Genomic DNA, 50355 nt, shown 5'->3' on the forward strand with positions numbered 1-50355 from the left:
CGCTACGGGCGACGCAAGGAGCATGATCTGGCACGAAAGACCGTCTTTATCCGTACATACGTACTGCGTAAGGTGAGGGTATAACATATACAAGGCAGCTTTTTTATACGCTACAATTTTATATGCTACGATTCGAGGTGTACGATGATCACACTGATTGTGGGCCTACTTGGTCTGGTTGTATTTTTTCTTGCTACCATCGTATTCGGTCGTCGGCTTCGGCAACAACCAAGCAAGATAGCCGCCGAAGAGACCAGTCGTATCATGCATTTTCTTTTCTTTGCTGGGTTAGGTTTGCCCTTTATGATTAGCATCTTCTACCCAGGCATTAACAAACTCGATTTTCTGGTTGGTTTCTCTCCGCTTCCAATGCGTCCACTCTTCATCTTGTTTGGGCTGATCATCGCCATTCCAGGGCTCTATTTTCTGAGTATCTCTAATCGTAAACTGCGTGCCCTTGGCAGCGGTGCCAATGCGTTTCGTCTGACTCAACGGGTCGTCGTGCAAGATGTCTATCGTATGACCCGTAATCCCATGTCATTCGGCTACTATCTTTCTGCTCTGAGTCTCTCGTTGATTACCGGCTCAACTCTTTTGACCCTCTATACCCTCTTTGGGATTATTCCCGTACACATCTTCTTCTTGAAATATTTTGAGGAATACGAACTCGAATTACGTCTTGGTGATTCGTATCGTACTTATAAAACGCAAGTACCATTCCTTCTTCCCTCGATTGGACGCCGTTAAAAGTCAGGAAGAGCCTTGGAGGGATGCAGTCACTCTATTTGCCTCACACCTTCCCTTAACAGGTATGCTATACTCATAGAGTGCTTGCCTTTAGGCGCGGAAACCCAGCAGCTTGAGCGCTGGAAGGAGCGCCCCGCTTGAGCGGCTTTAGTCCGGACTTGTACGGACGTTCGGGTTGTGGTATCATAATCATATTATGAGGCTCACGATACAACTGAAGTTGCAGCCCACCCCTGAGCAGGCCGACGCCCTTACGCGCACGCTTGAGCGGGCGAATGAGGCATGTAACTACATCAGCCGCGTTGCCTGGGAGACGAAGACCTTTCGGCAGTTTGCGGTTCACAAGCTGGTCTACCAGCCCGTGCGTGAGACGTTCGAGCTTGCAGCACAGTTGACGGTTCGCTGCATTGCGAAGGTCGCAGACGCCTATAAGCTCGACAAGAAGGTGATGCGGTCTTTTTCGTCGCACGGCGCAATTGCCTACGACGACCGCATCCTGTCGTTTGCCATGCCCAAAGCGGAAGTTTCGATCTGGACGTTGGACGGGCGGCAGGCAATCCCGTTCCTCTGTGGCGATAGGCAGCGCCAGTTGCTTGCCTCGCAGCGCGGTGAGACGGATCTGGCCCTGGTGAACGGTGAGTGGTACTTGTTCGCGGTATGCGAGGTTGAGACGCCCGATCCGCTTGACGTGGAAGGCGTGTTGGGGGTTGACCTGGGGGTGACGAACATCGCCGTGGATAGCGACGGCGAGATCCACGCTGGTACGGGCATGAAGAACGTTCGCTACCGGCATCGGAGCCTGCGAACCAAGCTCCAGCGGAAGCGCACTCACGGGAGCCGCCGCCGCTTGCGGAAGCTCGCAGGCCAGGAACGAAGGTACGCCGCCTGGGTGAACCACAACCTCAGCAAGCGGATCGTGGCGAAGGCCGAACGCACGAAGCGGGCGATAGCGTTGGAAGACCTGACGCACATGCGCACGCGGGTCAGGGCTCGACGGTCGCAGCGCGCCACGCTCCATAGCTGGGCCTTTTTCCAGCTTCGCGCCTTTATCGTCTACAAGGCTGCTTTGTCGGGGGTGCCTGTCCATTTCGTAGACCCTCGGAATACCTCTCGTACCTGTCCCGCGTGCGGTTGTATTGACAAGGCCAACCGCAAAACCCAGGCTTCGTTTGTTTGCACATCCTGTGGCTTCGCTGGGCCAGCAGATGTGATCGCGGCTGGCAATATTGCTGGCCGGGTGGCTGTAAGCCCGCCATACTACCCGGTTGCCGACTCGTCGGTAGTGCAGGGTAAAGCCCAAGAGCTTTAGCCTTGGGTTGCTTACCAAACCAGCCACGAGTGGAATCCCTCCACAGGAGTAGGGTGCTATGAAGCGTGTTCTCAGTATCAGCCTAGGCTCATCAACACGAGATTATCGGTTTACCGCGACCATTCTCGGCCAGCGCATCGAAATCCAGCGCATCGGTACCAATGGCGACAGCGCCCGTGCCGCTGAGCTTATCCGTGAGTATGACGGACGGGTTGATGTGATCGGGTTGGGGGGCTTAACCCCGATCTTCCGGGTGGGTGCGGCACGCTATCCTCATCACGAGGCCATTCACATTGCCAGTCAGGCCCGCCGTACTCCCGTGGTGGATGGCGGGGTGATCAAGAGTACCCTGGAGCGCTGGTCTATCGCTCAGGCGGCTCGCCGTGCGCCCGATCTCTTCCGCTACAAGAAGATCTTGCTGACGAGTGGTATCGAGCGCTATCAGATGGCGGCGGCTTTGGCTCAATATGATGCCGAACTGCGCTTTGCAGATCCAATCATCCATAGTGGGCTGCGCTTCCTGCCGCTGCCGCGCAGTCTGGCTCAGCTTGAACTCTACGCAGCGACTACGCTCCCGATCACGGCGCTCTTACCCTACCGTATGATCCACCCGATTGCGCTCGGTCAGGAGGGCCACGATCCCCGCGCTGAGCGCGTCTTCAGTTGGGCGCATGTGATTGCGGGTGATTTCGCCTTTATCCGCCGCTTTGCACCCAAAGATCTCAAGGGCAAAGTGATTGTCACCGATGATCCATCGCCCCAAGAGATTGAAGATCTGCGCCAACGCGGGGTGATGACGCTGGTGACGATGCACCCGCCCTTGACTGATGAGGGGAGTTGCCCGCGCCCGTTTGTCTCCAGTGATGTGTTGGAGGCGATTGTGGCCGCGATTCAGGAGACGGGACGCCAGCCCAATGAGGCTGAGGTGCTCGATTTTATTGCCGCTGCCCATTGGGGGCCAGCGGTGCAGGATCTCAATCCGCGCCCTAAGCCGAAGTTTGCGTTTGTGATCCACCCGCTGCGTACCGCCATGATCTCCAAGCATCCCGCCTTCCGCTGGACACGCTACCTCCCACAACGTCTGGTTGAAGTGATAGCGGCTCAGATGCCGCCGATGTATCTTTCGCGCATCCGTGGTATTCGTTCTATGTCTACCGGTGAAGAGGCCGAGGGGATCTTGATGACTCTCGCCGCAACCCCGCGTGAGATGATGCGCCGCCCTCCCGATTTCACCTACCGCCGCCTTATTCGGGCTGCGCGGATGTCTGAGCGTATGGGTGCCCGCCTGATGGGGCTGGGTGCGTTTACCTCGGTGGTGGGTGATGCTGGGATTACGGTGGCCCAAAAGACCGAAATCGGGATCACATCGGGCAACTCGCTCACGGTCGCTGCAACGCTGGAAGCCGCGAAACAGGCGGTGACGTTGATGAAGGGCGGGCGGCCTGAGCATGTTCGGGCGGTGGTGATCGGGGCTACTGGTTCGATTGGCGCGGTCTGCGCACGTCTGTTGGCCCAGGCCGTCGGTGATGTGGTGCTGATTGCACCGCGTGCTGAGCGCTTGCTGGCCCTCAAGCAACAGATCGAACAGGAGACGCCGGGTGCGCGGGTCACTGCGGCGACCAATCCCGATCCGTTTGTGAGTGATGCGGATCTGATCATTACCACCACCAGCGCTCTCACCGGCAAGGTGATCAATGTTGACAAGCTGAAGCCCGGTGCGGTGGTGTGTGATGTCGCCCGGCCCCCTGATGTCAAGAAGGAAGACGCGGCGCGCCGTCCCGATGTGTTGATCATCGAGAGTGGCGAGATTGTCCTGCCGGGTGAACCCGACTTCGGGTTCGATATTGACATGCCCCCCGGTACTGCCTATGCCTGCCTCTCGGAGACGGCGCTGCTGGCGATGGAGGGCTTGTTTGGTGATTACACCTTGGGCCGCAACATCGAACTGGAGCGGGTCAAGGAGATGTACCGCCTCTGGCAGAAGCATGGTCTTCAGTTGGCGGGCCTGCGTTCATTTGGGGTCTATGTTACCGACGAGATGATCGCCGAGAAGCGACGCTTGGCTGAAGAGCGGCGCAAACGCTTGGGCTTATCCTCTGATTTTGTGGCCAAATAGTATGGATCTCGAACATAGTATTGCTCACCCCGCCCAGCGCCGCTATGCTCGCCCGCTGCTGCTCATCCACGGGGCATGGCACGGGGCGTGGTGCTGGGAAGTGGCGCAGCCCGATTTGGCGGCGCGTGGTTTTGAGGTGCATGCGATCAGTCTGCGCGGCCACGGCAATAGCCCAAGCCCGGCCAACTTCCGCCGCAGCACGGTGGTGCAGTACGCCAGTGATGTGCGCGCCGCGATCCAGGCGGTCGGCGCACGCCCGATTGTGGTCGCCCACAGCCTGGGTGGCCTCCTGGTGCAACTGCTGATCACCGGTGTCCTCGGCCCAGTACCCGACATTGCCGGGGCGATCATGCTCTGCACCTCCCCGGTCAGCCTGCGCGACTACTTCACCCCGCGCCAGTCGGAGGAGCCGATTTCGCTCTCCGAGATGCTGCGTTTTGAACCCAAGGCGATGCGGGCGACCCTCTTCCGGCGCGATATCAGCGAGGCGGATCTGTTGCGCCATGTGGCACGTTTGGTGCCCGAACCGCCCATGATGACCATGAGTAGTATGTTCCTGCGCCCGCGCCCAGCCCGCTGCCGCACGCCGATGCTGGTGATTGGTGCCGAAAAGGACGCGGTCTATGGGCTGCCCACCCAGCGCTCAACCGCCGCCGCCTATCGCTGCGGGCTGGTCGTGGTGCCTGAGTCGGCGCACAATGTCATGCTCGATCCGGCGTGGCCAGTGGCCGCCGAGGCCATCGAGCGTTTTGCGGCTAGTCTCTAGTTCTATGCCCAACAACACCAACGCTATCCAGGTTACCGATCTGTGCAAGGTCTACCGCGTGCCAGTGCGCGAGGCCGGGTTAACCGCCGCACTACGCAGTTTGGTACAGCGCCAGACTCGCGAAGTTGCGGCGGTGGCCGGGGTCAGTTTTGCGATTCAGCCAGGGGAGGTGGTGGGCTTCCTTGGCCCGAATGGGGCGGGTAAGACAACAACCCTGAAGATGCTCTCTGGCCTGCTCCAACCGAGTGGGGGCACGGTGCAGGTGTTGGGCTACACCCCGCAGCGCCGCGAGGCGGCTTTCTTACGCCAAATGACGCTGGTGATGGGGAACCGCAACCAGTTGCAGTGGGATCTGCCCGCGCTCGACTCGTTTGAGTTGCAGCGGGCGATCTATCGTCTGCCCGCCGATACCTACCGCCAAACCCGTGACGAGTTGATCGGCTTGATGGAGGTTGGTGATCTGGTGCATAAGCCGGTGCGCAACCTCTCGCTGGGCGAGCGCATGAAGATGGAGTTCATCGGCGCTCTGCTGCATCGGCCCCAGGTACTCTACCTGGACGAACCCACCATCGGGCTTGATGTCACGATGCAGCGGCGCATCCGCAGCTTCATTGCCGAGTACAACCGTCGCTATGGGGCCACGGTCATGCTCACCAGCCACTACATGGCCGATGTTGAAGCGCTCTGTCGGCGGGTGATAGTCATTCACCACGGCCATGTGCGCTACGACGGCGCGTTGAGTGGCCTTGTCGAGCGCTTCGCGGCCTACCGTCAGATCGGCATCTCGCTGGCGGAACCAACCGATCTGAGCGCCTATGGGCAGGTCGTGGCGAGTGATGGTGGCCGCACCACACTGCGCGTGCCCAAAGCCGATGCCGCCCGCATCACCGCCCGCATACTGGCCGATCTTCCGGTGCGCGATCTAACCATTGAAGAACCACCGATTGATGATGTGATCGAGCAGGTCTTTGCGACCTGATACTCCTGCAACAGCTTGCCCAAACCAGTGGTACAATAGGGCAAATTCCTATGTATGATATGAAGGAGTTGCGACGATGGCCGTGATTATGGCGACATTTACCGACCAGCGCGACGCCAACCGCGCCGCAGCGGCCCTGCGCGAGAATGGGTTCACTGGGGCAAAAGTCGGGACGTCTGCTGGTGATGCGGGCGACCTGGTTGGCTTGGGGGCAACAGAGTATAGTTTCCGTAACATGATCATCATCGGCTCGGCACTTGCCGGAGCAGTTGCACTGGGTGCATTCGGATTCTTGCTCGGTATGTTCTCAATGGATACCCCCGATGTACGCGGGATGGGCAACATCAATAGCATTGGTCCGGCACTCTCCGCGTTGTTCATGTTTACGGCTGGGTTGGCGGTCTTTGGTGGTATCTCCGGCTTTTTGGGTGGGGTTCTCGCTTCGATGGGAGCGGTTAAGTGGCTGCGCAATTCGCTCGCTAATGGCGAAGCCCCCAAGCGCCCCATGGTGACGATTCCGGTCAGCAACAGTCGCGAAGAGGATATTGCTCACGAGGTGTTGCGGATTGTTGGCCCGCCTTTTGAGGTGGTTGTGCGCTGAGTCGTATCGAATATGCTCGATCACTAGGGCCGGAGTTCTCGCTGTGGCGAGCGCTCTGGCCCTTGGTCATGGAGGCTGCCGATGCGTCACCTCTTCGATTTTTACCGTACTACCATGAAGCTGGCCGTCATCACTCAGCTTCAGTACCGTACCGCCAACTATTTCTACATGATCGGGATGATCGCCGAACCGATCATCTATTTGGTCGTGTGGAGTACCATTGCCCGTGCGCAGGGTGGTAGTGTAGGCGGCTATACGTCGGGGAGCTTCGCCGCCTACTATATTGTCTGGACTTTAGTGCGCAACATGAATATTGTCTTTACTCCCTATGGCTGGGAGTGGCGTATTCAGCATGGCGAACTCTCGGCGGCGCTGCTGCGGCCCATCCACCCCTTGCACCGCGACATTGCCTACTTTGCAGGCTGGAAGGTGGTGGTGATCATCCTCTGGTTGCCGTTGGCCGCCGCCCTCGCGTTGCTCTTTCGCCCCGAACTGCACCCGACATGGCCGGGCATCCTCACCTTTCTGCTGGCGATATGGGGCGCATACCTTATTCGTACCATGCTGCTCTGGTGCCTGGGGATGCTCACCTTCTGGACGACCCGGGTGAGCGCGATCTACGAACTCTTCTTTGCGGTCGAACTACTCCTCTCTGGCCGTCTGGTGCCGATGGCGCTTCTGCCAAGTTGGGCGCAGCACCTTGCTCGCTACATGCCCTTCCAGTGGACCTTCGGGTTTCCGATTGAGGCGCTGGTTGGTCAGCTTACACCAGCGCAGCTCCTGATGGGCTTGGCGATGCAGATCCTCTGGATCGGGATTGGACTAGCCGGGGTGGGGGTGATCTGGCGGCAAGGGATGCGCGCCTTTACCGCTGTGGGCAATTAGGGGGCTGCGATGAGACTCATTCGGCTCGCTTTCCACTTCTTCCGCATTGGGGCGCTGAATGAATTGCAATACCGGGTCAATTTCTTTGTCCAGTTGCTCCAATCGGCGGTGGCGCTGGCGGTGGGATTGATCGGCTTGGAGTTGGTCTTTAGCCATACCCAGGCATTGGCGGGTTGGAGCCAACCCGAACTGCTCGCGGTCATGGGGGTGCATATCCTGATGGGCGGCATCATTCAAGCCTTCATCCAGCCCAATATGTTGCGCCTCATGGAAGATATTCAGCAGGGTACGCTCGATTTCGCACTGACGAAACCCGAAGATGCCCAAGTGCTCATCAGTGTGCGTGAGATCCGGATCTGGCAGTTGGTGAATGTGCTGATAGGGGTGCTGGTCTTGATCAGTGCACTAATACAGATCGGTGGCCAGATTGATCTGTTTGCCGCCCTTGCGTTTGCGCTTGCCTTGGGGTTGGGCGGTATCATGCTCTATAGTTTTTGGCTGATCCTGACGAGTATCTCCTTCTGGGTGGTGCGTATGGATGAGATGGTCAACTTGTTCGAGGGCATCTATGCAGCGGGGCGCTGGCCGGTGGGGATCTATCCCGGCTGGTTGCGGGGCATCCTCACCTTCATTGTGCCGGTGGCCTTTGCGGTGACGATCCCCGCCGAGGCACTTACCTCCCGCCTCAACCCGATGAGCCTAGGACTCGCTGGCGGGGTGGCGGTAGCGATGTTGCTCGTGGCACGCCTTGTCTGGCAACGGGGTTTGCGTCAGTATGGTGGCGCTTCTGCATGATGCTCCTGAAATTGGAGCTTGGGAAACATGGACGCGATGGGTGGGCGATGCTTCGCCTCTACTCAATTTGCCTCTTGACAAACGACAAAGGTGCGTTATAGTAGAATACAAGAACTCATGTTCGTTCATTGGGCACAAATACGAGTGGGTAGAGTACTAAACATAAACACGAATGAGGGCGACGATGAGCCAAGAGACCATCGACATTCCGCAGGCCGATATTCTCTGGGATGTGGCTTTGGTACCTGAAGCCATTATCCGGGGTAAGACGCTGCCCGATGAGATTGCGGGTTATATTGGGACAAAGGTCGCACGCCAGGGGTTGTACTACACCCAGGCAGCGCGTATCCTCGGCTTTGTGAAACCCGGTCGTTCGGGCGAACCGGCTGAGTTGACTCCCTTTGGGCGGGCCTTCGCCAACTATAACCAAGTTGAACAGCGTACCGCCTTACGCCGTATGCTCCTCCAGCGCGAACCAACCCGTTCCGTGATCGCGGCCATCCGCGCCAGCGAGGGTCTACGCCGCGCCGAGGTCGCCAGTGTCCTCCAGGAACTTGCCCCACTCGCCCAGAGTACCGCTCTGCGCCGTGCTGCCACAGTTGCCGCATGGCTCTGCGCAACCGGGCTTACCGAGTGGAAAGCCGGGCGGCTCTACTACTGTGGCCCCAATGTGCCGGTGCAACCGTCATTCCCCCAGCAGTATGCGGCGTGAGGGCTTAGACTTCCACCCGTAACGAGAAGGTCTTCGAGGCTCCGTCATCGCCCATGGTGACACCGTAGAGCGTGTCGGCGGCCTCGATGGTTCCCCGGTTGTGGGTGATCAGGATAAACTGGGTCTGATCAACTAGCACCGCGAGTGCCTCGCGGAAACGCCCTACGTTCGATTCATCCAGCGCGGCGTCGGTCTCGTCGAGAATACAGAACGGGCTAGGGTTCACCTTGAGGATGGCGAAGAGCAACGCCGCCGCCGTCAGGGTTCGCTCGCCCCCGGAGAGCAGCGCGATGCTCTGCTGCTTCTTTCCGGGGGGCCGCACGATGATCTCGACGCCTTGATCGCGCCCGCTGCTTGGTGCATCTGTCTCGTGCTCACCGACAATATGGCCATTCTCGCTCGCTGCGCTGGCTCCGGTCAGTTGTAGACGCGCTGAGCCACCGCCAAAGAGGCGCACGAAACTCTGCTCAAACTCGTCCGCTACGGCGTGGAAGGTGCGCGTGAAGCGCTGGTTCATGGCGCTTTCAAGCTCGGCGATCAATTCGTGTAGCGCGGTCTCAGCCGTGCGCAGATCGGCCACCTGCTCGCTCAAGAAGCGCTGGCGGGTGCTGGCCTCTTCGTACTCCTCCAAGGCCAACTGATTGACCGCGCCCAAGCGCAGGATCTTGGTGCGGAGGCTTTCAATCGCTGCGGGCATGTTTGGATCTACCTGGGCAGATTCGGGCACAGGCAGTGCCTCAACATCAATATCCTCCGCCGCCGCCCGCTCGTAGATCCCATCCTGGCGGTCGCTGGCGCGTTGGGCTTCGATGGTGGCGCGACTATAGGCCGCCTCCTGCTCCAACAGGATCTTGGTTGCTGCCTGTTCACGTTGCTCTAGCACGTTTTGGGCTGCCTCATCGGCGGCTAATGCCTGCTCTGCCGGGTCAATTGCGTTGCGCAGATGGTCAATCTCGTTCACCAAAGCGTGATGCTCGGCCTTGATACGGGTATGGGTACGGTCAATCTGCTCGCGTTCCTGTTCAAGTTCCGCGAGGCTCTGGCGCACGGCGGAGACCTGGCGGTTGGTCTCGTTCAGCCGCTGTTCGTGGGCCGCCAGCAGGGTGCGCTGGGCTTGCAGGTGGCCCTCAGCCGCACCAGCCGCAGCGCGTAGCTCGGCTAGTCGCTCCTGGGCTTGGCGGTCGGATTGAGCGGCGGCCTCCTGGCGGCTGCGCACTTCGGCCAAGTGGGCTTCGGCAACCGCAGCGGCGGTTTCGGCGTTATGGCACTCTTCCGCCAAGGTCGTCGCCTCAATTTCGAGGGCACGCAGGTCGCGCGCCAGCCGCTCTTGGCGTTGTGTGGCCCAACCGCGCTCCTGCTCGGCCTGTGCCAGTTGCCGCGTGGCCTGATCAACCGCCGCTCGACACGCATCGAGCGTGCGTTGGGCCTCGCGTAGGTGCGTCTCGCTCCTGCGGAGGGTGTGGGTCTGGGCCTGAATCTGGGCCTCGATCTCGGCACGCCGCTGCTCGGCCTGAGCACCATGCTGGCGGGCGAGCGCCACCTGATCGGGCAACTCGCGCAGTTCACGTTCGCGGCGCAAGACTCCGCTCTCCTTCGTCTGTGCGCCGCCGGTCACGGCACCACTACTCTGTACCTGTTCGCCCTGGAGCGTAACTATCGTCCAGCCGCCGCTCATGCGTCGCAGTTCGGCGCGGGCGGTGGCTAAGTCGCGCACCAATAACACCCGGCCTAACAACTGCTGCACCACCGGGGCATAGCGTTGATCATACGTCACCAGATCGGCGGCCACGCCTAACACCGCCAGCCCATCCACCGTCACCCCACCCAGATCGCTGCGGCCGGCGCCACGGATACTATCGAGCGGCAGGAAGGTGGCGCGTCCTGCGCCACTGCGTTTCAGTTCATTGATCGCCTCTTCGGCATCCTGCCACTGCTCCACGACCACATGCTGTAAGCGCGAACCCAGCGCGACCTCAATTGCGGTCTCGATCTCGGCGGGGGTACGGATAATACTCTGCACCAGTGCAAAGCCTCTGCGCCCACTGCGCTCGGCCCACTGCATAGCGGTGCGCACCCCAGCAAAGACGCCGGTATAGGAACGTGCCAGCCGGGTCAATGATTCAAGGCGCGCCTCAAGATCGGCGACTCGGCGGCGGGCGGCGGCGCACTGATCCTCCTGGTTCGCACGTTCACTGCGGAGGTTTTCGAGGGCACTGCGGGCGCTGCGTTCCTCCTCGACACTGGTGCGCCGCGTTGCTTCAGCCTCCGCGAGATTGCTCTGGGTGCTGGCGAGGTGGGTTTGGGCATGCGCCACCTGCGCTTCGGCTTGGGTAGCGAGCACCACCAACTGGCTGCGGTCGTGTTCAAGCCGAGTGGCCTGCGTGCGTAACTGTTCAGCACGGCTGGCTCGTTCGGCGACACTTGCAGCGGCACGCAGCGCCACCTCTTGGGCGTTGCGCACCTCGCGGACAAGCGCCTGCCGTCCACGGTCGGCCTCGGCCAGTTCCGCCTCAGCACTACGTTGAGCATGGCGTTGAGCCTCCAGGGCCGTCTCGGCCTGCTGCACCTCGGTGAGCATCTGCGTGTGCCGCGCCGCCTCCTCAGCGTGGTGAGCGGCCAATTCCTGTTGGCGGCGCTCCAGATCTTCGGCACGGCGGCTCAACGCACTCAGGCGCTCAGCATCAACCGCCAACTCACGCTGAAGGATCTCGGCACGGCGGTGCAGGTCGCTACTCTGCTGATGTAGCACCCCCAGCGATTCGCGCTGTTCGCGGAGGCCATCGCGCAGGAGGCGCAATGCATGGCTCGCCGCAAGTTGGGCGGATCGTGCGTGGTCGAGCAGAAGATCGCGGCGTGCCACTTCATCGCGGGTGCGGGTGGTCTCGGCCCGTGCATATGCCCACTGGCTTGCAAAGAACTGCTCCTGAAGGGTGCGCAGTTCACCATGCAATTCGCGGTACTGGCGTGCCTGGCCAGCTTGGCGTTTGAGTGCCCGCAGACGCGGCTCCAACTCCTCCAGCAGATCGGCCACCCGTTGCAGATTCGCGTCGGTCTCGCGCAAGCGGCGTAGTGCCTCGGCGCGGCGCAGATCGAAGCCGCCAATTTCAGCCGCATCCTCAAAGAGTCGCCGCCGCTCTTCGGGGCGCAACGTCAATGCGGCATCAACCAGACCCTGATTGATGATGGTATAGGAACCCCCTAGCGGCTCGGTGGCCGCCTGAAGATCGCGCAACCGCACGCGATTGCGGTTGATGAAATACTCATTCTCACCACTGCGTGTAGCGCGGCGAGTAATCGTAACCTCATCGAAATCGAGTGGCAGCAGGCGGTCGCTATTATCAATCGTCAGTGAGACCTCGGCCAACCCGGCGGCGGTGCGCCGCCCGCCTCCCGAATAGATCAACTCTTCAGAACGCTTGCAGCGCAGTGTGGAGAGACTTTGTTCCCCTAGTACCCAGCGCACGGCGTCGGCAATATTACTCTTACCTGAACCATTCGGCCCCACAATCGCCGTAATCCCCGGTTGAAAGGCAATACTTGTGCGGCTCGCAAAGGTCTTAAAGCCTAAAATATCGAGACGTTTGAGATACATAGATTGGTGTAGATATGTTCTGTTTGAGCGACGTTGTCGCCAAAACACAACAAAAAAGATCTTCGGAAACGACTTGCCGCCTCCGAATCCCGACAACAGCGAGGTTATTGTAGCACATGTGTGGTAATATTCCAATTGCGTCCCACCGAAGGTTGTGGTACAATCCTCAGTAATCCCAGTTGAACAAATATGACGCAGTGTCGCGTTGCCCTTGCAGATGACCTCATCACCGTGCGGATCGGGCAGAGAAACCCTTTACACCACCTGTGTTGTGCGTTCATGATTCTATACACTATTAGCCGATAACGGTTAACAGTGTATACCCAGAGGGTTCGCTGCGGCGCGTCTCTACCGATAGGGTTTGGTATAGTCAGCGTGCCGCTTAACACCATTTTAGAAGGAGCATGCAGATGAGACGGCAGGTTCTCCCCGCCTTAGCGACGGCCTTGGCCTTAGCTCTAACCGCATGTGGTGGTCAGACACCGCAGGCTGCCAACACCCCCGCCCCGGTGGCCAGTGCCCCAGCGGCAGTAGTGGATACCGCTGCCCCAGCGACCGAGGCTCCCGCTGCTTCGCCGGCTGCTCAATCCAACACCGGTGGGCGTATCCAGACCATCATTTCGCGTGGTAATCTGATCTGTGGTGTGAACAACGTGCTACCCGGATTCGGCAATGTGGATAGTGCCGGGAACTTTAGCGGTTTTGATGTTGAGTTCTGCCGTGCAATTGCGGCTGCGCTCTTCGATGATCCCACCAAGGTTGTATTTCGCCCGCTGAACGCCCAGGAGCGCTTTACCGCTCTCCAGAGCGGCGAGGTTGATGTCCTCTCGCGTAATACCACGATCACCCTCACCCGCGATGGCTCGGTGAGCCTCGATTTTGCCCCCGTCACCTTCTATGATGGCCAGGGCATGATGGTACGCAAAGACAGCGGCATCGAGACGCTGGAGGACATGGAGGGTGCGCGTATCTGCGTGCAGAGCGGTACCACCACCGAGTTGAACTTGGCCGATCAGTTCCGCGCCCGCAACATCAACTTCGAGGCCGTGATCTTCCAGGAGGCCGATCCGACCTTCCAAGCCTATGACACTGGCCAGTGTGACGGCTTCACCACCGATAAGTCGGGCTTGGTGAGCTATCAGACCAAGGCGGTCAACCCGGATGATCACAAGATCCTTGATGTCACCATGTCCAAGGAGCCACTGGCCCCGGCGGTGCTCCAGGGTGATGCGCAGTGGGCCGATGCGGTGACCTGGATTGTCAATGCCACCATCGAGGCGGAGGAGATGGGTATCACCTCGGCCAATATCGGTGACTTTGCGGCGAGCGAAGATCCCAACATCCGCCGCTTCCTGGGCGTTGAGGGCGAGTTGGGGGCTGGAATTGGCCTGCCCAATGACTTCGCCGCCCGCGTGATTAAGCATGTCGGCAACTATGCGGAGATCTACAACCGCAACCTTGGCCCCGATACCCCCTTCAACCTGCCGCGTGGTCTCAACACGCTCTATACCGAGGGTGGGTTGCTCTACTCGCCGCCCTTCCGCTAGAGATGGTTAATCGTCCGGCGGGGATTTGGGGGAGGTGAAACTTCCCCCGAAGAACTCTTTTTTCTCGTATGTTGGCGGCGAAGCCGCCAACATACGAGAAAAAAGCAGGTTTGAGGCGTAGCCCCACACGTGGGTTTTAGGGCGGCAGCCCTAAACGTAGCGCCCATATCCTCGAACCTCCACCGGCGGTCAGGTGCAATCAGCGATCTGCAATCTGAAATGGTGCCTCTATGAGCGTTGCTCCCCCATCGCAGCAGCAGACCCGTATCCCCTTCTATCGTGATACACGCATCATTGCGGTGTTGCTCCAGATCTTTTTCCTCATCGCGGTAGTGGGTTTCATCTGGTTCCTCTATAGCAACATGATGGCGGGTCTGCGGCGCAGTAATCTACTCCCCAACTATTCCTTTCTCTCTCAACCAGCCAGTTTCCCAATTAGCGAGAGTCCCATTCCGTATGATCCTGGGCGTACCTATGGCTATGCCTTTGTGGTAGGGGTTCTCAATACTCTCCGGGTTGCCGTGATTGGTATCGTTCTCTCCACAATTCTGGGGATCATTATTGGCGTGAGTCGTTTGTCGAGCAACTGGATGCTACGCAGTGTGGCGACGGCCTATGTGGAACTGGTGCGTAACATCCCATTGCTACTGCAACTCTTCTTCTGGCTGATTATGAGCCAGGAATTCCCGCGTATTCAGGATGCGATCAGTGTCGCTGACTTGTTCTACCTGCATAACCGAGGTGTCACGCTACCATGGTTCGGGGTGGGTTCCAGTTTTGCGGTGTGGCAGATCTGGATCGCGGTTGGTCTGGTGGCCGGGCTAATCCTGTATATCGTTCGCCGGATCCAGTTTGTGCGCCGCGACCGACCGGGGGTGGCGTTGCCCTGGGCCTTGCTGCTGGCGGTGAGCATTGTACTGGTTGGCTTCTTCGTCTCTGGTATTACCAGCGGCAACTGGCCCCTGATTCTCGATGTTCCTGTGTTGCAACGCTTTAATTTCCTGGGTGGGGTCACCATTACCACCAACTTTACGGCACTACTCATGGGCTTAGTCATCTATACGGCGGTCTTTATTGGTGAGATTGTGCGCAGTGGCATTCAGGCGGTCAATAAGGGCCAGCGTGAAGCCGCACGTGCGCTTGGTTTGACTCCGGGCCAGACGCTGCGCTTGGTCATCTTTCCCCAGGCGTTGCGGATCATGATCCCGCCGATGACCAGCCAATATCTCAATCTGACCAAAAATAGTAGCTTGGCAGTGGCGATTGGTTTTCCCGATCTCTTTGCGGTGGCAGGTACAACCCTCAACCAGACCGGCCAGACCGTACCGGTGATGCTGATCGTCATGTTGGCCTACTTGAGTGTCAGCCTTGTAACATCGTTGTTGATGAATTGGTACAACAAGCGGATTCAGTTAGTAGAGCGCTAGTTGAGAGAGGTGATCCGATGACAACTGACTCCGCACGTGCTCGTCCAACCAAACCGACGGTGGTGTTGTGGGATTGGCTGCGCCAAAATCTGTTCAACACCTGGTATAACGCGATCATCTCGGTAGTGATCGCGTTTCTGCTCTACCAGTTACTCAGTAACCTGCTGGGTTGGTTGCTCACCACCCAGGGCTGGATCGCGGTACTGACGAATATCCGCCTGCTCTTTGTGGGGCGTTACCCCCCCGATCAGGTGTGGCGGGTCGAGGTGGTGGTCGCGCTGATCGCCCTGTTGACCGGTCTGAGTGGTGGGGTATGGAAGGGTATCGTGCGTAATCTGGCGACGGGCTTTGGCTTGATTCTGTTTGTGTTGAGCCTCATCGCCTTCACCTTCCCCAATGATGGCTTCAATCCAATGATCGCCGCCCCGATCTTTCTTTTGGGAAGTTCGGCGCTGCTTGCCTTGGGTATCTGGGGCGGGAGTCGCATTGCTGAACGGCTGCGTATCCCGTTGATCATCAGTTGGGTGTTGCTCTACCCGATAGGGATTCTGATCATCCGGGGCGGAGTTGGTTTGCCGGTGGTCGAGACCAACCTCTGGGGCGGCTTGTTGCTCACCCTGATTCTTTCTAGTAGTGGCATTATTCTCTCATTTCCGCTCGGCGTCTTGCTCGCGCTGGGTCGGCGGAGCGATCTGCCCATCGTCAAGGGCTTCTGCATCGCCTATATCGAACTCATCCGTGGCATTCCGCTGGTCACGGTGCTCTTTATGGCCCAACTGATGCTGCCGCTCTTCCTGCCAGATCAGGTACGCATTGACTCAGTCGTGCGGGCGATGGTGGCGGTAACGCTCTTCAGCGCGGCGTATCTGGCTGAAAACGTGCGCGGTGGTCTCCAATCACTACCACGTGGGCAGGCCGAGGCGGCACGGGCACTGGGCCTCAATTCGGTGCAGACGACGTTGCTGATCACGCTTCCCCAGGCGCTACGGGCGATCATTCCGGTGCTGGTGGGCCAGTTTATCTCGCTCTTCAAAGATACCTCGCTGGTGGTGATCGTCGGTCTGATAGATCTGCTTGGCATTGCGCGCACGATCTATTCGCAGGCCGAATGGAAGGACTTTACCGGCGGGGTCTGGCGCGAGACACTCTTTGTCGTTGCGGTCATCTACTGGATCTTCAGCTTTACGATGTCGCGTACCAGCAAGAAGATCGAGGAGAAGATGAGTGTCGGGTATCGGTAGGCGTGTCTTGAGGCAGAAAGTTAGCAACTATGGCTGATCAAACCAACCAAGAACCGATCATCATCTGCGAAGGGGTGAATAAGTGGTATGGCGAATTCCACGCCCTACGTGATGTCTCGATCCGGGTACGTCGGGGTGAAGTAGTGGTCATTTGTGGCCCTTCAGGCAGTGGTAAGAGTACCTTCATCCGTACTATTAACCGCCTTGAAGAACATCAGCAAGGGACGATCATTGTTGATGGGATCGAGATGACCAATGACATCCGTAATATTGACGCCATTCGGCGCGAGACGGGCATGGTCTTCCAGCAGTTTAACCTCTTCCCGCACCTGACGGTCATGCAGAATATTACCCTGGCACCGATCTGGGTGCGTAAAAAGACCCGTAAAGAGAGTGATGCCAAGGCGAAAGAACTGTTGGAACGAGTAGGGATTGTCGAGCAAGCGCAAAAATTCCCCGGCCAACTATCGGGTGGCCAGCAGCAACGGGTGGCGATTGCGCGCGCCTTGGCGATGGAACCCCGGATTATGCTCTTCGATGAACCAACCTCAGCACTTGACCCGGAGATGGTCAAGGAGGTATTGGACGTGATGAAAGAGTTGGCGCGCGGTGGCATCACCATGCTCTGCGTTACCCATGAGATGGGCTTCGCTCGTGAGGTTGCGGATCGGATCGTCTTTATGGATCATGGCCAGATTGTGGAAGAAGGCAACCCCGAACAGATCTTTAGTGCGCCCCAGCACGAGCGCACCAAGCTCTTCTTGAGCCAGATACTTTAATCTGGTTGCCCTCAAGGCTGGGGTAGTTTATAATTGAGTTGCCTATCCTGCACCAAAACGGACACCCGCGTGGGTGAAATGAACGAAAAACCCCGTTTGTATCGGTACGTGCAAGGATGGCAGGAGGAAGTGTCAGCATGTTTGGTAGTAGTAAAAAGCCTCAGACCACCCCTAACACGATCAGTAGTAAGCCGGAGACGGTCATCGGCGCGAACACGCGCTTTCAGGGGTCGTTGACCTCCGATGGTAACATCCGCATTGATGGGTCGGTCGAGGGTGATATAGAAGTGCTTGGCAATCTCATTGTGGGAGAGACTGGGCGCGTGATTGCAACGGTAAAGGCCCAGAACGTTCACGTCTCTGGGGCGGTCAAGGGTGAAATTATCGCTGTGGAACAGCTTGAGATCTCGCCCACCGGCAAGGTGTGGGGAGATATTACCGCTGCGGCACTGCATATCGAGCCAGGTGGTCTCTTCCGTGGGCAGAGTGCGATGACGACCACGATTGATGAGCCGCTCTTGCTTGAAGCACCTCGGCCCAGCAATGGGTAATTCCCGATGAAAGCAAAACGCCCCCACGCAACACGTCGTATCTTGCCCAATTGGCGTCATGTTGTACGGCGGCGCTCTGCGGTCGAGGGTCATACGATCTTTGCGCGTTTGGCCGCTTTGGCGCGCTCCGGCGGGCGAGGCTTGGCCTCGCTGCTGGTGGGCGCAGTGATGCTGACCTTGATCGGGTTGCTGATCGCCAACTTTATTGGCCAGGTGATGCTGAGTGCGCGCCTAGAGGCGCAACGTGCCGCCCTGGCGGCAGAGGTTGATCAGATTCGCGCCGAGAACCGCCAGCTTGAGGCAGCGGTGGACTTTGCCGAGTCCGATGCGAATGTGGAACGTATCGCTCGTGAGCAGTTGGGCTATGCACGTGATGGCGATATGGTGCTGATGGTTCAAACCCCGCCGCCGCTCCCGACCACCTCCGCCTCCTCCGATGGGTCAACGCTCAGCCCGTTGCCGCCGGAGCCACCTGCGCCGAATTGGCACCGCTGGTGGACGGCGTTCTTTCCGGTTTCGTGACCGTATGGGGCGCGTCGCGACGCGCCCCTACGTGACGCCCATGGGGCGTACCCTACTTGATCACCCCCTGGCTGACCAGGAACTCACGTGCTACCACGGACACTTCCTTCTTCTCCGGCCCATCCACCTGCCAGTTCAACCCCGACATGACTTCGCTGGTGAGCAGCGGAGCCATCGCGTTGAGGATCTCGGCGATCTGTGGGTTGGCGTTGAGGGCGTCCTGGCGGATCACCGGCGCGATCTGGTAGATCGGGTAGGCGTTCTTGTCGTCTTGGAGTACCGTGAGGCCCAAACCGGCGATCTGGCCGTCGGTGCCGAAGGCGACCACCACATCAACATCACCACGGGTGAGTGCCTCGTAGCGTAGGCTGCCCGAATCGAGTTGCACGTAGTTGTCGCCACTGAACTTGGGATCGAAGCCGTACATAGCCAAGATGGCCTTGTTATCCTCGCGCTCCGGGAATTCCGGTGGGCCACCTAGGCGTACATCGGCAGAGACGGCAACCAGATCTGAGAAGGTGACAACGCCAAGCTCCTCGGCCTTCTCCTTGGTCAGGGCGAAGACGTTGGTGTTGTTGAAGGGCGAAGGGTTGAGCCACGTCACCTGGAACTGCTCCTCGTAGCCCTTGCGCAACGCGGCCATAATCGCCGCCTCGTCGGGGAGTGCGGGTTGCTTCAAAACCACCTGCAAGCCGGTGGAGGTGTATTCTGGGTAGAGGTCAATGTCGCCACCTACCAGCGCCTCGTGGGCAATCGCGGTGGCCCCCAGGCTAAACTTGCGCTCAACGGTAAAGCCGTTCTCCTCCAGCATCAGGGCGTACATCTCGGCGACCAAGATCGCTTCGGTGAAGTGCTTGGAGCCAATGCGGATCGTCGCACCACTTGGGGCTGCCGTCGGTTCGGTTACCGCCGTGGGGTTTTCTGCGGCGGGGGTGGATGCTACCGTGGGGCTTTCTGCGGCGGGGGTCGGATTCTCCGCCGCCGGTGAGGCGGCTGGAGCGGTGGTGGGGGCTACCGGGGCAGCCTGACCACATGCGGTGAGGATCACGACGAGGGCCAGTGTCATCAACTGGGTCGTTCTGCGGAGCATAACGTCTTCTCCTTGTTCCTATGCGGAGACATCTATGGTAGACGGCGTTGGTGGAATGCATTACCTCGGTGGGGTAAACCAGCGTTCCACGAAGCCGAGAACCACCTCACTTATTAAGGCTAACACAGCTACGGGAATCGCGCCTAGGAGCATAATGCGGGGTTCAAAGAGGGCAAACCCACGGGTGACGAAGATGCCTAGCCCGCCCGCGCCAATAAAGGCGGCCAGGGTGGCACTGGCGATGACCTCGACAGTGGCGGTGCGGATACCGGCGATCATAACTGGGAGAGCCAGTGGGATTTCAACTTGGAGCAGCCGTTGTCGGGCGGTCATGCCCATGGCGGCGGCGGCTTCAACCACGGCTGGCTCGACTCCGCGAAGCCCGGTGTAGACGTTGATCAGGATCGAGGGCATGGCCAGGATCGTGAGCGCGGTGATGGCGGGGGTTGCGCCGGTTCCCAGGTAGGGCATGACGAGGAAGAGAATGGCGAGGCTCGGAATGAGCCGGAGTGATCCGACTGCGGTGATCAGATATTGGGCCGCCCGAACATGGCGAGCGGCCCAGATGCCGAGCGGGATGCAGAGGATGAGGCTGATTGCTAGTGCGGTGCTGCTCAGGCTCAGATGGCGTCCGAGTTCGGCCCAGAAGCGGTTCTGGTTATCGAGAAAGTAGGCGTAGGTTTGATTGAGTAGGTTGATCATTCCGGCGGCCTACCTCACTCCTTGAGTTGACGCCAAGGCGCAAAGACGCAAAGGTTGTGTTGGGTGCCTTTGGTAAAGGCTTTGCGCCTTGGCGTCTTTGCGTCAAAACCGGGAAGTTAAATCTCTGCCAGACGTTCGCGCAGGCTGACCAGCGCAGCGCGGGCGGTTTCTAGGCTCTCGCGTTCGCGCTGCACGACAGTTGCCGGAGCTTTGCCGACAAAGCCGGGATTGGATAGTTTTGCCTCGCGGCGGGTTACATCGGCTTCGGCCTGCTCCAACTCCTTGCGCAGGCGCGCCCGTTCGGCTTCGAGGTCAATCAGCCCGGCCAGCGGCAGGTAGGCTTCCACGCCTCCCAACACAATCGCCGCCGACTGGGTCGGCTTGGCGGTAATCGCCTCGACGATCTCTAAGCGCTCGGCATCCACTCGTCCGAGCCGCGCCAGCAGCGCGGCCTGCTCGCGCAAGAGTGTGGCTCGCTCGCCCCCCACCACGGTGGCGGCGACCCACTTGGACGGTTCGACCTTGTACTCGCTGCGAATGTTACGAACAGCGACGATCAGCGTTTGCACCAGATCCCAATCGGCTTCGGCCTGCGGACTGAGCAGTGCCGCGTCACCTTCGGGGTAGGCGGCCAGCATGATACTGTGGCTTGCGGCAGGCTCCTGGCCTTCAATCTGGGTCAGGTATTGCCACACCTCCTCGGTAATGAAGGGGATGTAGGGGTGCAACAGGCGCAGCGTACCTTCGAGTACGGTGTAGAGGACGGCGCGGGTCGTCGCTTGTTGTTCGGCGTTGCCCTCAAGCTGCACCTTGGCAATCTCGACATACCAATCGGCAAACTCGCCCCACAAGAAGTCGTGCATCTGGCGGCCCGCCTCGCCAAAGTTGGAACCCTCCATCAGCCGGTTGGTATCGAGGCAGAGGCGGTTGTAGCGCGAAAGAATCCAGCGATCCGCGAGGCTCAGTGCGGTGAGCGGGGTGTGAGCATCGCTGACGCGCACCCCCTTACTGATCACGAAGCGGGTGATATTCCAGATCTTGTTGGCAAAGTTGCGCGCCGACTCGATGCGCTGCGGGTTGAGGTTGAGATCCTGGCCGGGCGTGCCTGACGTCGCCAGCGTGAAGCGTAGCGCATCGGTGCCTTGGGCATCCATCACTTTGAGCGGATTGACCACATTCCCATACGACTTGGACATCTTGCGCCCGTGCTCATCGCGCACGAGGCCATGCAGATAGATCGTGTGGAACGGCTCAGTGCCGGTCAGGTAGCAGCCCATCATCATCATGCGCGCCACCCAGAAGAAGAGGATGTCGTAACCCGTTTCGAGCACACTAGTCGGGTAGTAGGTGGCAAGATCGGGCGTCTGATGAGGCCAACCCAACGTGGAGAAGGGCCACAGACCGGAGGAGAACCAGGTATCGAGCACATCCGGGTCTTGGACGGCACCCTCAGGCGGGGTCTCATCAGGGCCGAGCACCACCATCGTGCCATCGGGCACGTACCAGACCGGGATGCGGTGGCCCCACCAGAGCTGGCGCGAGATGCACCAATCTTCAATGTTCTCCAGCCAGTGGTAGTAGACCTTCTCGAAGCGTTCGGGAATAATCTTGGTACGGCCCTCACGCACGGCGGCCAGAGCGAGATCGGCCAGCGGGCGAGTCTTGACGAACCACTGTTCAGAGAGCAGCGGCTCGATGATCTCGCCGCCGCGCTGGCTGATACCAACACTCATGGTGTGGGGGTCAACCTTGACCAACAGCCCCTCATGTTCCAGATCCTGGACGATGGCCTTGCGGGCGGCAAAGCGCTCCAAGCCCTGGTAGGGGCCACCTTCAGCATTGATCGTGGCGTCCTTATTCAGAATCGTGATCTGGGGCAGATTGTGGCGCTTGCCGACCTCGTAGTCGTTTTTATCGTGGGCGGGCGTAATCTTGACCGCACCGGAGCCAAATTCGGGGTCCACATATGCATCGGCAATGATCGGGATGGAACGGGCCAGCGCGGGCAGTACCGCTGTGCGCCCGACCAGATCGGTGAAGCGCGGGTCGTCGGGGGGAGTGGCGATGGCCGTATCACCCAGGATCGTTTCGGGGCGGGTGGTGGCGACCGTGATCCACTGGGTGGCTCCTTCAGCCCAACGGCCACTCCCCCAGGGGTGTTGCGGCCCGGCCCAATCGGCATTGATCACCGGGTAGCGCACATGCCAGATCGAGACCTGGCGGGTCTCAAACTCCACCTCAAGATCGCTGACCGCCGTCTGGAGGTTGGGTGACCAATTAACGAGGTAGGTACCCTTATAGATCAGGCCATCGTCGTAGAGGCGCTTGAAGGCGGTCTGGACGGAACGCGAAAGCCCCTCATCGAGCGTAAAGCGCTCGCGTTCCCAATCGCAGGAGGCACCGAGGCGGCGCAACTGGTTCTGGATCTCGCCGCCATACTTGGCCTTCCACTCCCAGGTACGGCGCAAAAACTCCTCGCGCCCGACCGCCTCACGCGACGTACCCTCGCTACGCAGCAACTTCTCCACCTGCGTCTGGGTCGCAATCCCGGCGTGGTCGGTACCGGGAACCCAGAGCGTCTGATAGCCCTGCATACGGCGCCAGCGGATCATCAGATCCTCAATCGTGATAAACATGGCGTGGCCGAGGTGCAGTTCGCCGGTGACATTGGGTGGCGGGATGGAGATGACAAATGGTGGTTTAGGGGCATCGCTCCGTGGAGCGAAAAAGCCGCTGCGCTCCCACCATGGATACAAGGAGCGTTCCACCGGCTGATGTTCATAGGCTTTTGCCATCTCCGCCGGACGGGCGGGTGGGGTTGCTGCGTTGGTCATATCTTCCTCAAAAACAGATGAGTGCTGGGGGTATTATAGCATCGCCCGCCAACCTGGTGCGGGCACCCCGAACATGCATTGCCGGGATGTCCGAACATGCATTGCCGGGAGGCCCGAACATGCGTTGCCGGGAGGCCCGAACATGCGTTGTCGGGATGCCCGAACATCCCGTAGGGGCGAAGCATCGCCCCTACGGGATGTTTGGGATTTCCCCGGCCATCTGGCGGGCGATGCTTCGCCCCTACAATGTGCCGGGTTGGCCGACCATGCATTGCCGGGATGCCCACACATGTGTTTTCGGATTACCCGGACATCCTTACCGCCCCACCCCTTGCCTCTCCAACGCAAACAAGAGAATCGTCACATCGGCGGGGGTGATGCCAGCGAGCCGCCCGGCTTGGCCCAGGGTGGCCGGACGGAAACGTATGAGGACTTGGCGCGCTTCGTTGCGTAGCCCATGCAACCGGGTGTAGTCTATCTCAGCGGGGATGCGGCGCGACTCCATTTTGCGCAGGCGCTCCACTTCGCGCTGTTGGCGTTCAATATAGCCGCCATATTTAGCATTCATCTCGACCTGTTCGATCACCCCCGGCTCGGCAGCCGGGAAGCCTAGCGGGGCTTGGAGTTGCTGGTAGCCTACGTTGGGGCGCGCCAGCAACTCGAAGGCGCTCATCGGCTGGCGGAGCGGGGTCACCGCAGCCTCGGCGAGGGCGGTATTGACCGCCACCGTGGGGAAGATGCGCTGCCCGGCCAACTCCGCACACAGGCGCGCCACCGCCTCGCGCTTCTGCTCGACCGCCGTCACCCGCTCGGCATTCACGAGTCCCAACTCGTAGGCTACTGGGGTCAGGCGCAGATCGGCGTTATCGCTGCGCAACAGCAAGCGGTGTTCGGCGCGCGAGGTGAACATGCGGTAGGGTTCAGTAATCTCCTTCGTCACCAGATCATCAATCAGCACCCCAATATAGGCTTGGTCGCGCCCCAGGATCACGGCTGGTTGGCGGCGCACATAGCGTACCGCATTGATACCGGCGATTAAGCCCTGGGCGGCGGCCTCCTCGTAGCCGGTGGTGCCGTTCACCTGACCGGCCAGGAATAGCCCGCGCATCCGGCGCGCCTGCAAATCAGATCCGATCTCGCCGCTTGCCACCGCGTCATATTCGATGGCATAGCCGATCCGCATCAGTTCGGCGTTGCGCAAGGCGGGGATGCTGCGCAGCATCGCCCATTGTACATCCTCTGGTAAGGAGGTGTTGCAGCCCTGCACATAGACTTCGCTGGTCGTCCAGCCTTCGGGTTCGAGGAAGAGGCCGTGGCGATCCTTATCGGCGAAGCGCACGATCTTGTCCTCGATGCTGGGGCAGTAGCGCGGGCCAATTCCGGCGATCACGCCACTGAAGAGCGGGGCGCGGTGCAGGTTGTCGCGGATGAGAGCGTGGAACTGCGGGGTGGTATGCACGAGGTAGCAGGGTAGTTGCGGTCGCCAGCCATCCAGTTGGGGATCTGGGTAGTACGGGCAGGGTGGGTTTTGGAAGGGAATCGGAAGCGGTTCATGATCATAGTAATGCGCAAACGCCACCGGCACGCGGCTACCTTGCTGCACCTCAGTCTGGCTAAAATCAATCGAGGCCGCATGGATACGCGGCGGCGTGCCGGTCTTCAGCCGCACCAGCGGGAAGCCCAACGCGGCCAGATTCTCTCCCAGCGCCACCGCCGGAGCCTCCCCGGCCCGCCCAGCAGCCCAGGTGGCCTCGCCCGTAATGACCCGGCCCCGCAGGAAGGTTCCGACTGTCAGCACGAGGGCGCGGGCCTGGTAGCAGTAGCCGGTGTGGGTGCGCACGCTAAAGGCGAAGGGCGTGAGTGACGAATCGGGTTCAGCGTGGATCATGCTGATCTGCTCAACCATCGCCTGGCGCACATCCAGATTAGGCAACCGTTCCAGCGTCTCCTTCATGATCTGGCTATAGAGACGCTTATCGGATTGCGCCCGGAGCGATTGAACTGCCGGCCCCTTACTCTCATTGAGTACTCGAATCTGGATAGCACTCTGATCGGTGACGCGCGCGATCACGCCACCCAGCGCATCAATCTCGCGCACCAAATGGCCCTTGGCTGGGCCACCGATGCTCGGATTGCAGGGCATATAGCCGATCTTGTCCAGATCAATCGTCAGTAACAACGTGCGACAGCCCATGCGTGCAGCGGCATTTGCCGCCTCACACCCGGCGTGACCAGCCCCAATCACAATGATGTCATACAAATGGTGCATAGCTTAACGATGGTATAATGCCAATCAATAGGTCTATTATACGGCGAGGTTGCAGGTTGCCGTTGAAGGCGACACTCCTGCACCTACTCATCTGCCACCTTGCCTGATCATGGAGCGTTGCTTTGGCCCTGATTCAGATCATTGATGATGATGTGATCCTGCTCGCTAGTTTAGGCTTCCTGCTTGAAGAGGCGGGCTATCGTGTGCAGAAGAGCAGCGATCTTACCCATGCCGAGCAGTTGTACCAGGAAGAAGTGCCCGATCTAGTGGTGATCGAGGTCCGCAGTGAGCATGATCGCGGATGGGATCTGTTAGCGCGGCTTGCCCCGCTAACGCCGGTGATGGTGGTGAGTGCCGCCTCGCGTGAGGAGGACATGGTACGCGGTTTTGCCGCCGGTGCAACTGATTATATCGCCAAGCCCTACCGTTCAGCGGAGCTACTGGCGCGGGTACGGAGCCGTTTGCCGCTGGTGCAGTCTACGCCGGTCGCATCGGCAAGCCGCACCTCCACCACGGAACGCCTGGGTTCGCATCTGCCGCCTCCACCACGCTCAACGAAGCGCCGCGAGAACGACGACGATGCGATCTTCATGGATAAGGCTGAGGAGATGGCGTTGCTGCGCATGCCGCCATCCAGTTCTCCGCATGCACCACCCTCTGAGCCAGCCCCGTTCGAGGATAGTGATCGAGTTGGGCCGCGCTTACGGCAGGCGCGGATGCGACGCCACATGACGCTGGTGCAGGTGGAGAATGAACTTAAGGTGCGTATCTCCTACCTCCAGGCCATGGAAGATGAGAAGTTCACTCTGCTCCCGCGAGGCCCAGCCGCGCTCGACATGTTTAGCCGCTATGTCACCTTTTTGGGGATGGAGGCTGAACCACTAATTGCCGAGTTCCGTGCGCAACACTACGTGGAAGAGAGCATCCCGGCACCCGCGCTGGGTGGCCCGCGTATGCCGCGCAGTATCCCGCGTTGGCCGATCTGGATTGTGGCGGTGGTATTGGCGCTGGTGGTGGCGGTGGCGATGATCTTCTATTTCGATCCGGCATTCTTTCAGCAGATTCAGAGTCTTTTGTTTATGGGATCGTAGAGACGCAACATCTTGCGTCTAGGGGAGACGCAACATCTTGCGTCTAGGGGAGACGCAACATCTTGCGTCTAGGGGAGACGCAACATCTTGCGTCTCTACACCATTTACCCAATCAACAATTGACGTGCATGCTCGGCATCCTGGCGAATTTGGGCGATCAATGCTTCAATCCCGGCAAACTTCTGTTCACCGCGCAGCCGGTGGAGGAAGGTGATCTGGAGCGTGCGGCCATAGATGTCGCCGCTCCAATCGAGCAGGTGAGCCTCGACGGTGCGCTGTATCAGGCCGAAGGTGGGCCGCAGCCCTACGTTGGTCACGGCGGGTAGGCTCGTGCCATCAATCAGCACCCGGCAGGCATAGACGCCATCGGCGGGCAGGACGTGGTTGGCGCTGATGTCTAGGTTGGCGGTCGGAAAGCCAATCACCCGGCCACGCTGATCCCCCGGTACCACCGTGCCCCGCAACCCAAAGGGGCGTCCGAGCAGCATCGCGGCACGTTCCACCTGCCCAGCGGCGAGTAGTTCGCGGACTCGCGAGGCACTCACCACCTCACCCTCGATCTCGACCTTGCTTGCCGCACCGACCGCAAAGCCGCGTTGTTGGCCAATCGCCATCAGGCTCGGCACATCACCTTCGCGGTCACGGCCCATCGCAAAGCCCTCACCCACCCAGAGTTCACGCAGTGGCAGCGCCGCACAGATCTGGGCCATGTAGGCATCGGCGGGGATGGCCTTAGTCGCTTCGGTAAAGGGGGCGATGATCAATAGATCGGGATCGAATGAGCCGATCAGTTCGATCTTCTCTTCCAGATTACTCAGCAACTGGGGTGGGGTGCCGGGGCGTAGAATCACATTCGGATGCGGTTCCCAGGTCAGCACGGCGCTCAGAAAGCCCAAATTACGGGCATGCCGCACCGCTGTGCTGATCAACTGGCGATGCCCAAGATGCAGCCCATCAAACTTACCCATCGTGAGTACGGTGGGTCGCTGCGCGAGACTTGGCGCGAGCGAGCGGACAATTTCCACAACCTTCTCCCCTATTCACCATTGATTGCGGTTCAGTGTACCATAAAAGGAGGGTGTGGGGATCATCCGCAGATTACGCAGATTATCAAGGGTAGAACAGATTAACCGCAGAGGGAGTGCAGAGGAGAGACGCAAATAAGTCTTGGTAATCTGTGTAATCTGCGGACACTTGTGTGGGCGAACCCTCCCATGGGCCATCTGATGAAGTGCTTTAACGAATGCTTTATACTGTAACATCACTGCTCTACTAGATAGGAATATTACGTATGATCACCAGATCGCCCCGTCTCCTTACGCTGGTTCTGCTGACCCTCCTGCTCGCCGCATGTGGTCAGCCAGTGGCACCACCGACACCTACCGCTACTTCGGTGCCTCCCACGATGGTGGCTCCGCCAACTGCGGCGGCTCCAACTCGTATGATGGTGCCTGTGCTGGCCATCTCGGAGCTTAACACTGGCCCAAACCGGATTGCCCTCGGTGTTTTGCAGGACGGTACACCCATCCGTGATACCGAGCTTCAGATTGGCATGCGCTTCTCTCCGGTGGGTGGGGAGGTGGCGCATGAGTCGACGGCGGTCTATCGTGGTGAGGGTTTGCCCTTTGGTCTCTACGTCGGTTATGCCACCTTTGATCAGCCGGGGGCGTGGAATATGGAGATCGCGCTACCCCAAGCGGGCAGCGAACCGCTCACCTTTAACATGCGCCTCACGGTCTTGGCGACACCCAATGTGCCAGGTATTGGCCAACCCGCCATCCCCAGCCAGAACCTGACCATCCGTGACAACCCCGATCTGAGCCAGATTAGCTCCGACCCCACTCCTGACCCCGATTTCTACCAGATGACGATTGCCGAGGCGATTGCGGCCAAGCAGCCGTTTGTGGTTGGCTTCCTGACCCCCTCCTTCTGCCAGACTGCCGTCTGTGGCCCGAATATGGCGGTCTTCAAGAAGTTGAAGGAGGAGTACAAGGATCGGATCAATTTCATCCATGTGGAGGTCTATCCCTACCCGTTTGGTGAGGCGTTCCAGCAGCAGAAGTTGGTCGAACCCATGCATGAATGGAACCTTGTCACCGAACCGTGGACGTTCCTGGTTGATGCGAATGGGATCATTCAGTATCGCTATGAGGGTGGGATAACCTTCGCTGAGATGGAACCTGCACTCGCTCAACTCGCCGCTGGCCAGCCGGTGACGCCGTTGGTGCCGTAGATTGGTAGTATTGAGGTTTGGGGCAGGGCATGTGCAAAGTCATTGGGGCTGCGCCCCAAACCCTCATTTTTGTTGTTTTTTGGCGGCTACGCCGCCAAAAAACAACAAAAAAATATCTTCGGGGGCGGAAAGCCGCCCCCAAACCCCCACCGGAGGTGACTTTGCACATGCCCTGAGGTTCGGGGGCGGCTTGCCGCCCCCCAAACCTCTACCAATGGTATAATACCTACAGTGAAGAATTGGCAACACACACGACAAACCTATTGGGGAGGCTGATCATATGGCACAGGTCGAACTGACGTGGATCGAGCGCCAGCGTTACCTCGCGGTTGATAGTGGTGGGCATAGCGCCGTCTTTTCGGGTAAGGATGATGTGGGTGTAAAGCCTTCTGAGGCGCTGCTCTTGTCGCTGGCGGGTTGCTCGGCCCATGATGTGGTCGAGATTATCGGTAAGCGCAAGCTCACCCTCGACGCCCTGAAAGTAACCGTGACCGCCGAGCAGAAGGAGAAGGCTCCCTGGCCCTTCACCCGCATTCATCTGCGCTACACTGCTTCGGCAGAGGGTCTTGATCTGGATCAATTAAACCGAGCGATTGATCTCTCCCTCAACAAGTACTGCTCGGTGCGTGCATCGCTCTCCCCCGATGTGCAGGTGACCTATGAGGCGGTGCTTGAGTAGGGGCGAAGCATCGCCCTCCATGTGGTCGGCGAACCCGAACGAGGTTGTAGGGCGATGCTTTGCCCCTACGGGATGATCGGGGAACTATGATCTTCTGGTTGCTTGAGTCGCAGCGGCGTTGGAGCATCTTCGCCACGCTGCTCTTGCTGTTGAGTGCGGGGTGGACGTGGCTGGCGCGGGTGCCCGATGCGGCCAATGGGGCGCGGATTCCTAGCCCGCGTGTTGATTTCCCAGCCCCGGATTTCACCCTCCAGACCCTCAATGCTGACACGATCCGCCTGAGTGACACTCGTGGCCAGGTGGTGGTGCTGAATGTGTGGGCAACATGGTGCGGCCCGTGTCGCGCTGAGATGCCCGCGATCCAACAATTACATACGACCCAGGCTCAGCAAGGGTTGGTGATCTTGGCGGTGAATAGCACCGTCCAGGACGATGCGGCCGCAGTACAGGGCTTTGTGCAAGAATTGGGGTTGAGTTTCCCCATCCTGCTCGATAGGGATGGGACGGTGACGCATACCTACCGCGTGCAGGCGCTCCCCACGACGTTTGTGATTGATCGCCAAGGGGTGATCCGCAAGATCTTCTATGGCGGGCCACTCAATGAGGCTACGCTACGTGCCACGCTTGACCCACTACTTCAAGAGGCTCCCTGATGTTGCCCTTCATTCAGCTTGGCCCACTGGCGATCAACACTCCGGGGTTGCTGCTGCTGATCGGTTTCTGGTTGGCGGTGTGGCTGGTGGAGCGCGAGGGTGATCAGTTAGGATTGCGCGGCACCGCGCTCTCCGGGGCGCTCATGGTGGGTCTGGTGGGCGGGCTGATTGCGGCGCGCCTCGCATTTGCTGCGGCTGCCCCAGCGGCCTATCTGGAGGAGCCATTGGCGTTGCTGGCTCCCACCCTGAGTGCGCTCGATTTGCCATTTGGCCTCTTCATTGGGATTCTTTTGCTGCTCTTTGATACTCAGCGCCGCCAGATTGTGCTTCGCCCAGCGCTTGATGCGCTGGCCCCTACGTTACCGCTGATGGCGTTGTCCCTTGCACTGGCCCAACTGGCGGGTGGCGATGCCTACGGAGCCGCAGCCAACCTGCCTTGGAGCATCTATCTGTGGGAAGAGTGGCGTCATCCGACCCAGATTTACGCTGCCGTAGCCGCACTGATCACTCTGGCTCTTTGGTGGCGTACCCGCAGTGCGCCACTTGCTCCCGCCAGCCGACTGCCGCTGGTTATCGGGGCGTTGGCGTTGGCCCAGATCGGGATTGAGGGGCTGCGCGGGGATAGTGCGTTGGTGCTGGCGGGCCTGCGGACTGGCCAGGTGGTTGGGTTTGGGGTGTTGGCGGGGTGTTTGTGGATCATCCCCAAGTTGCAGCCCGCCAAAGCGTAGGGGCGCGTCGCAACGCGCCCCATGTGGAGGCGGCAGGCCCCACGAAAAAGAGGGTTGTGCTGGTGCGGTTGGCCGCTTTGCGGCCAACCGCACCAGCACAACCATGGGTTTGGGGCATAGCCCCAAGCAGAAATCTGCTTAGCTTGAGGGGTATAGGGCGCATCACGATGCGCCCCTACCCCAACGCTAATGCCCGTTCCAGTGTGCTACGCATCTTCTGGATGCGGCGCAGCAACTTGGCCTCGTCGTCACTAAAGTCGGCGAAGGCGGTGGCACGGCGATTCACCAGTGTGGCCTCGTGTTCGGCGAGGTCGGCGATGAGCAACGCCAGGCGGGCGGGGATGTCGCCCAGCGGCCCTGTCGGTGCAGGTGGGGCCGCATCGGGGCTGGCACCGAAGATCTCGATCTGACCGAGTGCCGCCTCGGCAGCCGCGCATGTTTCACGGTAGGTCTTGTCACCTTCGGGGTAGATGTGGTACTCCGGGTGCAGATCGCCCTTCATGGCGAGGTGGTAGTAGACCGCGCCCACCACATTGTCGGGCAGGGGTGGCCAGCCTTCTCCGCCATGCACCAGTTTGGCGTAGCGAATACCCTTCTCATGCTTGGGTACCTGCTTAGTGTCGTTGATCCCATACTCGGTAATGTACCAGGGCTTTTCGGGGAAGAACTGCTTGTGCAGTTCAATCGCATCACGCAACTCGCCTTTAGTGGCCGGGGCACCATCGGGCGCGAAGGCATAGTATTCGTAGAAATGCACGCCAATCATATCGAAGAGGCGAATCTGCTGATTAGCGATCTCATAGAAACGGCGCATATTGCCGCTATTATCCATCATAAAGCCGGGTGAGATGAAGGTGGCCTGCGGGAAGACCTTCTTACAGTGCTTGACCGACTGTTCGAGCCAATAGGCCCACGCCCAGATGAACTCATCGTCTTGGTTGAAGACGTTGGGTTCATTGCCAATCTCAACCATAATATCGGGGCGGATGGAGTACCATTCCTGAATCTCGCGTTCGCAGAGATCGGGTTTGGGGAAGTCGTAGTCCCAATATTGGGCATTCGGCCCCTTGGCCCCTGGGCGTGGCTTGCCCGAAAGCGGATCGAAGGGGCGGGCATAGCTGGGGTCGCCGCTCACCGTCCGCACGATCACGTTAGGTACCATGTTTAGCACCCGTTTGCGGGTCTCAGGATTCCAGCCACTCGCTAACCCCCATCCCGTGACCACTTTTACCGTATCGTACTCACCGAGCCGAATACAGTCTTCCAGGGTCTCCAACTTGTCCACATAGGTCAGCACAACGCCACGTTGCCTGGCTGCCATAGATCCGCCTCCCTGCTAGTATTTGGTACTCCGTATGATGAATTGTAGCGCAGGGATGTTACGGTTATTGGCCGTGTTCATAGGCGGCCACGGCCATGCCTGAGGCAACGCCGGTAAAGACATCCATCTCTTGGAGTTTATCGGCACCGAACTTGTCGCTCAGCATGCGCACAAAGCGTGGAATGCGCGAGGAGCCACCCGTCCGCAGCACCACATCAATCTCGTCGGGGCGCAGGTCGGCGGCGGCGAGGGCGCGATCAATACATGCCTCAACCGCACGCACATCGGGACCAATCAGGCGCTCGAAGTCCCAACGTGGGATGCGCTCATCAAAGTCAATCTCGCCCATGTGCATGCCCAGGATCGTCTGCTCACGTTCTGAAAGCTCCACCTTGGCCCGTTCGACTGCCTCGTACATGGGTAGGCCGTAGTTCTGGCGCACCAGGGAACGCAGGGCTTTAAGTTCTGGCTTGCGATCCCCAATTGCCACCGCCTCTTCAATAATCTCCAGGTACTTGGGCTGGGTCATCTCGCTGATCGCCTGCCACTCACTGAGATGTTCGAGAATGTGGGTCGGGAAGGGTAAGCGGCGCGGCCCCAGGGTGGCACCGGCCCCAAAGTGGGGCAGTAGGCGGCCCATCACCAACCGCTGATCGAGTAGGTCGCCTCCTACAGGCACGCCATCGGTGGCCAGGAACTCGCGTTTGCCGCGCCCATCCAGGCGCATAATCGTGACATCGAGGGTGCCGCCGCCAAAGTCAAAGACCAACACATGTTCTTCGTGGCGTACCGTGCGCGCATACGAGAGCGCCGCGCCGGTGGGTTCCTCAAGGAAGGTGACATTGGGCAACTCGGCGAGGTGGCAGGCCGCCTGCATGCGCGTAAAGGCCAGTGCGTCGGCCTGAGGATTAGCGGCATAGTGGACAGGCCGCCCGATTACCATGCCCGTCACGGGCTGGCCAATACTAGCCTCGATACGTTCATAGATCAGGCGTAGCACAATCGCGATCAGGGCTTCGAGCGTGTAGGCGCTACCAAAGACGTTGGTATGGCTGAAGGCACGGTCGCGCAGCCCGCTCTTCATAGACTGGAAGAGGCGTCCGGGTGCGTTAGCATCCACCTTGGCGTAGAGCGCCTGCTGACGGGTACCGAGGCCCGCAAAGGTGACCTCAGCATTGCCGATATACTTCCAGGCATATTCTACCTCGCGGCCCACATTGCCCTCAGTGAAGCGGTTGATCGCTTCGCGACCAATTGAGGCGGCTCCCTCGCGGGTCATAAAGAGCGTGGAGCGCAAGATGCTGGGATTCTGATTGATCGGATCGATGGGCAGCAGGGTCAGGTGTTGCCCATCATAGATTGCGGCACTCGAATTGGTGGTGCCAAAGTCGAGACCTACCCACATTGTAGATGACTCCTGCATGCCGTAGGGGCGAAGCATCGCCATCCAACTTCGTTCGGGTTCCCCCACTCCATGGATGGCGATGCTTCGCCCCTACATTCTATGTATGTCACCCCTCAGTAATCGGGGGTTGCGGGTCCACCGGGGGCTGCGGGTCCACCGGGGGCTGCGGGTCCACCGGGGGCTGCGGGTCCACCGGGGGCTGCGGGTCCACCGGGGGCTGCGGGTCCACCGGGGGCTGCGGGTCCACCGGGGGTTGATTCGGGTCTACGGTGGGCGTTGGCTCTGCGGTTGGGCGTGGCTTGCCATCCGGCCCTAGGTCTGCCGGGTTGACCTCATAGATATTTGGCCACGGGCGGAACCGCGTGGAAAAGTTGCGGCGCTCGATCACCTGATCATTTTGGAATACGATCCGCACGAAGTCAATCTGCATTCCACCGCGTGCCGTATCGGTCTGGCGGCGACGACCGGGGGCAACCTCATTTGATGCGACATAGACCGGCTCAGTCGGCGCGGGGACGCGGTTGGATGTGGTTGGGCCTTGGAGTTCTACGACACGTCCAGTATCGGTACCATAGATCCGCACCTCAGCCACGCGGGTGGAGGTATTGACCGATGTCTGAAGCAGCAGCCAGTGGCCAGTATCATTGAGGAACTTCAGATCCGGCCCACCCGTAAAGATCGTCGCGTCCATACCTGGCCCGTGGCCATACTCACCAAAGGCATACTTATCGTACCAACTAATATAGAAGGAGTGGCCCCAGCGCTCGGTGATCGGTAAGCCAGCCCAGAAAGCCGCACGGAAGACCGTAGTCGAGTCCTGGCAGATACCGCCCCCCCATTCAAGTTGGGTACGATTCTGGACAATTGCGTAGCCCTCAACAAAGCCATTGGAGGCATCAATCCGGCCAACAGTATTGTTGAACGAGAACTCCTCACCGGGAGCGATCAGAACCCCATGCAGCAGCGCCATCCCGGCCTTAATATTGGTGACGCGGTAGGCTGCCGAGCCAGTGAAGTCGCTCTTGCCAACCGCAAGTAGGTCGGTGATGCCAAGCTCCTGAATATTCTCTGCCGTCACCGGCGGAGGGATGGTCACAAAACTGAGCGACACATTGCGCTCCGGGTCACCACCACCTTGGAGTGCGGCCATAATCTGCTCATAGGCACTCTGCTCATCAATCCGCGAGCCGGAGGTACCGTCACGAATGATGCGCAGGTCGCCACCATTCCACTCGACGCGGGGATAGACCCCTTGTACCTCGGTGGCGTGGCCAATCGCCTTAATCTTCTCCTGGATCTGTGTGGTGTCAAGGCTGACCACTAAGGTATCGCCTTCAGGCCCGGCCACCTGATTGACCCGCACGAGGTGGGCGAGATCATCAATAGACCAGACAAACTCCTTCTTCCCGACCGTGATCGTGAGTGGTTCAGCAATCAGCGCATTGATCTGAGCTTGCGCTGTTTCGACGGCAGTGTTACTCAGGCGCGGTTCGAGTTCGCGGGTACGCAGCGCAATCTGTTGTGGCGCAAGATCTTGGATTGCCGCCATAATCTCTTGCAAACTCTCACTGATCAACAATTGCTGGCCTGTGGCGGCGGGTTGGGTATGGATCAGGGTACCATCAAGTTCAAGCTGGGCATCAATTGCTGGCTGATCAATCTCAGCCACGCGAGCTGCGAGGTACTGCTGCATCATCTCCTGATTGATCGTCAGGTGCAGCGGTAACTCTATGCCATGTTGCCAGATGCCCCAGACTTGGCTGGCATTGGAAAAGAGCCCATTCTCACGCCCGGTTGCATAGGCAGCGGCAACTGCATTGTCAATCTCTAGCCGCACGCCAATCTCCGCCACCGTAGGCGTCCACATCTGTTCGCCATAGGTCAGTGTCAATGGCTGCGCCAAGAAGGGTGAGAATTCTGCTTGCAGCACCTGACGTGCCTCGTCAGGAGTCATGTCGCCGACGGTCACCCCGCGAATGCTCACATTGGGGTAGATGCGTCCGGCATAGCTGCGATCAAACAGAAACAGACCCGTGCCGATACCGCCGAGCACCAGCAGAAAAAGCCCCGTCAGAATAAGCCACACGCGGCGGCTTATGTGACGTGACGCACGGATCTCAGGGAATGGTGATGTACCGAGCGGGGAGGTTTGCTCAACCGACACCAGCGCCTCCTACAGCGAGAAATGAGACAATAATAAACAGAACACACGATGTGCCTCAGATAACTATACCTGTCAGATTGGAGCATGTCAATGAGGAGAACGTGAGATAGAGGGCATGGGCGAAATCCTTGGGGCTGTGCCCCAGACCCGCTTTTTTCTCGTATGTTGGCGACGAAGTCGCCAACATACGAGAAAAAAAGTTCTTCGGGAACCCCCACCGGAGGTGACGTTGCACATGCTCTGGGTGATATACAATAGATGTAAGTATCACCACTGTAGGAGTCAACTCTTGTCCCTAAGGAGGGCTATTATGATTCGCCCACACCTCTTGGCGTTTCGTGTCGCCGCGTTGACCATCGTACTCTTGCTGGCGGCATGTAGCCTGCCTTTTGGGCAGCAAGCTACGCCCGAACCAGTCATTGTGATTGTCACTGCGACCCCTGACCCACGTGGGCAGCCGACGGGGGCGCCCATAGCGACATCAGTGGATGCATCAACTGATGTGGTTGATCCGGCTGCAACGGCAACGGTAGTACCGGAAGAGAATCCCACAACGGTGTCGGGTAGCATGTTGGAGCGTGTGAAGGCGCGGGGTAAGCTCATTTGTGGCACGAATGCCGATCTGCCCGGTTTTGGTTTCTACGACAATGTGCGGGGGCGTTGGAGTGGTTTTGATGTGGATTTCTGCCGTGCGCTGGCGGCGGCAATCTTTGCCGATGCGCAGGCGGTTGAGTTTGTCTCCCTCAATACGTCTGGGCAGAACGAGCGCTTTGAGGCGGTGCGGAGTGGCAGTGTGGATGTGCTCTTCCGTAATACGACCTGGACTCTGGGCCGTGATTTGGCGCAACTGGCCTTTGGCCCTACTACTTTCCACGATGGCCAGACTTTTATGGTGCGTAGCGCTACGCAGATTACGAGCCTGAATGATTTGGCGGGGAAGAAGATCTGTGTGGCACGCGGCACTACAAGTGCCCAGAACCTGAGTGATGATTTTGCGGCGCGTGGAATCAGCTTTGAGCAGGTGCTCTACGATGATGAGAACCAACTCTACCCCGCCTATGATCGTGGTGAGTGTGATGCGGTCACGAGCGATAGTTCGCAACTAGCCTCGAAGCGGCAGACGCTTGAACGCCCGGAAGATCATACCATCTTGGGTGAGCGCATCTCGCGTGAGCCGCTTGGCCCGGCCTTCATTGAGGGCGATGAGCAGTGGCGTGATGTGGTGAGTTGGGTGGTCTTTGCGACAATGTATGCCGAAGAGTTGCGGGTTGATCAGACCAATGTTGAGCAGATGAAGGCCACTAGCACCGACCCACGGGTGCGGCGTCTGCTTGGCCTAGAGGGCGACTTTGGTACCACCTTGGGTCTGAGTAACGATTTTGGCTACCAGATCGTTCGGCTCGTCGGGAACTACGCCGACATCTATAACCGCAATCTAGGGCCAAGCACGCCTTTTGCGATGGAACGTGGCCCGAATAAGGCATGGAACCTCGGTGCGGGTGGGGTGTTGGCGTCGCCGCCGTTCCGATGATATGGAGGTTCTGGGGCTGCGCCCCCGAACCTCCACCGGGTGAGGGCGGATCAGCCCTCACCCAGATCGCGTACCGCGACCAGCACTTGCCAGAGGCTCGATTCACCAAAGGTGACGGGGGGTAAGATCGCGTCGCCAAAGACACTGAGTGGGCGCAAGCCAACTTCTGCCAGCATCGCCGCTAATTCGGGGAAGCCGTAGAGGCGGATGCGATCACCGGGGTGGGTCAGATCAAGGCTCTGGGAAGGATCAATATAGCGATAATCAATATACAGGGTGGCTTCACGTGGCTCAAAGCGGGCTTCACGCAGGACATACCCACTACCGAGTTGGTACCATCCGTTGCGGAATTCACGCATATAGGCGTCAATCTGGTAGGGATTGATACACTGGAGCAGCAGCTTTCCGCCGGGGGCCAAAGCGCGGGCAGCCCCGGCGAGCACCTGAAGATTGGTCGGATCATCAAAGAAGCCCAGGCTACTATTCATAATCAGGATGGCATCGAAACGCCCGACATCAGTGAGGTTGCGCATGTCGCCCTGAACAAAGGTGACACTCAGATCAAGCTCGCTGGCGCGGTTGCGTGCATGGGCCAGCACACGTTCCGAGGCATCAAGTCCCACTACGGTGAGGCCACGTTGGGCCAGTTCGATACTGTGCCGCCCGCCACCACATGCCAGATCGAGGATCGTCTCAACCCCGCGCAGGCTGAGCGCCTGACTGAGAAAATCCACCTCCTGGCGAGTCAGGTTTTCGGCATAATCGTGGTAGAGCGCAAATTCGTGTACTTGGAGTAGTTCTTCCCACCAGTCGCGCAGATCGTCACTCATAGGGTTTCAGCCTTCTGTATCCTCAGTGTGGTTCTATTTTATCAGGTATCTATGCAATACATCGTTCTTCTGCTTGCGCTCATCCTGCTGACCGCCTGTGGATCAGATTCTAAGCCGATGGTTGCTCCTGAAGCTACCGCCAGCCCACTGGCTATGCACGTAGCAACTTCGGTGCCGTCGTCGCCTACGGCCACGCCCAGCCCGCTGCCGTCGCCTACGGCCACGCCTAGCCCGCTGCCGTCGCCTACGGCCACGCCTAGCCCAACACCGAGCCTCGTTGTGGTGGCTGCTCCGCCAACCCGGCTCCAGATCGCGGCGATTGATCTAGATCAGGAGATCATCTCGGTAGGCTTAGATGAGCAGCGGGTTCCGATTGTACCCAACCACGAGGTGGGGTGGTACAACCTGAGTGCGCGGCTTGGCCAGCGTGACAATATTGTGCTCTGGGGCCATGTGCTGCGTTTTCGATCTGCGCCCAACATTCCGGCTCCCTTTGCACGAATTAAGGATCTAGAGATTGGCGATACGATCATGCTCTCTGATGCGAAGGGGGCTGTACGTCACTATGTGATTGCGCGGCAAGTATGGGTGACACCCGATCAGGTCGAGTATATTATGCCCCAGGGGCGCGAGATGGTGACGCTCGTTTCGTGCATTGGGGATAAGGTGGTGGATGAATCCGGGGTAGAGATGTCGCATCGGTTGATTACGATTGCTGAGTTGGTAGGGGAGTAATCCATCACTCCGCAAAACGATACCCGACGCCCCATTCGGTCTGAATGAGTTCGGCAGTGGGATCAACCTCGGCCAGTTTGGCGCGCAGACGGCGGATATGGACATCTACGGTGCGCTCATCGAGGAAGCCGTCCTGGCCCCAAACTTGGCGCAAGAGGGTCTCGCGGCTAAAGACCTGGCCGGGGTGGCGGGCGAGGAAGGCGAGTAGATCAAACTCGCGGGGGCGCAGTTCGAGTAGGTGGCCCTGGAAGGTGACGTGGCGGCGGGGCTGATCGATCTGGAGCGGCGAGGGTGGTGTGCTCGGTTCAGCCGGGCGGGTACGCAGGGCAGCGCGGCGGAGCAAGGCGCGGGCGCGGGCGACCAACTCACGCACCGAGAAGGGCTTGACCACATAGTCATCGGCACCAAGCTCAAGGCCCACCACGCGATCAATCTCATCACCACGGGCGGTGAGGAGCAGCACGGGGGTGTCGAGGTCGTGGGCACGCAGGCGGCGCAGCACCTCGAACCCATCAATGTCGGGTAAACCCACATCGAGTAGGACGAGATCAATCGGCTGTTGGTTGATCAGGTGGAGCGCCGCCTCGCCACTCCCCACCGTCTGCACATGCAATCCCTCACGCTCAAGGCGTTCGCGGATGACCGTGACAATAGCCGGTTCGTCATCAACAATCAACACACGCTGCATAGGTTAGGATCGTTTCCCCAGCTCGCCCCCCTGCCAGCGGATGTTGCCGCGCAACAGCAGGTTGGAGGAGCGCAGTTTATAGGAGAGATCCGACGCCAAGTTGCGCATGACTTTATAGCCAATGCGGGGACTCTTCTCGCAGAGTGCTGCGAAGTCGCGTTCGCGGATGACGAGAAAGACACACGGTTCAACACAGGTAACGGTGGCGGAACGGGTGGCCCCGCCGAGTAGCACCATCTCGCCAAAACTCTGACCGCCGTAGAGCATGTTGATCGTGCTGAGTGCCATGGCACCTTGCGCCGAGCGGGTCATGAGTGCGACCCGCACACAGCCCTCAATGATGACCATCATCTCATCACCATCATCGCCTTCATTGAAGACGACCTGATTAGGTGCCATCTTCTGCACCCGACACAGGCTGGCGATTTGAAGGATGTCTTCATCGGTTAGACCGCCAAAGATGACGACCCGGCGGAGGTATTCAACAATTTGTGCGGTCATAGGACGTATCCTTACGTTGCAGACAGGGATGTGTAGTATAGCATAACGCAAGAAGGGGTGATATTTAGCGACTCAACGCGGTAATGCGACCATAAAACTGGCTTCGCCAAATGGTTGGTGTTTGAGCCGAACAATCAGCGCGGAGGCACTCCGGCTGAGCGGGCGATCTGTGTGGACGCTTCCGCGTTCTTTCTCGCCGGGGGTGAGGCGTAGGATTGCTGGTTGGGCACTGGTTTCGTCGAGCAGGTATTGGTTGCCGAGGTTGTCGCTGATCTGGATGTTGTCGTTGCGCAGCGGGAAGCTGATGGTCTGTTCGCTCTGGTTCTGGAGACTCCAGGTGAGGCTGATCTGTCCATCACAGGTGGCGACCTCCTCCAAGATGACCACGACATCAGGGGGAAGGTTGGGGCTACCATTGGCAACACTCACCCACACCTTGCTGCTACTCTCCCAGCGTTTGCCGACGAGTTGGTAGCTCGGCCAGATGCAACTGCCTTCTATGGATGTTGTTCTGAAGGTGACGCCGCCTGTCGGCACGCCCGTCACTTCGGCAAGCGGGAGGAAGAGTTGGTCGGCGTGTTGCAGTGGCCCACTGGTAGGCCGTATTGCGAGGGCGATCAGCAGGGTGAGTAGCGCCACCCCCAGACCGATGGCGCTGCGCCCCAGGGGGCTACGCCAGCGGTCGGCGGGTGGTACTGGCGCAGGCTCAGGTGGTGGTGTGGCAGCGGCTGGTTCCTGGAAGGCACCGTGGATGACGGTGTTGATCTCTTCCCAGGGGGTACAGTGGAGCAACGCCGGAATGGCGCGCATCTCCTCGTCGCTCAGTTCGATCTCCGAGGAGCGCTCGGTGATCAGGTAGGCGGGCAGTTCGTCTAGCCCCTTGAGTTGCACCTTCCAGTCGAGTTCAATCTCTGAATCTGGTTCGAGCGTCGGCGCAATCACCACCACCCGTTTACAGGTGCGGAAATCCACATTGCTCGCCTTCTGCTCCGAAAGGAACTCGCGGCGATGCTCGTTGAGGAAGTTGGTCAGTGCGTGGAAGTAGGAAATGACCTGGTTGTAGGGGTTTTTGCGCCCCGGATTGAGCCGCTTCTGTTCACCGTTGCGGCCTTCAACAAACCATGGCCCGTTGACCGTGCCGATCACCCGCCCATCGCAATGCTTGAGTTCAATAATAAAGACCGCGTCGCGCTTGATAATGACGAGATCTATCGTGCGCCCACCCACACTAAAGTTGGCCAGGATCAGGTGGAGGCCATCCAACCGATCAAACCCGTTGGCCAGGGACATGATGGCGCGCCGCTCGTTGGGGTGTTCGGGCTTGTCGCCGATCCAGACTTGAACTGCCATGATTGGGTGATGTTTGATCCTGTAGGGGCGAAGCATCGCCCACCAATATAGACCTATTCCTCAGGCCACATGATGGGCGATGCTTCGCCCCTACAAGGCTAAGGTCTTCCTCAACTCCATGATCTGATCGCGCAGCGCCGCCGCCTTCTCAAAGGCCAGATCCTTGGCGGCCTGCTTCATCTGCTTCTCCAGATCCTTGATCAGTTTGTGGATCTCCTCGCGGGGCAGCTCGTGAACAATCGCGTGTGCCGTATCATTGCGGCTCTGCACTTGGTATTCGCCCCGCTCCTCGGCCAGTTTGCGCAGCCGGTCGGAGAGATCGCGCACACCCTTGGAGATGCCCACCGGGGTAATGTTGTGGCGCAGATTGTGGGCGATCTGGATGTCACGGCGGCGCTGGGTCTCCTTGATTGCCGCGTCCATTGATTTGGTGATCGTGTCGGCATACATGATCACGCGGCCCTCAAGGTGGCGCGCCGCCCGCCCGACGATCTGGATGAGCGAGGTCTCGGAGCGCAAGTAGCCCTCTTTATCCGCGTCCAGAATGGCGATCAGGCTCACTTCGGGCAGATCCAGCCCCTCGCGCAGCAGGTTGATACCCACGACTGTATCGTAGATGCCGAGGCGTAGATCGCGTAGAATTTCGATCCGTTCGAGGGTGTCAATGTCGGCGTGCAGGTACATGGTACGCACCCCGACCTCTTTCAGATAATCGGCCAGATCCTCGGCCATGCGTTTGGTGAGGGTGGTGACGAGGGCACGCTGCCCCTTCGTGACCCGCAGGCGGATTTCGGCCACCAGATCATCAATCTGGCCCTTGCTGGGGCGCACCTCGATGATCGGATCAACCAGCCCGGTGGGGCGGATGATCTGCTCAACAATCTGCTGGCTCTGCTCGCGCTCGTAGGGGCCGGGGGTGGCCGAAACATAGATGGCCTGATAAACGTGCTCGGCAAACTCCTCAAACTGCAAGGGCCGGTTGTCGAGCGCCGAAGGCAGGCGGAAACCAAAATCCACCAGCGTCTCTTTGCGCGAGCGGTCGCCCTTATACATACCGCGCACCTGCGGCAGACTGATATGGCTCTCATCAATAAAGAGCAAGAAATCATCAGGGAAGTAGTCGAGCAGCGTCCAGGGCGTCTGGCCGGGGCTACGTCCATCCATGTGGCGCGAATAGTTCTCGATCCCGGAGCAGTAGCCAACCTCGCCGAGCATCTCCAGATCATACATGGTGCGCTGCTTGAGGCGCGCCGCTTCCAGATTCTTGCCCGCCGCTTCAAGTTCGCGCAGCCGCTCGCCCAACTCGTCCTGAATAGTCTGCACCGCCGCCGCCAGTTTATCCTTGGTGGTGACAAAGTGCTTGGCGGGGTAGATGTCTACCGCCGTGCGGGTAAGCAGAATCTCGCCGGTGAGCGGGTCAATCTCGACAATCCGCTCAACCTCATCGCCCCAAAACTCGATGCGTACTGCCGTCTCGCTATTGGCAGGTAGAATATCGAGCGTATCACCGCGCACGCGGAACGTACCGCGATGAAAGTCAACATCGTTACGCTCAAACTGAAGATCGATCAACTGACGCAGCAGCTTATCGCGGTTACGCACCTCACCGTTGCGGATCGGAACCACCACCTGCCCGTAATCTTGGGGCGAACCGAGGCCAAAGATCGCCGAGACCGAGGCCACAATCAACACATCGCGGCGCGTAAAGAGCGCCTGAGTCGCCGCGTGGCGCAGGCGGTCAATCTCCTCATTGATACTCGCCTCCTTCTCGATATAGAGATCCTTACTGGGCACATACGCCTCAGGGGTATACTCATCGTAGTAGGAGATGAACATCTCAACCGCCGCATCGGGCAAGAAATCGCGGAACTCGGCCCACAATTGTGAGACCAGCGTCTTATTGTGTGCCATCACCAGTGTGGGGCGCTGGGCCTGCTCAAAGATCTGGGCCATCACAAACGTCTTGCCGGTACCCGTGGCACCCAGCAAGGTCTGATGGCGGTAGCCAGCCTTCAAGCCAGCGACCAACTGCGCAATCGCCTGGGGCTGATCGCCGGTGGGTTGATAGGGAGCTTGGACTCGGAAGCTCATAAAGAATCTCGCTGCTGTTGGGAGTGGATACTACACTACACCCAGCATCCAGGTTTTGACGCCAAGACGCCAAGGCGCAAAGCCTTCAACAAAACCTTTGCGTCTTTGCGCCTTGGCGTCAACAAAAGGACTCTGTGTACCCCTACACCTGCGCCTCAGCCATGTGCAACTCGCGGCCCTCGCTGAGGGCGCGGCCCCAAGCGCGGGCGCTGCGGTTCTGCCAGTTGCCCTTGTGGTAGACATACCCGGCCAAGAGCGGGAAGGTGACGGTGGCTTCACCATACACCATCTGCTCCTGGGCGAGACTAACCTTACCCCACGAGTTGGCCTCCTTGAGCGTCGAGCCAGAGAGGGCACCATCGCGCTCATCGGCGACGGTGAGTTGCACTGCGTACTGGTGCATCGGAGCCTCATAGCCGAGGAACTCCGCCGAAACCACAATATCCTGCACAAAGTTCTTGGGCACGCCGCCACCCAGCATGAGCAAGCCGGTGGTTCCCGCCCAGACCTTAATCGCGGTCAATTCGCGGAAATCCTTGACACTATCAATGCTGACGTGGGCCTGGGGATTACTCACCTGATGCGCGACCAGCCCAAACCCCGCCGAGCAGTCGGAGAAGGCGGGGACGAAGATTGGCACATCGCGGCGGTAGCACTCCAGCACGATACTCTCCGCCTCTGGGTGGTGCTGATCGAGGTACGCGCCCATTGCGCGAATGAACTCGCGGCTAGAGTACGCCCCCGGAGCCATGCTGTCGGCAATCATGCGGGTGGTATCGTCGCAGACGCGCAGTTCTTCCTCATCAATATAGGTATCGTAGATGCGGTCAATCATGCGCTCGCGCAGATCGTTATCGTCTACGAACGGGGTGCCCTGGTAGTGGCGATAGCCGAGTGCCTCGAAGAAGTCCTGATCCACGATATTTGCCCCGGTGGAGACGATCACATCCACCGCATTGCAGCGCAGCAGATCGAGGATAACCCCCTTCTGTCCCGCCGAGATCAGACTGCCCGCGAGGGTCAGAATGACCGTAGCCTGGGTATCAGCCACCATCGCATCGGCGATCTGGGCAGCACGCGCCAGATTGCGGGCTTGGAAGGCGGTGCGGCCCATCATCTCAATCAGCGGAACCACATTGACCGCCTTGATGTCAATATGCTCGACCATCGTGTGCAGCAGATCCTGCTTCTCCATATGCGTTGTGCTCCTTGGTGAGTAGTTCCAATCATAGAAAAAGCCGCGCTACAGGACCTACGGGCCGCGAAACGCCCGCCATCGGTTCCCGCCGTGGCTCTTAGGTTGATTGTAGCATATGGGGCATTGGGATGCAATTGGAGTGGGGGAGGTAATAGGGTGGGGCAAAGTCGCTACGCCCTCTGGCTCTTCCTCTGCGTTTCTCTGTGTCCTCTGCGGTCAACAACCGGAGCAAGGAGGGCATCATCCTCGGTGGTACACCATAGCAACCGCAGAGGACACAGAGGTACGCAGAGGGATGGGTTTCGCGTTACCTTACGCCCTCTGGTTCTTCCTCTGCGTTCCTCTGCCTCCTCTGCGGTCAACAACCGAGGCGCAAGAGGACGCTTAACCCTCGCGCTGGCTTCGACAAGCTCAGGCAGCGCAGAAGCCCGCTGGCTGAGCCTGTCGAAGCCAGCGGGCGCACTAGCGGTGGCGCATCGTGACCGGCTGGAAGCCGGTGCTACCTCATAGCTAAAGCAACGCCAACACCCGCTCAATCAGTGCCGTATCCTGTGCATCGAGACCCGCCAGCCTTACCACCCCGCTATGGGGCATCAGGCGTTGTGGTGAGAAATGCCACAAAGGCTACGATAGTCAGTGATTGTGCAAGCGTATTAGCCAAGTTGCACCAGTTTGTCACTACGCAGTAAGGCTTCAACAAAAGGGCTAGGCAGATCGAGATCAACCAGATCGACAGGATGTTCCAGATCGGTGAGCAGGTGGGTAAGCAGTGCAAAGAAGTTCTGCGGTGGACATCCGTGAACTGCAAAGTCTAGATCTGATTTCGTGTGCATATTCCCCGTAGATGCCGATCCAAATAGAAAAATTGATTTGCAGCCGCCATCTTTCAAAATAGTGATTGCCCGTTGGAGATCACGCTGCACAGAATCGGAGTAACTTACTACCTCGCTCATTGCTAGTACCTTACCGTTATTTCAGGTCTGCTACCTGTTCGTCTATCATTCTAGCATGTTCTTGCTGTGCAGCCAACGATCCAGCATGCCACCCCCCGGCTCGCGGTACGCCACAGATTATGGCTATAATGAATGTATACCAAGAGCATAGAGGGGTGACACCATGCCAACCATGACCCTTGAAGATCGCGTGGCCATGCTCGAACAAGAATTGCGTATGCTCAAACAGCAGTTAGCCCAGCCCGCCATTGTTCCTTGGTGGGAACAGATCAGTGGTGTCTTTGCCGCTACACCTGCATTTGACGAAGCAAGTCAGCTTGGCCGCCAGTACCGAGAAGCGCAGCACCCACCGGAAGGTCAGGATGGTGATGTACCTGCTTGATACTGACCATCTCATGAGAAACATGTGGCATGGTGGCTTTGACAGGCTCGGCTTCGACAAGCTCAGCCACCGCCAGCGCGCCGTTGGCTGAGCTTGTCGAAGCCAACGGCGGGGAGTTGGTGCTGTGATACCGCTGGCGGATCTGGGAGCGAGGGCATCTTGCCCTCGTATCCACGGCGAGGGCGTCCTGCCCTCGCTCCCAGGAATGGCCCTCACCCCCCTAACCCCCCTCTCCCGTTCGCTGCGCGAACAGGCGAGGGGGGAATATGATTCGGGATAACGGAGGAATGTGCCCCCCTCTCCTGTGGGCGAAGCCCACGGGAGAGGGGTTGGGGGTGAGGGCCATAACGCAACGGTCGAGTGACGACGAACCTCATAGCTAAAGCAACGCCAACACCTGCTCAATCAGTGCCGTGTCCTGCGGTTCCGCCCATGCGCTGCCGAATAACAGCCAGACTCTGGCTCACCTGTTGCGTATGGGGATGGTCAGCGCCAAGCCGCGCTTCGTAGATCCGCAGTGCCCGGCTCATCAGCCGCTCGGCAGTAGCCAGATCGCCTTGGTAGTAGTGATTGATCGCCAAATTGTTGAGGCTGCCTGCGGTCTGCGGATGCTCGGCCCCCAACACCCGCTCGCGGATCGCCAGGGCGCGTTCGTGGAGCGGCAGCGCCGCCGCGTAGTTCCCCTGGGATTCGTACAGCGCGGCGAGGTTGTTGAGGCTGGTGGCGGTAGCGGGATGCTCGGCCCCCAACACCCGCTCTCGGATCGCCAGGGCGCGTTCGGCGAGCGGCAGCGCCGCCGCGACGTTCCCCTGCGCACGGTACAGCCCGGCGAGGTTGGTGAGGCTTTGGGCGGTATCGGGATGCTCGGCCCCCAACACCCGCTCTCGGATCGCTAGGGCGCGTTCGGCGAGCGGCAGCGCCGCCGCGACGTGGTAGAGTTCGGCGAGGTTGTTGAGGCTTAAGGCGGTATGGGGATGCTCGGCCCCCAACACCCGCTCGAAGATCGCCAAGGCGCGTTCGGCGAGCGGCAGCGCCGCCGCGACGTTCCCCTGGGCACGGTAGAGTTCGGCGAGGTTGTTGAGGCTTAAGGCGGTATGGGGATGCTCGACCCCCAACACCCGCTCGAAGATCGCCAGGGCACGTTCGTGGAGCGGTAGCGCCGCCGCGTAGTTCCCCTGCGCACGGTACAGCCCGGCGAGGTTGTTGAGGCTTTGGGCGGTATGGGGATGCTCGGCCCCCAACACCCGCTCGTTGATCGCCAGGGCGCGTTCGTAGAGCGGCAGCGCTGCCGCGACATTCCCCTGCGAATCGTACAGCATGGCGAGGTTGTTGAGGCTGGTGGCGGTCTGGGGATGCTCGGCCCCCAACACCCGCTTGCGGATCGCCAGGGCGCGTTCGTGGAGCGGCAGCGCCGCCGCGACGTTCCCCTGCGCGTAGTACAGCCCGGCGAGGTTGTTGAGGCTTTGGGCGGTATGGGGATGCTCGGCCTCCAACACCCGCTCGTTGATCGCCAGGGCGCGTTCGTAGAGCGGCAGCGCCGCCGCGTAATTCCCCTGGGATTCGTACAGCACGGCGAGATTGTTGAGGCTGGTGGCGGTATCGGGATGCTCGGCCCCCAACACCCGCTCGTTGATCGCCAGGGCGCGTTCGACGTAGGGCTGCGCTGAAGCATAGCTACCTAGTCGATCTAGGTGTCGCCCGATCCAGATGCACAGATCCGCCGCTCGTTCATCCTCGCGCCCCAGCGCTGCGTCGGTGACGCCACGCAGGATGGGGAGAAAGGTGTTGATCGGTGCGAGGGTTGGGGCGTCATCCAGATTGCGTGCTTCGGCAAGCACCACCCGCTCCACCGCTTCCTGCGCCGCGCTATCGGTGCTGACTTGGCGCACGTAGGCACCCACCAGGCGGTGCATGCGTAGCCCTGCGTCGCCTTCGCGTTCGATCAGGCCCAGGGCGATGAGGCGATCTAGTGCGGCTTCGGCCAGCAGTTCGGCGTCGGTATCGTCGGCGGCTTGCTCTAGGGTGGCTAGCAGCAGCGCGGTGGGTAGCACCTCCCCCGGTACGAGATGGGCCGCACGGGCGAGGAGGCGCAGCGCCAGGGCATCCTCTTCCGCCTCTGGCTCAAGGCGCTCGTAGCTCAGGGCGAAGCTGCGCGCTACGTCGCGGTTGTGGCCGGTGGGTAGGGTGCCGTCCCGTTCGCGTAGCGGTAGCCGCTCGAAGAGGCGCGGGCTGCGGAGTTCTTCAAGGTAACGATCTATGCTCCAGCGTTTGGCTAGGCCCGCCAAGAAGCGCCCGGCCAAGTGCAGCGCCAGCGGCAGGTCGCCCAACTCGCCAGCCAGGGCGTCGGCCTCGGCGTCACGCAGTTCGGGGCGGTGCTGACGCAGCAGGGCGATGCTCTCGGCGCGGCGCAGTACGCCCAAGGCGTGGCGCTGCACCCCCAGGTCGCCCGGCCAATCGGGGTTGCGGCTGGTGATCAGCACGCGGGTTGCGCCGCCGGGGTGGTGGTCGCGTACTAGGTGCGGTTCTTCGCAGTTGTCGAAGATGAGCAGGTAGGGCAGCCCGCAGGCCAAGCGGGAGCGCACCAGGTGTACCTGCTCATCGAGTTTGAGGCCCGCCGCCTCGGTGAAGAGTTGCAGATACCCCGCCCCACCCAGACGGGCAAACTCGGCGGGGACAGCAGCGGGCTGGGCGAAGGAGAGCCAGAAGACGCCGGCGAAGTGCTGGCCGTAGCGGTAGGCAAACTCTATCGCCAACTGGGTCTTGCCAATGCCGCCCAAGCCGCTGGCCACCGCCGCTGGCCCCTGGTTCACCGCGACGCTCTGGCCGCCTTTGAGCAGCCCCGCCAGCACCAATAAGTCGGCTTCGCGGCCAACGAACTGGTGGTTGCGGCGCAGCCCGCCCAGCCACGAGCCAGCGGGTAGCCCATCCTGCGGTTCGGGAATGGTTGCCGTGGGCAGCGCCGCGAGCGCGGCCTGGGCCGCTGCCAACTCTGCGGGGGTGGCTTGGGTGGAGCGGGGGGTGAAGGGGTGGTGGACAACCGTGTACTTGTAGATATTGCCGCCTGCTACATCCCCCCGAAAGGTCACATCGCCCGTTTGCGCCCCAGTGATGGTGATGAGCGCTTGGCGTTGGGCATCCCTGAGCGCCGTGATCGCCGCGAGGAGATGGTCAAAGCGCGTGTCGTTGCGGGCAGTCACAGCGGCAATCACCCGGTCGGCCTCGGCCACCACCACCGGCCCCAACGCGCCGCCCGCGAGCTTCAGGCGCGCCATATCCTCGCTGAGGTTCCGCAACAGATCGTGCTGCACCAACAGCAGATCACTCTGCGCCCCCTGCTCCTCGGCAAGCGCCGCGAGCGCCAGCGGCACCGCATCGAGATCCTTCAGGAACGTGGCTAACTCCGTGGCGAGCGCCTGGTCGCTGGCGGCGGCAGCATCGAGGCGCACGGCCAACGCCGCGAGCCATACCGGGTCGGGGGCATCCTCGGCCAGTGCGGCCTGCATCCCGTCGGCTGCGAGGTTGCCCACCCAGCCCGCGAGGGCGTTCATGCCCATGCTGGTGAGCCACTCCATAACGGGGCCAGTGACGAGTGCCCCCGCGCCCATGCCCGCGAGGAGGGGCGCGAACCCCGCTGCTCCTAGCAACCCTACGGTTGCCGCCCCGCTCATCCCGGCGAGCAGCGCGGGCCAACGGGCATGTCGAACCCCGGCGCGGGCGGTGGCGAGCGGCGTGGCAGCGGGGGGCATAGGGCGCTCCTCAGGGAATGGGTTGGGCGTTGTTATGCGTAGAGCGTAGCAAAAATTCCGATGATATGCAAGTTGTTGGGGGTAAGTAACTGTTCACACTTGGGGTAAAGAAAGCTTCTGATTGACGCAAAGGCGCAACGACGCAAAGGTTTTGTTGCAGGCTTTGCGCCTTTGCGTCTTGGCGTCAAAACCTGGAGGCTAGGAGAAGTGTGAATAGTTACGGGGATAACCGGGTGTGATGTAACCCGCCGTTGGCTTCGACAAGCTCAGCTAGCGATCCGCAGCAACCACAGAGGAGACAGAGGTGCGCAGAGGGATGGGTTTCGCGTTACCTTACGCCCTCTGGTTCTTCCTCTGCGTTCCTCTGCGTCCTCTGCGTCCTCTGCGGTCAACAACCGAGGCGCAAGATGACGCTTAACCGAATGCCAATTTGAGTAGTTCGGAAATTCACAACTATACAACGCGGTTTTAACCTGTATGCTAGAGGTAAAGGGGATCGTGCGTTGGCTCGGTCATCGCGCCGGAGGGCGCGTCACGACGCGCCCCTATACCCCTCAAGCTAAGAAAACAGCCAAGGAAGCTCTTTTGTGTCATCATGGAAGTAGGAACAAA

Annotated in this window: 40 protein-coding genes; 23 read left to right on the forward strand and 17 right to left on the reverse strand. The window is 59.7% G+C overall.

Annotated features, from left to right (window positions below; translation table 11 throughout):
* Positions 1–144 precede the first annotated feature (144 nt).
* The 9 genes from EKD03_RS12470 to EKD03_RS12510 all read left to right on the forward strand — a co-directional run bounded on the left by EKD03_RS12470 (position 145) and on the right by EKD03_RS12510 (position 8910).
* Positions 145–747, forward strand: coding sequence for a methyltransferase family protein (locus tag EKD03_RS12470; protein WP_129631128.1), 603 nt, complete (start codon positions 145–147; stop codon positions 745–747).
* A 196-nt stretch (positions 748–943) separates the two neighbouring features.
* The gene (locus EKD03_RS12475; RefSeq protein ID WP_129631131.1) at positions 944–2056 is read left to right on the forward strand and encodes an RNA-guided endonuclease InsQ/TnpB family protein; all 1113 of its coding nucleotides are present in this window, start codon (positions 944–946) and stop codon (positions 2054–2056) included.
* A 58-nt stretch (positions 2057–2114) separates the two neighbouring features.
* Positions 2115–4172, forward strand: a complete 2058-nt coding sequence (locus tag EKD03_RS12480) for a serine carboxypeptidase (RefSeq protein ID WP_129631134.1) — start codon at positions 2115–2117, stop codon at positions 4170–4172.
* 1 nt (position 4173) lies between these two features.
* Positions 4174–4938, forward strand: a complete 765-nt coding sequence (locus tag EKD03_RS12485) for an alpha/beta hydrolase (RefSeq protein WP_129631137.1) — start codon at positions 4174–4176, stop codon at positions 4936–4938.
* A gap of 4 nt (positions 4939–4942) precedes the next feature.
* Entirely contained in the window at positions 4943–5917 is a 975-nt protein-coding gene (locus tag EKD03_RS12490) for an ABC transporter ATP-binding protein (protein WP_129631141.1), read from the forward strand.
* 76 nt (positions 5918–5993) lie between these two features.
* Positions 5994–6518 (forward strand): hypothetical protein, encoded by a 525-nt coding sequence (locus EKD03_RS12495; protein WP_129631144.1) that lies wholly within the window; start codon positions 5994–5996, stop codon positions 6516–6518.
* Between the two features lie 81 nt (positions 6519–6599).
* A complete protein-coding gene (locus tag EKD03_RS12500; RefSeq protein ID WP_129631147.1) occupies positions 6600–7403 on the forward strand; it encodes an ABC transporter permease in 804 nt (267 codons plus the stop codon).
* Between the two features lie 9 nt (positions 7404–7412).
* Positions 7413–8198, forward strand: a complete 786-nt coding sequence (locus tag EKD03_RS12505) for an ABC transporter permease (protein ID WP_129631150.1) — start codon at positions 7413–7415, stop codon at positions 8196–8198.
* 184 nt (positions 8199–8382) lie between these two features.
* Positions 8383–8910, forward strand: coding sequence for a DUF7226 domain-containing protein (locus EKD03_RS12510; RefSeq protein ID WP_129631153.1), 528 nt, complete (start codon positions 8383–8385; stop codon positions 8908–8910).
* A gap of 4 nt (positions 8911–8914) precedes the next feature.
* Here the strand turns inward: EKD03_RS12510 and smc are convergent, their stop codons facing one another.
* Positions 8915–12502: a chromosome segregation protein SMC gene (smc, locus tag EKD03_RS12515; protein WP_129631156.1), complete on the reverse strand. Its 3588-nt coding sequence runs from the start codon at positions 12500–12502 to the stop codon at positions 8915–8917.
* 410 nt (positions 12503–12912) lie between these two features.
* On the opposite strand from smc, the gene EKD03_RS12520 reads away from it, so the two are divergent.
* From EKD03_RS12520 to EKD03_RS12545, 6 genes are all read left to right on the forward strand, one after another.
* The gene (locus tag EKD03_RS12520; RefSeq protein ID WP_174842864.1) at positions 12913–14049 is read left to right on the forward strand and encodes an amino acid ABC transporter substrate-binding protein; all 1137 of its coding nucleotides are present in this window, start codon (positions 12913–12915) and stop codon (positions 14047–14049) included.
* A 230-nt stretch (positions 14050–14279) separates the two neighbouring features.
* Complete coding sequence (locus EKD03_RS12525; protein ID WP_129631162.1) at positions 14280–15476, forward strand: amino acid ABC transporter permease; 1197 nt, start codon at positions 14280–14282, stop codon at positions 15474–15476.
* 17 nt (positions 15477–15493) lie between these two features.
* Positions 15494–16717 carry an amino acid ABC transporter permease gene (locus tag EKD03_RS12530; protein WP_174842865.1) on the forward strand — a complete coding sequence of 408 codons (1224 nt, stop codon included), beginning with the start codon at positions 15494–15496 and terminating at the stop codon, positions 16715–16717.
* Positions 16718–16746: 29 nt separating this feature from the next.
* The gene (locus EKD03_RS12535; RefSeq protein WP_129631165.1) at positions 16747–17496 is read left to right on the forward strand and encodes an amino acid ABC transporter ATP-binding protein; all 750 of its coding nucleotides are present in this window, start codon (positions 16747–16749) and stop codon (positions 17494–17496) included.
* Between the two features lie 137 nt (positions 17497–17633).
* Positions 17634–18047, forward strand: a complete 414-nt coding sequence (locus EKD03_RS12540; RefSeq protein ID WP_174842866.1) for a bactofilin family protein — start codon at positions 17634–17636, stop codon at positions 18045–18047.
* 6 nt (positions 18048–18053) lie between these two features.
* Positions 18054–18569, forward strand: coding sequence for an FtsB family cell division protein (locus EKD03_RS12545; protein ID WP_129631171.1), 516 nt, complete (start codon positions 18054–18056; stop codon positions 18567–18569).
* 52 nt (positions 18570–18621) lie between these two features.
* Here EKD03_RS12545 and EKD03_RS12550 read toward each other — a convergent pair whose 3' ends face one another.
* The 4 genes from EKD03_RS12550 to mnmG form a co-directional block, all read right to left on the reverse strand.
* Positions 18622–19659, reverse strand: a complete 1038-nt coding sequence (locus EKD03_RS12550) for a glycine betaine ABC transporter substrate-binding protein (protein ID WP_238613510.1) — start codon at positions 19657–19659, stop codon at positions 18622–18624.
* A 60-nt stretch (positions 19660–19719) separates the two neighbouring features.
* The gene (locus EKD03_RS12555) at positions 19720–20361 is read right to left on the reverse strand and encodes an ABC transporter permease (RefSeq protein WP_129631174.1); all 642 of its coding nucleotides are present in this window, start codon (positions 20359–20361) and stop codon (positions 19720–19722) included.
* 116 nt (positions 20362–20477) lie between these two features.
* A complete protein-coding gene (locus EKD03_RS12560; protein ID WP_129631177.1) occupies positions 20478–23195 on the reverse strand; it encodes a valine--tRNA ligase in 2718 nt (905 codons plus the stop codon).
* Between the two features lie 316 nt (positions 23196–23511).
* The gene (gene mnmG, locus EKD03_RS12565; protein WP_129631180.1) at positions 23512–25464 is read right to left on the reverse strand and encodes a tRNA uridine-5-carboxymethylaminomethyl(34) synthesis enzyme MnmG; all 1953 of its coding nucleotides are present in this window, start codon (positions 25462–25464) and stop codon (positions 23512–23514) included.
* Positions 25465–25586: 122 nt separating this feature from the next.
* Here mnmG and EKD03_RS12570 point away from each other — a divergent pair, with 122 nt between their 5' ends.
* The gene (locus EKD03_RS12570; RefSeq protein WP_129631183.1) at positions 25587–26555 is read left to right on the forward strand and encodes a response regulator; all 969 of its coding nucleotides are present in this window, start codon (positions 25587–25589) and stop codon (positions 26553–26555) included.
* Between the two features lie 104 nt (positions 26556–26659).
* Here EKD03_RS12570 and EKD03_RS12575 read toward each other — a convergent pair whose 3' ends face one another.
* Positions 26660–27580 carry a bifunctional riboflavin kinase/FAD synthetase gene (locus tag EKD03_RS12575; protein ID WP_129631186.1) on the reverse strand — a complete coding sequence of 307 codons (921 nt, stop codon included), beginning with the start codon at positions 27578–27580 and terminating at the stop codon, positions 26660–26662.
* Positions 27581–27846: 266 nt separating this feature from the next.
* On the opposite strand from EKD03_RS12575, the gene EKD03_RS12580 reads away from it, so the two are divergent.
* From EKD03_RS12580 to EKD03_RS12595, 4 genes are all read left to right on the forward strand, one after another.
* The gene (locus EKD03_RS12580; protein ID WP_129631189.1) at positions 27847–28788 is read left to right on the forward strand and encodes a TlpA family protein disulfide reductase; all 942 of its coding nucleotides are present in this window, start codon (positions 27847–27849) and stop codon (positions 28786–28788) included.
* A 280-nt stretch (positions 28789–29068) separates the two neighbouring features.
* Positions 29069–29467 carry an OsmC family protein gene (locus tag EKD03_RS12585; protein ID WP_129631192.1) on the forward strand — a complete coding sequence of 133 codons (399 nt, stop codon included), beginning with the start codon at positions 29069–29071 and terminating at the stop codon, positions 29465–29467.
* A gap of 86 nt (positions 29468–29553) precedes the next feature.
* Positions 29554–30120, forward strand: a complete 567-nt coding sequence (locus EKD03_RS12590) for a peroxiredoxin family protein (protein WP_129631195.1) — start codon at positions 29554–29556, stop codon at positions 30118–30120.
* Positions 30120–30848 carry a prolipoprotein diacylglyceryl transferase family protein gene (locus tag EKD03_RS12595; protein ID WP_129631198.1) on the forward strand — a complete coding sequence of 243 codons (729 nt, stop codon included), beginning with the start codon at positions 30120–30122 and terminating at the stop codon, positions 30846–30848. The genes EKD03_RS12590 and EKD03_RS12595 overlap by 1 nt, the downstream gene beginning before the upstream one ends.
* Before the next feature lie 175 nt (positions 30849–31023).
* Here the strand turns inward: EKD03_RS12595 and EKD03_RS12600 are convergent, their stop codons facing one another.
* From EKD03_RS12600 to EKD03_RS12610, 3 genes are all read right to left on the reverse strand, one after another.
* Positions 31024–32169 carry a hypothetical protein gene (locus EKD03_RS12600; RefSeq protein WP_129631201.1) on the reverse strand — a complete coding sequence of 382 codons (1146 nt, stop codon included), beginning with the start codon at positions 32167–32169 and terminating at the stop codon, positions 31024–31026.
* Between the two features lie 64 nt (positions 32170–32233).
* A complete protein-coding gene (locus tag EKD03_RS12605; protein WP_238613511.1) occupies positions 32234–33610 on the reverse strand; it encodes an Hsp70 family protein in 1377 nt (458 codons plus the stop codon).
* 70 nt (positions 33611–33680) lie between these two features.
* Positions 33681–35738 carry a VanW family protein gene (locus EKD03_RS12610; protein WP_129631204.1) on the reverse strand — a complete coding sequence of 686 codons (2058 nt, stop codon included), beginning with the start codon at positions 35736–35738 and terminating at the stop codon, positions 33681–33683.
* A gap of 310 nt (positions 35739–36048) precedes the next feature.
* On the opposite strand from EKD03_RS12610, the gene EKD03_RS12615 reads away from it, so the two are divergent.
* Positions 36049–37269, forward strand: a complete 1221-nt coding sequence (locus EKD03_RS12615; protein ID WP_129631207.1) for an amino acid ABC transporter substrate-binding protein — start codon at positions 36049–36051, stop codon at positions 37267–37269.
* Positions 37270–37319: 50 nt separating this feature from the next.
* Here EKD03_RS12615 and EKD03_RS12620 read toward each other — a convergent pair whose 3' ends face one another.
* On the reverse strand, positions 37320–38099 hold the full coding sequence (locus tag EKD03_RS12620; RefSeq protein ID WP_129631210.1) for a class I SAM-dependent methyltransferase: 780 nt from the start codon (positions 38097–38099) through the stop codon (positions 37320–37322).
* Positions 38100–38150: 51 nt separating this feature from the next.
* Between EKD03_RS12620 and EKD03_RS12625 the strand changes: the two genes are divergently transcribed.
* Positions 38151–38834, forward strand: a complete 684-nt coding sequence (locus EKD03_RS12625; RefSeq protein WP_129631213.1) for a sortase domain-containing protein — start codon at positions 38151–38153, stop codon at positions 38832–38834.
* A gap of 4 nt (positions 38835–38838) precedes the next feature.
* Here the strand turns inward: EKD03_RS12625 and EKD03_RS12630 are convergent, their stop codons facing one another.
* The 6 genes from EKD03_RS12630 to EKD03_RS12655 all read right to left on the reverse strand — a co-directional run bounded on the left by EKD03_RS12630 (position 38839) and on the right by EKD03_RS12655 (position 45615).
* The gene (locus EKD03_RS12630; protein ID WP_129631216.1) at positions 38839–39522 is read right to left on the reverse strand and encodes a response regulator transcription factor; all 684 of its coding nucleotides are present in this window, start codon (positions 39520–39522) and stop codon (positions 38839–38841) included.
* Positions 39523–39525: 3 nt separating this feature from the next.
* The gene (locus EKD03_RS12635; RefSeq protein ID WP_129631219.1) at positions 39526–40023 is read right to left on the reverse strand and encodes a Crp/Fnr family transcriptional regulator; all 498 of its coding nucleotides are present in this window, start codon (positions 40021–40023) and stop codon (positions 39526–39528) included.
* A gap of 72 nt (positions 40024–40095) precedes the next feature.
* Positions 40096–41373: a nuclease-related domain-containing protein gene (locus EKD03_RS12640; protein ID WP_129631223.1), complete on the reverse strand. Its 1278-nt coding sequence runs from the start codon at positions 41371–41373 to the stop codon at positions 40096–40098.
* Between the two features lie 90 nt (positions 41374–41463).
* The gene (uvrB, locus tag EKD03_RS12645; RefSeq protein ID WP_129631226.1) at positions 41464–43464 is read right to left on the reverse strand and encodes an excinuclease ABC subunit UvrB; all 2001 of its coding nucleotides are present in this window, start codon (positions 43462–43464) and stop codon (positions 41464–41466) included.
* Positions 43465–43606: 142 nt separating this feature from the next.
* Complete coding sequence (locus EKD03_RS12650; RefSeq protein WP_129631229.1) at positions 43607–44659, reverse strand: 1,9-bis(guanidino)-5-aza-nonane synthase; 1053 nt, start codon at positions 44657–44659, stop codon at positions 43607–43609.
* Positions 44660–45315: 656 nt separating this feature from the next.
* Entirely contained in the window at positions 45316–45615 is a 300-nt protein-coding gene (locus tag EKD03_RS12655; RefSeq protein ID WP_129631232.1) for a nucleotidyltransferase family protein, read from the reverse strand.
* Positions 45616–45778: 163 nt separating this feature from the next.
* Here EKD03_RS12655 and EKD03_RS12660 point away from each other — a divergent pair, with 163 nt between their 5' ends.
* Positions 45779–45997: a hypothetical protein gene (locus EKD03_RS12660; protein WP_129631235.1), complete on the forward strand. Its 219-nt coding sequence runs from the start codon at positions 45779–45781 to the stop codon at positions 45995–45997.
* 401 nt (positions 45998–46398) lie between these two features.
* Here EKD03_RS12660 and EKD03_RS12665 read toward each other — a convergent pair whose 3' ends face one another.
* Complete coding sequence (locus EKD03_RS12665; protein WP_129631238.1) at positions 46399–49743, reverse strand: tetratricopeptide repeat protein; 3345 nt, start codon at positions 49741–49743, stop codon at positions 46399–46401.
* Positions 49744–50355 lie beyond the last annotated feature (612 nt).

This window comes from Candidatus Oscillochloris fontis, from assembly GCF_004138135.1.
Classification (GTDB): domain Bacteria; phylum Chloroflexota; class Chloroflexia; order Chloroflexales; family Chloroflexaceae; genus Oscillochloris; species Oscillochloris fontis.

Excerpts from the sequence above, each read along its gene's own strand:
- EKD03_RS12470 (WP_129631128.1), top strand. The coding sequence starts at position 145 with ATGATCACACTGATTGTGGGCCTACTTGGTCTGGTTGTATTTTTTCTT.
- EKD03_RS12475 (WP_129631131.1), top strand. The coding sequence starts at position 944 with ATGAGGCTCACGATACAACTGAAGTTGCAGCCCACCCCTGAGCAGGCC.
- EKD03_RS12480 (WP_129631134.1), top strand. The coding sequence starts at position 2,115 with ATGAAGCGTGTTCTCAGTATCAGCCTAGGCTCATCAACACGAGATTAT.
- EKD03_RS12485 (WP_129631137.1), top strand. The coding sequence starts at position 4,174 with ATGGATCTCGAACATAGTATTGCTCACCCCGCCCAGCGCCGCTATGCT.
- EKD03_RS12490 (WP_129631141.1), top strand. The coding sequence starts at position 4,943 with ATGCCCAACAACACCAACGCTATCCAGGTTACCGATCTGTGCAAGGTC.
- EKD03_RS12495 (WP_129631144.1), top strand. The coding sequence starts at position 5,994 with ATGGCCGTGATTATGGCGACATTTACCGACCAGCGCGACGCCAACCGC.
- EKD03_RS12500 (WP_129631147.1), top strand. The coding sequence starts at position 6,600 with ATGCGTCACCTCTTCGATTTTTACCGTACTACCATGAAGCTGGCCGTC.
- EKD03_RS12505 (WP_129631150.1), top strand. The coding sequence starts at position 7,413 with ATGAGACTCATTCGGCTCGCTTTCCACTTCTTCCGCATTGGGGCGCTG.
- EKD03_RS12510 (WP_129631153.1), top strand. The coding sequence starts at position 8,383 with ATGAGCCAAGAGACCATCGACATTCCGCAGGCCGATATTCTCTGGGAT.
- smc (WP_129631156.1), bottom strand. The coding sequence starts at position 12,502 with ATGTATCTCAAACGTCTCGATATTTTAGGCTTTAAGACCTTTGCGAGC.
- EKD03_RS12520 (WP_174842864.1), top strand. The coding sequence starts at position 12,913 with ATGAGACGGCAGGTTCTCCCCGCCTTAGCGACGGCCTTGGCCTTAGCT.
- EKD03_RS12525 (WP_129631162.1), top strand. The coding sequence starts at position 14,280 with ATGAGCGTTGCTCCCCCATCGCAGCAGCAGACCCGTATCCCCTTCTAT.
- EKD03_RS12530 (WP_174842865.1), top strand. The coding sequence starts at position 15,494 with ATGACAACTGACTCCGCACGTGCTCGTCCAACCAAACCGACGGTGGTG.
- EKD03_RS12535 (WP_129631165.1), top strand. The coding sequence starts at position 16,747 with ATGGCTGATCAAACCAACCAAGAACCGATCATCATCTGCGAAGGGGTG.
- EKD03_RS12540 (WP_174842866.1), top strand. The coding sequence starts at position 17,634 with ATGTTTGGTAGTAGTAAAAAGCCTCAGACCACCCCTAACACGATCAGT.
- EKD03_RS12545 (WP_129631171.1), top strand. The coding sequence starts at position 18,054 with ATGAAAGCAAAACGCCCCCACGCAACACGTCGTATCTTGCCCAATTGG.
- EKD03_RS12550 (WP_238613510.1), bottom strand. The coding sequence starts at position 19,659 with ATGCTCCGCAGAACGACCCAGTTGATGACACTGGCCCTCGTCGTGATC.
- EKD03_RS12555 (WP_129631174.1), bottom strand. The coding sequence starts at position 20,361 with ATGATCAACCTACTCAATCAAACCTACGCCTACTTTCTCGATAACCAG.
- EKD03_RS12560 (WP_129631177.1), bottom strand. The coding sequence starts at position 23,195 with ATGACCAACGCAGCAACCCCACCCGCCCGTCCGGCGGAGATGGCAAAA.
- mnmG (WP_129631180.1), bottom strand. The coding sequence starts at position 25,464 with ATGCACCATTTGTATGACATCATTGTGATTGGGGCTGGTCACGCCGGG.
- EKD03_RS12580 (WP_129631189.1), top strand. The coding sequence starts at position 27,847 with ATGATCACCAGATCGCCCCGTCTCCTTACGCTGGTTCTGCTGACCCTC.
- EKD03_RS12585 (WP_129631192.1), top strand. The coding sequence starts at position 29,069 with ATGGCACAGGTCGAACTGACGTGGATCGAGCGCCAGCGTTACCTCGCG.
- EKD03_RS12590 (WP_129631195.1), top strand. The coding sequence starts at position 29,554 with ATGATCTTCTGGTTGCTTGAGTCGCAGCGGCGTTGGAGCATCTTCGCC.
- EKD03_RS12595 (WP_129631198.1), top strand. The coding sequence starts at position 30,120 with ATGTTGCCCTTCATTCAGCTTGGCCCACTGGCGATCAACACTCCGGGG.
- EKD03_RS12600 (WP_129631201.1), bottom strand. The coding sequence starts at position 32,169 with ATGGCAGCCAGGCAACGTGGCGTTGTGCTGACCTATGTGGACAAGTTG.
- EKD03_RS12605 (WP_238613511.1), bottom strand. The coding sequence starts at position 33,610 with ATGCTTCGCCCCTACGGCATGCAGGAGTCATCTACAATGTGGGTAGGT.
- EKD03_RS12615 (WP_129631207.1), top strand. The coding sequence starts at position 36,049 with ATGATTCGCCCACACCTCTTGGCGTTTCGTGTCGCCGCGTTGACCATC.
- EKD03_RS12620 (WP_129631210.1), bottom strand. The coding sequence starts at position 38,099 with ATGAGTGACGATCTGCGCGACTGGTGGGAAGAACTACTCCAAGTACAC.
- EKD03_RS12625 (WP_129631213.1), top strand. The coding sequence starts at position 38,151 with ATGCAATACATCGTTCTTCTGCTTGCGCTCATCCTGCTGACCGCCTGT.
- EKD03_RS12630 (WP_129631216.1), bottom strand. The coding sequence starts at position 39,522 with ATGCAGCGTGTGTTGATTGTTGATGACGAACCGGCTATTGTCACGGTC.
- EKD03_RS12635 (WP_129631219.1), bottom strand. The coding sequence starts at position 40,023 with ATGACCGCACAAATTGTTGAATACCTCCGCCGGGTCGTCATCTTTGGC.
- EKD03_RS12640 (WP_129631223.1), bottom strand. The coding sequence starts at position 41,373 with ATGGCAGTTCAAGTCTGGATCGGCGACAAGCCCGAACACCCCAACGAG.
- uvrB (WP_129631226.1), bottom strand. The coding sequence starts at position 43,464 with ATGAGCTTCCGAGTCCAAGCTCCCTATCAACCCACCGGCGATCAGCCC.
- EKD03_RS12650 (WP_129631229.1), bottom strand. The coding sequence starts at position 44,659 with ATGGAGAAGCAGGATCTGCTGCACACGATGGTCGAGCATATTGACATC.
- EKD03_RS12655 (WP_129631232.1), bottom strand. The coding sequence starts at position 45,615 with ATGAGCGAGGTAGTAAGTTACTCCGATTCTGTGCAGCGTGATCTCCAA.
- EKD03_RS12660 (WP_129631235.1), top strand. The coding sequence starts at position 45,779 with ATGCCAACCATGACCCTTGAAGATCGCGTGGCCATGCTCGAACAAGAA.
- EKD03_RS12665 (WP_129631238.1), bottom strand. The coding sequence starts at position 49,743 with ATGCCCCCCGCTGCCACGCCGCTCGCCACCGCCCGCGCCGGGGTTCGA.